General features: G+C 70.1%; 54 protein-coding genes, 1 tRNA gene and 1 other RNA gene (2 of these 56 running past the window's edge). 33 read left to right on the top strand and 23 right to left on the bottom strand.

Annotation, left to right across the window (positions count from 1 at the left end):
- On the bottom strand, positions 1–512 hold the 5' portion of the coding sequence (gene cofD, locus AB0M08_RS26755) for a 2-phospho-L-lactate transferase (protein WP_364498583.1). 439 nt of this gene lie to the left of the window's left edge; only the first 512 of its 951 coding nucleotides appear in the window; its start codon is at positions 510–512; its stop codon lies beyond the left edge, outside the window.
- Between the two features lie 94 nt (positions 513–606).
- Between cofD and AB0M08_RS26750 the strand changes: the two genes are divergently transcribed.
- The 3 genes from AB0M08_RS26750 (at position 607) to AB0M08_RS26740 (ending at position 4,688) form a co-directional block, all read left to right on the top strand.
- Entirely contained in the window at positions 607–1,497 is an 891-nt protein-coding gene (locus tag AB0M08_RS26750) for a hypothetical protein (RefSeq protein ID WP_364498580.1), read from the top strand.
- A 129-nt stretch (positions 1,498–1,626) separates the two neighbouring features.
- Entirely contained in the window at positions 1,627–4,128 is a 2,502-nt protein-coding gene (locus tag AB0M08_RS26745; RefSeq protein ID WP_364498578.1) for a bifunctional FO biosynthesis protein CofGH, read from the top strand.
- A 302-nt stretch (positions 4,129–4,430) separates the two neighbouring features.
- The gene (locus AB0M08_RS26740) at positions 4,431–4,688 is read left to right on the top strand and encodes a WhiB family transcriptional regulator (protein WP_015619224.1); all 258 of its coding nucleotides are present in this window, start codon (positions 4,431–4,433) and stop codon (positions 4,686–4,688) included.
- 18 nt (positions 4,689–4,706) lie between these two features.
- Here the strand turns inward: AB0M08_RS26740 and AB0M08_RS26735 are convergent, their stop codons facing one another.
- The gene (locus tag AB0M08_RS26735; protein ID WP_183223054.1) at positions 4,707–5,072 is read right to left on the bottom strand and encodes a metallopeptidase family protein; all 366 of its coding nucleotides are present in this window, start codon (positions 5,070–5,072) and stop codon (positions 4,707–4,709) included.
- Between the two features lie 298 nt (positions 5,073–5,370).
- Between AB0M08_RS26735 and AB0M08_RS26730 the strand changes: the two genes are divergently transcribed.
- Entirely contained in the window at positions 5,371–5,736 is a 366-nt protein-coding gene (locus tag AB0M08_RS26730) for a DUF3499 domain-containing protein (RefSeq protein WP_364498575.1), read from the top strand.
- A gap of 3 nt (positions 5,737–5,739) precedes the next feature.
- On the opposite strand, the gene AB0M08_RS26725 is transcribed toward AB0M08_RS26730, so the two are convergent.
- Positions 5,740–6,627 (bottom strand): polysaccharide deacetylase family protein, encoded by an 888-nt coding sequence (locus tag AB0M08_RS26725; protein ID WP_364498572.1) that lies wholly within the window; start codon positions 6,625–6,627, stop codon positions 5,740–5,742.
- Between the two features lie 230 nt (positions 6,628–6,857).
- Here AB0M08_RS26725 and AB0M08_RS26720 point away from each other — a divergent pair, with 230 nt between their 5' ends.
- A complete protein-coding gene (locus AB0M08_RS26720; protein ID WP_364498569.1) occupies positions 6,858–7,478 on the top strand; it encodes a GNAT family protein in 621 nt (206 codons plus the stop codon).
- Between the two features lie 569 nt (positions 7,479–8,047).
- Here AB0M08_RS26720 and AB0M08_RS26715 read toward each other — a convergent pair.
- From AB0M08_RS26715 to AB0M08_RS26705, 3 genes are all read right to left on the bottom strand, one after another.
- Positions 8,048–8,431: a DUF779 domain-containing protein gene (locus AB0M08_RS26715; RefSeq protein ID WP_364498566.1), complete on the bottom strand. Its 384-nt coding sequence runs from the start codon at positions 8,429–8,431 to the stop codon at positions 8,048–8,050.
- Between the two features lie 64 nt (positions 8,432–8,495).
- On the bottom strand, positions 8,496–10,019 hold the full coding sequence (locus tag AB0M08_RS26710; protein ID WP_364498563.1) for an aldehyde dehydrogenase family protein: 1,524 nt from the start codon (positions 10,017–10,019) through the stop codon (positions 8,496–8,498).
- Positions 10,020–10,054: 35 nt separating this feature from the next.
- Entirely contained in the window at positions 10,055–11,323 is a 1,269-nt protein-coding gene (locus AB0M08_RS26705; RefSeq protein ID WP_364498560.1) for a GAF domain-containing protein, read from the bottom strand.
- A 68-nt stretch (positions 11,324–11,391) separates the two neighbouring features.
- Between AB0M08_RS26705 and nfi the strand changes: the two genes are divergently transcribed.
- The 13 genes from nfi to raiA all read left to right on the top strand — a co-directional run bounded on the left by nfi (position 11,392) and on the right by raiA (position 24,988).
- Complete coding sequence (gene nfi / locus AB0M08_RS26700; protein ID WP_364498558.1) at positions 11,392–12,045, top strand: deoxyribonuclease V; 654 nt, start codon at positions 11,392–11,394, stop codon at positions 12,043–12,045.
- A 102-nt stretch (positions 12,046–12,147) separates the two neighbouring features.
- Positions 12,148–13,527 (top strand): phosphomannomutase/phosphoglucomutase, encoded by a 1,380-nt coding sequence (locus AB0M08_RS26695; RefSeq protein WP_364498555.1) that lies wholly within the window; start codon positions 12,148–12,150, stop codon positions 13,525–13,527.
- Between the two features lie 44 nt (positions 13,528–13,571).
- Positions 13,572–13,766, top strand: coding sequence for a Trm112 family protein (locus tag AB0M08_RS26690; RefSeq protein WP_364498553.1), 195 nt, complete (start codon positions 13,572–13,574; stop codon positions 13,764–13,766).
- Positions 13,766–14,989, top strand: a complete 1,224-nt coding sequence (locus AB0M08_RS26685) for an SIS domain-containing protein (protein ID WP_364498551.1) — start codon at positions 13,766–13,768, stop codon at positions 14,987–14,989. The genes AB0M08_RS26690 and AB0M08_RS26685 overlap by 1 nt, the downstream gene beginning before the upstream one ends.
- The gene (locus tag AB0M08_RS26680; RefSeq protein WP_364498548.1) at positions 14,986–15,948 is read left to right on the top strand and encodes a cation diffusion facilitator family transporter; all 963 of its coding nucleotides are present in this window, start codon (positions 14,986–14,988) and stop codon (positions 15,946–15,948) included. The genes AB0M08_RS26685 and AB0M08_RS26680 overlap by 4 nt, the downstream gene beginning before the upstream one ends.
- 26 nt (positions 15,949–15,974) lie before the next feature.
- The gene (manA, locus tag AB0M08_RS26675) at positions 15,975–17,153 is read left to right on the top strand and encodes a mannose-6-phosphate isomerase, class I (RefSeq protein ID WP_364498611.1); all 1,179 of its coding nucleotides are present in this window, start codon (positions 15,975–15,977) and stop codon (positions 17,151–17,153) included.
- A 781-nt stretch (positions 17,154–17,934) separates the two neighbouring features.
- Positions 17,935–18,786 (top strand): helix-turn-helix transcriptional regulator, encoded by an 852-nt coding sequence (locus tag AB0M08_RS26670; protein WP_364498545.1) that lies wholly within the window; start codon positions 17,935–17,937, stop codon positions 18,784–18,786.
- A gap of 50 nt (positions 18,787–18,836) precedes the next feature.
- Entirely contained in the window at positions 18,837–19,040 is a 204-nt protein-coding gene (locus AB0M08_RS26665; RefSeq protein WP_364498543.1) for a DUF397 domain-containing protein, read from the top strand.
- 158 nt (positions 19,041–19,198) lie between these two features.
- Complete coding sequence (gene mtrA, locus AB0M08_RS26660) at positions 19,199–19,888, top strand: MtrAB system response regulator MtrA (RefSeq protein WP_364498540.1); 690 nt, start codon at positions 19,199–19,201, stop codon at positions 19,886–19,888.
- Positions 19,889–19,917: 29 nt separating this feature from the next.
- A complete protein-coding gene (gene mtrB / locus AB0M08_RS26655) occupies positions 19,918–21,564 on the top strand; it encodes an MtrAB system histidine kinase MtrB (RefSeq protein ID WP_364498537.1) in 1,647 nt (548 codons plus the stop codon).
- The gene (locus tag AB0M08_RS26650) at positions 21,564–23,402 is read left to right on the top strand and encodes an LpqB family beta-propeller domain-containing protein (RefSeq protein ID WP_364498534.1); all 1,839 of its coding nucleotides are present in this window, start codon (positions 21,564–21,566) and stop codon (positions 23,400–23,402) included. Before mtrB ends, AB0M08_RS26650 begins: the two co-directional genes overlap by 1 nt.
- 4 nt (positions 23,403–23,406) lie before the next feature.
- The gene (locus AB0M08_RS26645) at positions 23,407–24,117 is read left to right on the top strand and encodes a phosphoribosyltransferase family protein (RefSeq protein ID WP_364498531.1); all 711 of its coding nucleotides are present in this window, start codon (positions 23,407–23,409) and stop codon (positions 24,115–24,117) included.
- Between the two features lie 256 nt (positions 24,118–24,373).
- On the top strand, positions 24,374–24,988 hold the full coding sequence (gene raiA, locus AB0M08_RS26640) for a ribosome-associated translation inhibitor RaiA (protein ID WP_364498528.1): 615 nt from the start codon (positions 24,374–24,376) through the stop codon (positions 24,986–24,988).
- On the opposite strand, the gene AB0M08_RS26635 is transcribed toward raiA, so the two are convergent.
- Positions 24,985–26,052 (bottom strand): GNAT family N-acetyltransferase, encoded by a 1,068-nt coding sequence (locus AB0M08_RS26635; RefSeq protein ID WP_364498525.1) that lies wholly within the window; start codon positions 26,050–26,052, stop codon positions 24,985–24,987. The two genes, raiA and AB0M08_RS26635, sit on opposite strands and share 4 nt — an antisense overlap.
- Positions 26,053–26,237: 185 nt before the next feature.
- Here AB0M08_RS26635 and secA point away from each other — a divergent pair, with 185 nt between their 5' ends.
- Positions 26,238–29,144 carry a preprotein translocase subunit SecA gene (gene secA, locus AB0M08_RS26630; RefSeq protein WP_364498521.1) on the top strand — a complete coding sequence of 969 codons (2,907 nt, stop codon included), beginning with the start codon at positions 26,238–26,240 and terminating at the stop codon, positions 29,142–29,144.
- Positions 29,145–29,651: 507 nt separating this feature from the next.
- On the opposite strand, the gene AB0M08_RS26625 is transcribed toward secA, so the two are convergent.
- Complete coding sequence (locus AB0M08_RS26625; RefSeq protein WP_364498518.1) at positions 29,652–30,590, bottom strand: Rv3235 family protein; 939 nt, start codon at positions 30,588–30,590, stop codon at positions 29,652–29,654.
- 123 nt (positions 30,591–30,713) lie between these two features.
- Entirely contained in the window at positions 30,714–30,941 is a 228-nt protein-coding gene (locus AB0M08_RS26620) for a helix-turn-helix domain-containing protein (protein WP_364498515.1), read from the bottom strand.
- Between the two features lie 149 nt (positions 30,942–31,090).
- On the opposite strand from AB0M08_RS26620, the gene AB0M08_RS26615 reads away from it, so the two are divergent.
- The gene (locus tag AB0M08_RS26615) at positions 31,091–31,621 is read left to right on the top strand and encodes a hypothetical protein (protein WP_364498512.1); all 531 of its coding nucleotides are present in this window, start codon (positions 31,091–31,093) and stop codon (positions 31,619–31,621) included.
- Between the two features lie 7 nt (positions 31,622–31,628).
- On the opposite strand, the gene AB0M08_RS26610 is transcribed toward AB0M08_RS26615, so the two are convergent.
- Entirely contained in the window at positions 31,629–32,867 is a 1,239-nt protein-coding gene (locus AB0M08_RS26610; protein WP_364498509.1) for a hypothetical protein, read from the bottom strand.
- Between the two features lie 322 nt (positions 32,868–33,189).
- Here AB0M08_RS26610 and AB0M08_RS26605 point away from each other — a divergent pair, with 322 nt between their 5' ends.
- The 8 genes from AB0M08_RS26605 (at position 33,190) to ssrA (ending at position 39,759) form a co-directional block, all read left to right on the top strand.
- A complete protein-coding gene (locus AB0M08_RS26605; RefSeq protein ID WP_364498506.1) occupies positions 33,190–33,705 on the top strand; it encodes a PadR family transcriptional regulator in 516 nt (171 codons plus the stop codon).
- 66 nt (positions 33,706–33,771) lie between these two features.
- On the top strand, positions 33,772–34,884 hold the full coding sequence (gene prfB / locus AB0M08_RS26600; protein WP_364498504.1) for a peptide chain release factor 2: 1,113 nt from the start codon (positions 33,772–33,774) through the stop codon (positions 34,882–34,884).
- A 140-nt stretch (positions 34,885–35,024) separates the two neighbouring features.
- Positions 35,025–35,705 carry a cell division ATP-binding protein FtsE gene (gene ftsE, locus AB0M08_RS26595; RefSeq protein ID WP_364498501.1) on the top strand — a complete coding sequence of 227 codons (681 nt, stop codon included), beginning with the start codon at positions 35,025–35,027 and terminating at the stop codon, positions 35,703–35,705.
- Positions 35,706–35,771: 66 nt separating this feature from the next.
- The gene (gene ftsX / locus AB0M08_RS26590; RefSeq protein WP_364498499.1) at positions 35,772–36,647 is read left to right on the top strand and encodes a permease-like cell division protein FtsX; all 876 of its coding nucleotides are present in this window, start codon (positions 35,772–35,774) and stop codon (positions 36,645–36,647) included.
- A 152-nt stretch (positions 36,648–36,799) separates the two neighbouring features.
- On the top strand, positions 36,800–38,035 hold the full coding sequence (locus tag AB0M08_RS26585; protein ID WP_364498496.1) for a M23 family metallopeptidase: 1,236 nt from the start codon (positions 36,800–36,802) through the stop codon (positions 38,033–38,035).
- A gap of 55 nt (positions 38,036–38,090) precedes the next feature.
- A complete protein-coding gene (gene smpB, locus AB0M08_RS26580; RefSeq protein WP_364498493.1) occupies positions 38,091–38,567 on the top strand; it encodes an SsrA-binding protein SmpB in 477 nt (158 codons plus the stop codon).
- Positions 38,568–38,638: 71 nt separating this feature from the next.
- Positions 38,639–39,355 (top strand): cellulose binding domain-containing protein, encoded by a 717-nt coding sequence (locus tag AB0M08_RS26575; protein WP_364498490.1) that lies wholly within the window; start codon positions 38,639–38,641, stop codon positions 39,353–39,355.
- A 26-nt stretch (positions 39,356–39,381) separates the two neighbouring features.
- Positions 39,382–39,759: a transfer-messenger RNA gene (gene ssrA / locus AB0M08_RS26570) on the top strand.
- 204 nt (positions 39,760–39,963) lie between these two features.
- Here the strand turns inward: ssrA and AB0M08_RS26565 are convergent.
- The 3 genes from AB0M08_RS26565 to AB0M08_RS26555 all read right to left on the bottom strand — a co-directional run bounded on the left by AB0M08_RS26565 (position 39,964) and on the right by AB0M08_RS26555 (position 42,335).
- Positions 39,964–40,641 carry a lytic transglycosylase domain-containing protein gene (locus AB0M08_RS26565; RefSeq protein WP_364498488.1) on the bottom strand — a complete coding sequence of 226 codons (678 nt, stop codon included), beginning with the start codon at positions 40,639–40,641 and terminating at the stop codon, positions 39,964–39,966.
- A 279-nt stretch (positions 40,642–40,920) separates the two neighbouring features.
- The gene (locus AB0M08_RS26560) at positions 40,921–41,448 is read right to left on the bottom strand and encodes a flavin reductase family protein (protein WP_364498485.1); all 528 of its coding nucleotides are present in this window, start codon (positions 41,446–41,448) and stop codon (positions 40,921–40,923) included.
- 80 nt (positions 41,449–41,528) lie between these two features.
- Positions 41,529–42,335: an S-methyl-5'-thioadenosine phosphorylase gene (locus AB0M08_RS26555; protein WP_364498483.1), complete on the bottom strand. Its 807-nt coding sequence runs from the start codon at positions 42,333–42,335 to the stop codon at positions 41,529–41,531.
- Between the two features lie 115 nt (positions 42,336–42,450).
- Between AB0M08_RS26555 and AB0M08_RS26550 the strand changes: the two genes are divergently transcribed.
- The 3 genes from AB0M08_RS26550 (at position 42,451) to AB0M08_RS26540 (ending at position 44,468) form a co-directional block, all read left to right on the top strand.
- Positions 42,451–43,008 (top strand): YqgE/AlgH family protein, encoded by a 558-nt coding sequence (locus tag AB0M08_RS26550; protein WP_364498480.1) that lies wholly within the window; start codon positions 42,451–42,453, stop codon positions 43,006–43,008.
- Positions 43,009–43,085: 77 nt separating this feature from the next.
- Positions 43,086–43,158 (top strand) — tRNA-Ala (locus AB0M08_RS26545).
- An 857-nt stretch (positions 43,159–44,015) separates the two neighbouring features.
- Positions 44,016–44,468: a hypothetical protein gene (locus AB0M08_RS26540; RefSeq protein WP_364498478.1), complete on the top strand. Its 453-nt coding sequence runs from the start codon at positions 44,016–44,018 to the stop codon at positions 44,466–44,468.
- A gap of 127 nt (positions 44,469–44,595) precedes the next feature.
- Here the strand turns inward: AB0M08_RS26540 and AB0M08_RS26535 are convergent, their stop codons facing one another.
- On the bottom strand, positions 44,596–45,930 hold the full coding sequence (locus AB0M08_RS26535) for a hypothetical protein (protein ID WP_364498475.1): 1,335 nt from the start codon (positions 45,928–45,930) through the stop codon (positions 44,596–44,598).
- Between the two features lie 223 nt (positions 45,931–46,153).
- Between AB0M08_RS26535 and AB0M08_RS26530 the strand changes: the two genes are divergently transcribed.
- Positions 46,154–48,019 carry a hypothetical protein gene (locus tag AB0M08_RS26530; RefSeq protein ID WP_364498472.1) on the top strand — a complete coding sequence of 622 codons (1,866 nt, stop codon included), beginning with the start codon at positions 46,154–46,156 and terminating at the stop codon, positions 48,017–48,019.
- A gap of 45 nt (positions 48,020–48,064) precedes the next feature.
- Here the strand turns inward: AB0M08_RS26530 and AB0M08_RS26525 are convergent, their stop codons facing one another.
- Positions 48,065–48,454, bottom strand: coding sequence for a response regulator (locus AB0M08_RS26525; RefSeq protein WP_364498469.1), 390 nt, complete (start codon positions 48,452–48,454; stop codon positions 48,065–48,067).
- A gap of 162 nt (positions 48,455–48,616) precedes the next feature.
- On the opposite strand from AB0M08_RS26525, the gene AB0M08_RS26520 reads away from it, so the two are divergent.
- A complete protein-coding gene (locus tag AB0M08_RS26520) occupies positions 48,617–49,462 on the top strand; it encodes an LLM class flavin-dependent oxidoreductase (protein ID WP_364498467.1) in 846 nt (281 codons plus the stop codon).
- Here the strand turns inward: AB0M08_RS26520 and pilO are convergent, their stop codons facing one another.
- From pilO to AB0M08_RS26480, 8 genes are all read right to left on the bottom strand, one after another.
- Positions 49,463–50,035: a type 4a pilus biogenesis protein PilO gene (gene pilO, locus AB0M08_RS26515; protein WP_364498464.1), complete on the bottom strand. Its 573-nt coding sequence runs from the start codon at positions 50,033–50,035 to the stop codon at positions 49,463–49,465.
- On the bottom strand, positions 50,035–50,721 hold the full coding sequence (locus AB0M08_RS26510) for a PilN domain-containing protein (protein WP_364498461.1): 687 nt from the start codon (positions 50,719–50,721) through the stop codon (positions 50,035–50,037). The genes pilO and AB0M08_RS26510 overlap by 1 nt, the downstream gene beginning before the upstream one ends.
- Positions 50,718–51,743 (bottom strand): type IV pilus assembly protein PilM, encoded by a 1,026-nt coding sequence (gene pilM / locus AB0M08_RS26505; RefSeq protein ID WP_364498458.1) that lies wholly within the window; start codon positions 51,741–51,743, stop codon positions 50,718–50,720. Before pilM ends, AB0M08_RS26510 begins: the two co-directional genes overlap by 4 nt.
- 28 nt (positions 51,744–51,771) lie before the next feature.
- Complete coding sequence (locus AB0M08_RS26500) at positions 51,772–52,536, bottom strand: prepilin peptidase (protein WP_364498455.1); 765 nt, start codon at positions 52,534–52,536, stop codon at positions 51,772–51,774.
- A 56-nt stretch (positions 52,537–52,592) separates the two neighbouring features.
- A complete protein-coding gene (locus tag AB0M08_RS26495) occupies positions 52,593–53,078 on the bottom strand; it encodes a prepilin-type N-terminal cleavage/methylation domain-containing protein (RefSeq protein ID WP_364498453.1) in 486 nt (161 codons plus the stop codon).
- A 91-nt stretch (positions 53,079–53,169) separates the two neighbouring features.
- Positions 53,170–54,405, bottom strand: a complete 1,236-nt coding sequence (locus AB0M08_RS26490) for a type II secretion system F family protein (RefSeq protein ID WP_364498452.1) — start codon at positions 54,403–54,405, stop codon at positions 53,170–53,172.
- Between the two features lie 6 nt (positions 54,406–54,411).
- Positions 54,412–55,533 (bottom strand): type IV pilus twitching motility protein PilT, encoded by a 1,122-nt coding sequence (locus AB0M08_RS26485; protein WP_364498450.1) that lies wholly within the window; start codon positions 55,531–55,533, stop codon positions 54,412–54,414.
- A gap of 39 nt (positions 55,534–55,572) precedes the next feature.
- Positions 55,573–56,969 carry the 3' portion of an ATPase, T2SS/T4P/T4SS family gene (locus AB0M08_RS26480; RefSeq protein WP_364498448.1) on the bottom strand. Its footprint extends 271 nt past the window's final position, so 1,397 of the gene's 1,668 nt are visible here — the last part of the coding sequence; its start codon lies off the right edge, out of view; its stop codon occupies positions 55,573–55,575.

The raw sequence follows: 56,969 nt of genomic DNA, 5'->3' as shown, positions 1-56,969 counted from the left end.
CGGTGAGTCGGCACGTTCCCGCGGTAGCGCACCCACCACTCCTGGAAGTGAATCGCCTTCCGTTCGCCCTCGACGTCGCAGACCACGTGGGTCTCCAGCCGGTCGTCGGTGGCCGGGATCATGGTGATGCCGGGCTGCCAGCGCTCGCAGAGGGCGGCGGTCACCGCGGAGAGCGGGTAACCGGCGTTCAGCATGGTGGTGCGTACCAGATGGGTGGCGGTGTCCTTGTCGCCGAGGCCGAACCAGGAGGGCTCGACGGCGTATTTCGCCAGCTCCTCCTTGACCACCCAGGTCTCGCCGACCCGGCCCCAGCCGCGCTCCGGGTCCGCCGCCCCGCCCAGCGTGTACATCACGCTGTCCAGGTCGGGACAGATCTGGAGGCCGTGCATCCGTACGTCGTCCCCGACGTTGACCACGGCGGTGACGTCGGCCCCGATGGCCCTGGCGTGTTCCCGGACACCGACGAGGAACCGGGCGCCGCCGATACCCCCGGTGAGTACCACGATCCGCATCGCCCCATCCTCGCGCACCTGCGCCGCCGGGCCGGGTGGTGGGTCTCGGTTTACTCTGGGCGGGCTCTGTCGTCGTACGTCCGGGAGTTCAACCGTGACCAGTCCACCGCAGCCCACACCGGCTGAGGGCAAGCCGATCGGCCAGTACCTGGCGCCGCTGCGCGATCTCGCCGTGTACGTCCTGGCCGGCGCTCCGGCGGTGTTCCTCTTCGTCTCGATCGTCGACCTGTTCGGGGAGGGCTTCGCCGACCGCACCCGGTACAGCTTCGGCGGGTTCGTGAACCTGGAGAACATCGCCTTCCCGTTCGCCGCCGTGCTGCTGGCGCACCTGCTGCGGCCGGCGCACCCCAAGGCCCGGCTGATCACGCTGGTCGCGCTGGTCGAGTACGGGGTGATGGCGTTCTTCGGCGTCGTCTTCGGCGTGCTCTTCGGGGTCAGCAACATGGCCTCGATCGACGCGGCGGCGGCGTTCACCGCGCTGCTCGCCCGGGCGGCCTGGCTCGGGGTGTTCGGGGTCGCGGCGTACGCGCTGACCCAGATCTGGCGGGGCCTCTACTTCGTCCCGAAGCCGAAGCCGCAGCCCGGGATGTACGGCCAGCAGCCGTACGGCGCACCGTACGGCGCACCGTACGGCCAGCCGCAGTACGGGCCGCCCGGCACCTACGGGCAGCCGCAGCCGCAGCCCGGCGTGTACGGCCAGCCGCCGTTCACCCCGCCCCCGCCGCAGCCCGGTGTCTACGGCCAGCCGCAGCCGCCCGCTCAGCCCGCATGGAACCAGGCGCCGGTCGCGGCGCCGCCGTTCACCCCGCCATCCCCGGCCGCACCGGTCACCCCGGTCGCGCCCGCGTCGGCCCCGCCCGCCCCGCCCGCGGAGGCCACCCAGGTGGTGCCGGAGCGGGCCGCCCCGTCGGCGGACTCCACCACGGTGCTGCCGGACGACCGTCCCGGTTTCGGCCCGGCCGAGCAGGATCCGCCCCGTCAGTAGCGTGGCGTACCGGCCCGGCCCCCTCTGGGCGCCGGGCCGGACTCGTCACTCGCTGACCGTGTTTCATCACACTCGGCCCGTCTGGGCAGCGTAGCGGCGGGCGAAACGATTCGGGCATAGGCTCGTCGCGTGGTAGAGGCCAACCGGGAAACTGCACCGACCGAGGCGAGCATCCGCCGCGCACTGCGCCGCGCCGCCGACGGCAAAGCGATCGACGCCGACGAGGCCACCGCGCTCCTCGCGGCCACCGGCGAGAAGTTCGACGAGCTCCTGACCATCGCCGCCGGAGTGCGGGACGCGGGCCTGCGCGAGGCCGGGCGCCCGGGCGTGGTCACGTACTCCCGCAAGGTCTTCATCCCTCTGACCCGGCTCTGTCAGGACCGGTGTCACTACTGCACGTTCGCCACCGTGCCGCACCGGCTCCCGGCCGCCTTCCTGGAGCGCGACGAGGTGCTGGAGATCGCCCGGCAGGGCGCCGCGCAGGGCTGCAAGGAGGCCCTCTTCACGCTCGGCGACCGCCCCGAGGAGCGCTGGCCGGCCGCCCGGCAGTGGCTGGACGAGCGCGGCTACGACTCCACCCTCGACTACGTGCGCTCCTGCGCGATCGCCGTGCTGGAGGAGACCGGCCTGCTGCCGCACCTGAACCCCGGCGTGATGAGCTGGGCCGAGCTGCAGCGGCTCAAACCGGTGGCGCCGAGCATGGGCATGATGCTGGAGACCACCGCGACCCGGCTCTGGTCCGAGCCGGGCGGCCCGCACTACGGCTCGCCGGACAAGGAGCCCGCGGTCCGCCTCCGGGTGCTGGACGACGCCGGGCGGGTGGGTGTCCCGTTCACCACCGGCATCCTGATCGGCATCGGCGAGACGGTGCCCGAGCGGGTCGAGTCGCTCTTCGCGATCCGCCGCGCCGCCCGGGAGTACGGCCACATCCAGGAGGTCATCATCCAGAACTTCCGCGCCAAGCCGGACACGGCGATGCGCGGGATGCCCGACGCCGAGCTGCGCGAGCTGGCCGCGACGGTGGCGGTGGGCCGGATCATCATGGGCCCGCGGGCCCGGATCCAGGCGCCGCCGAACCTGATCGACGACGAGTTCGGGCTGCTGCTGCGGGCCGGGATCGACGACTGGGGCGGCGTCTCCCCGGTGACGCCGGACCACGTGAACCCGGAGCGCCCGTGGCCGCAGATCGATGCGCTGGCCGAGAAGTCGGCGGAGTCGGGCTTCATCCTGAAGGAGCGCCTCACGATCTATCCCGAGTTCGTCCGCCGGGGAGGTGAGGGCTGGCTCGACCCCCGGGTGACGGCGCATGTCACCGCGCTGTCCGGGCCGGATGGGCTGGCCCTCGACGTGCCGATCAAGGGACTGCCCTGGCAGGAGCCCGAGGAGGCGTACGGAAGCGGTCGTACCGATCTCTTCAAGAGCATCGACAGCGACGGGCGCACCGCCGACCGCCGGTCCGACTTCGACTACGTCTACGGCGACTGGGACGAGGTGGCCGCGCACGTCAAGGAGGCGCCCCGGAACATGCCGGCCGACGTGGTGGCCGCGCTCAAGCTCGCCGAGTCCGACCCGGGCGCCCTCCTGCTGGAGAAGCACGAGGACGCGGCGATGGCGCTGTTCAACGCGGACGGTGCGGCGCTGGACGAACTGGCCCGGATCGCCGACGGCTTCCGCCGGCAGGTCAACGGCGACGACATCACGTACATCGTGAACCGGAACATCAACTTCACCAACGTCTGCTACGTCGGGTGCCGGTTCTGTGCGTTCGCCCAGCGGGAGAAGGACGCGGACGCGTACCGCCTCTCCGTGGAGCAGGTCGCGGACCGGGCCGAGGAGGCCTGGCGGGACGGTGCCTCCGAGGTATGCATGCAGGGCGGCATCGACCCCAAGATGCCCGTCACGGCCTACGCCGACCTGGTCCGCGCGGTGAAGCGGCGGGTGCCGGGGATGCACGTGCACGCGTTCTCGCCGATGGAGATCGTCACCGCCTCGGCGAAGGCGGGCGTCCCGATCAGGGAGTGGCTCACCGAACTACGGGAGGCCGGCCTCGGCACCATCCCGGGCACCGCGGCCGAGATCCTCGACGACGACGTGCGCTGGGTGCTGACCAAGGGCAAGCTCCCCGCCTCCGCGTGGAAGGAGGTGGTCACCACCGCGCACCAGGTCGGCATCCGCTCCAGTTCCACCATGATGTACGGACACGTCGACCACCCCCGCCAGTGGCTCGGCCACTTCCGGGTGCTCGCCGGCATCCAGGACGTCACGGGCGGATTCACCGAGTTCGTGGCGCTGCCCTTCATCCACACCAACGCCCCGATCTATCTGGCGGGTATCGCCCGGCCCGGCCCGACCTGGCGGGAGAACCGGGTGGTGCACGCGATGGCCCGGATCCTGCTGCACGGCAGGATCGACAACATCCAGTGCTCCTGGGTGAAGCTGGGCGACGAGGGCACCCGGGTGATGCTCAATGGCGGGTGCAACGACCTGGGTGGAACGTTGATGGAGGAGACGATCTCCAGAATGGCCGGTTCCGAGCACGGGAGCGCTCGTACGGTCTCCGAACTGAAGGAGCTCGCGGCCGCCGCCGGCCGCCCCGCCGTTGAACGGACCACTGTCTACGGCCGTCGTTAGGGGCACCCCGCTCGCGCCTTGGTCACAAAACGGGTTAAATTGGACGTGGGGCCCCGCCTTCGCGTTACCTCTCGGTGGCTACGGGAGATAGAGCGGGAACGGGCCCCCGACGCGCCCGAACGCTTCGGGGGAACGGGCCTATTTATCAGGTTCGGCTTGACGACGCACGTCTTACACGCGTGTAATTTTGGTGGGGTTGTGGGGACGATGTGGATTTTTCGCATCCAACCCACAGAAACACGCCGCGTGCGTGGGGGGTCAGCGCTGGCATCGCTGTCGGCGCAGAGTTTGGAGGCACGCCGATGGAAGCGCAGGTTGAAGGGGTCGACCTGCTCGGGGACGCGCCCGAGTGGCAGGAGCGGGCGCTGTGTTCGCAGACCGATCCGGAAGCATTCTTCCCGGAGAAGGGCGGCTCGACGCGTGAGGCCAAGCGCATCTGCGGCCGCTGTGACGTCAAAGCGGAGTGTTTGGAGTACGCACTCGGCCACGACGAACGGTTCGGGATCTGGGGTGGACTGTCCGAACGTGAACGTCGCAAGCTGAAGCGCCGGGTGGCCTGACCGGTCGGGTGACGGCCGTCAGGCCAGCTCGTCGGGATCCACCCCGAGCAGGTTGGCCACCTGCTCGATGATCACATCGTGGACGAGGTCGGCGAGGTCCTCCCGATCCATCGCCCGGAATTCCAGCGGGCGGCGGTACAGGACGATCCGTGGTGGCAGCTCGTGCCGCCCCGGGCGGCCGGGCAGCAGCCTGGCCAGGGGCACCTCGCCGTCCTCGAGCACGTCCGAGTCGTAGACGTTCAGCTCCGGCGGCACGTCCTCGACCGCGAACTCGACGCCGGCCAGCTCCTTGGCATAGCGGCGTTCGAGGCTCTCGACCGTGTCCAGCACCAGGTCGTCGAAGATCTCCGCCTTGGTGCGGGCCAGCGGCACAGTGGCGGGCACCAGGCGGCCACGCAGGCCGCGTCCGTGCCGGTCGCGCCGGGCCGGATGACCCGGGCCGGTGGTACGCGCCGCCTTCGGGTCGGTACGGCGGCGTTCGGGGCTGGTGGTCACACGGTGAGCGTATCCCCACCCGGGCGACATACGTGGTCAGGCCGTTCCTCGGCGTGTGTCCGAGCAGTTAATTCGTCCCAACGGGGCGGCGTGTCGGCGGACCATGGCCGAATCGTGATGCATCACCGGTCGGCGTGTCGCGGGGTATCACTCGTCTTATCGCCCGCCGGGACGATAACGTGCCGCCGTGAGGTCACCACGGCGCTGCTCCCGGAACGGCTGTCCCCGACAGGCGGTCGCCACCCTGACCTACGTCTACAGCGATTCGACGGCGGTCGTAGGCCCCCTCGCCGCGTTCGCCGAACCCCACACGTACGACCTCTGCGAGCCGCACGCCCGCAGCCTCACCGCCCCCCGAGGCTGGGAGCTCGTCCGGCACGACGGCGACTTCGCGCCGCCACCCCCCACCACCGACGATCTGGTCGCGCTCGCCGAGGCGGTCCGCGAGGCCGCGCGCCCGGCACCGCCCCCGCGCCCCGACGAGCACGACCACACGCCCGGCCATCAGACCGGGCGCCGTGGCCACCTCCGGGTGATCCCGCCCTCGCACTGATTTTTAAATCGGCAGCGCGATCAGCTTGTACTTCTTCTTCAGCCAGGGGATCAGAGTCCGGTACGCCTTGATGGTGTCCGGCTGCGCGTAGTCGTGCGAGAGCACGATCGACCCCTGATGGGTGTACTTCTGCACCGCCTTGATCACCTTCTGCTGGTGCTTGGCGTGCGTCTCGCCCTTGGGGTGATCCCAGTCGCGCGGGTCGACCTTCCAGTACAGCGAGCTCATCCCGAGATCGGCGGCGACCTGCACCACCTTGGCGTTGAACTTGCCGCCCGGGGCCCGGAAGTAGGCGATCGTGGCGTTCGGCGCGGCCTTGAGGATGGCCGCGTTGGTCTTCTCCATGTCGGCCTTGATCTGCGCCTTCGACTTCTTGCCCAGCTTGAGGTCGTGGTTCCAGGTGTGGTTGCAGACCGTGTGACCGGCGTCCACGATGTCGCGGACCAGGTTCGGGAACTTCTTCGCGTTCGAGCCGACCAGGCAGAACGTGGCCTTGACGTGCTGCTCGTCCAGCAGGTCCAGCAGCGCCGGCGTGGTCGCCGGGTCCGGGCCGTCGTCGAAGGTGAGCGCCACCGCCTGGCTGCCGGTGGTCATCAGGCTGCCGGCCGGGCCGGCCGCGCGGCCCTTGCCCTTCGTGACCGTGGTGCTCTCGGCCCGCTTGTCGGTGGTGTACGGCTTGGCGCTCGTCTGCGCCGTGCCCGGCTTCGTCGTGCTCGGTTTCGCGGTGGAGGGCGCGCTGGCGGACGGGTTTGCCGGTGCCGCGGTGACGGTGGGCGTGGGGGCCGCGGCCTGTGGGCCGACCGTCTGAGCCGCGGCCGCCTGGCCGAGGAGACCCGCCATGATCAGCGAGAAGCTGATCATGAAGGCGCGCCGGGTTCGGGACAGCCGCATCGATTTACCTCCCCAGATCATCGGCGACTGACGAGGATGCCCCGGGATCCGGCTGACCGCCAAGTCCCGAAAGCATCTTTCGCACTAATTTGGGAACTCACTTATGTTTCGCCGCTGTATCATCCCCTACCCTGTCCACCTCACTTGCACGCCCGTAAATGAACGGCATTGATGGCAATTGCCGGAAATGTCGCCCCAACTGGGTGTCTGTTATCACCCACACTGTTCCTATGGACATCGATCTCCGCCCCCTCCGCGAGGGGGATCTCGACATGATGCGCCGCTTCACGACCGAGCCGGGTCTCATCGGCCTCGACTGGCGAGGATTCCGCGACGCCGGCGCCGTGGCCCGCCGTTTCGCCGAGGACGGCTACCTCTCCCCGTCCCGAAGCAGCCTGATCGTGTCGGCGGATGCCCACACGGCCGGAGTCGTCGACTTCCGCGAGGCGCACCTCTCGGCGACCCCGTCCATGGAGATCGGGATCGTGCTGCTGCCGGAGTTCCGCGGCCGCGGCATCGGGTGGCGGGCGCAGGTCATGCTCTGCGACTACCTCTTCACGCACTACCCGATCCACCGGATCCAGGCCGGTACCCACGACGAGAACCTGGCCGAGCAGAACGCGCTCCGCAAGGCCGGCTTCACCCGGGAGGGCGTGATCCGCGCGGCCGAGTTCCGCGACGGCGCCTACCACGACGGCGTGCTCTACTCCCGCCTGCGCACCGACCCCACCCCGCCGGGGCTCGCGCCCCCGACGGAGACGCCGGGGCTCGCGCCCCCGACGGAGACGCCGGGGCTCGCGCCCCTGCCGGAGGCGCAGGGGCTCGCGAGTCCTCCGGAGAGCCGGCGGTAGCGCGGCTCGCGGTTCAGTGATCGTGCCGCCCCTGATCCGGGTTGATCGTGTGCACGCCCCGCCCCGCCTGCGCCGTCTGCGTGCACGCCCCGCCCCGCCCGGGCTACGTGCCGCCCCGTCCGGGCCGCGCGTCGCCCCGCCCGGGCCACGCGTCGCCCGCGGATCGCCGGATCCGCCTGCCGGGGTTCGTTCGTGGACCGGCCGGGCGGTACCCCGCGGGCGGTGAGCCGGCGGCCCAGGGCGCCCCGGCCGATCGGCTGGCGATCCGGGGTGCCTCGGGCCCGTCGGCTGGCGATCCGGGGTGCCTCAGTCCGGTCGGCTGGCGATCCGGGGTGTCTCAGGCGCCCGAGAGACCCCTGACCACCAGCCATGCCGGGAAAGCTGGCACTCACTGCCTCGCTCCGCTTGAGACACCCCTCAGCGCCAGCCGGAACCGCGAGCCGTGCACGAAGCGCGCCCGAGACCCCGCGTGTCGTGGTCGCGGGGGCTCGGGCGCGGGTCTACCGGCCGGGCTGGTCGTCAGGCCGGCCGGGTGGGTCGTCAGTGCGAGTGGGCCGTCGGGTGGGTCGTCAGGCCGGGCGGGTGGCGAGCTCGGTGAGCTCCTGCTCGGTGAGCAGGCGGGAGCGGATCAGGAAGCGGACGCCCTCCGGAGCCTCCAGCGAGAAGCCGGAGCCGCGCCCCGGGACCACGTCGACCGTGAGGTGGGTGTGCTTCCAGAGTGCGAACTGCGCCGCCGACATCCAGAACGTGATCGGCTCCGGCACCCCCTCGATCGCCAGAGACTCCAGCAGTACGTCGGAGCGGCCGGTGCGGAACTCGCCCTCCAGGTAGCACATCGGCGCGCTGCCGTCGCAGCAGCCGCCGGACTGGTGGAACATCAACGGGCCGTGCTCCGCCCGCAGCCGCCGCATCAGATCGGCGGCCGCGGGCGTGACATCCACGCGGTTAGCCATGGCCGACCGCACCGCGGCGGAGCGAGGGCCGGGAGGGCATGGCGACGATGGGCTCAGCCATGGCCTAGAAGAAGCCCATGGCCTTGGGCGAGTAGCTGACCAGCAGGTTCTTGGTCTGCTGGTAGTGGTCGAGCATCATCCGGTGGTTCTCCCGCCCGATGCCGGACTGCTTGTACCCGCCGAACGCGGCGTGCGCGGGGTACAGGTGGTAGCAGTTCGTCCAGACCCGGCCGGCCTTGATCGCGCGCCCGGCCCGGTAGGCGCGGTTGCCGTCCCGCGTCCAGACACCGGCGCCGAGGCCGTACAGCGTGTCGTTGGCGATCTTGATGGCGTCGTCGAAGTCGGCGAAGGGCGCCACCGAGACGACCGGGCCGAAGATCTCCTCCTGGAAGATCCGCATGCTGTTGCGGCCCTCGAAGATCGTCGGCTGGACGTAGTACCCGCCGGCCAGGTCGCCGCCGAGCTCGGCCTTGGCGCCGCCGGCCAGCACCCGGGCGCCCTCCTGACGGCCGGTGTCCAGGTACGACAGGATCTTCTCCAGCTGGTCGTTGGAGGCCTGCGCGCCCACCTGGGTGTCGGTGTCCAGCGGGTTGCCCTGCTTGAGGTTCTCCACCCGCTTCACGCCCGCGGCCAGGAAGTCGCTGTAGTGGCCCTGCTGGATCAGCGAGCGCGACGGGCACGTGCAGACCTCGCCCTGGTTGAGGGCGAACATCGCGAAGCCCTCGAGGGCCTTGTCGAAGAAGTCGTCGTCGGCGCTGCTCACGTCGTCGAAGAAGATGTTCGGGCTCTTGCCGCCCAGCTCCAGGGTGACCGGGATCAGGTTCTCCGAGGCGTACTGCATGATCAGGCGGCCGGTGGTGGTCTCGCCGGTGAACGCGACCTTGGCGACCCGGTTCGAACTCGCCAGGGGCTTGCCGGCCTCCACGCCGAAGCCGTTGACGATGTTCACCACGCCGGCCGGGATCAGGTCGCCGATCAGCGAGAAGAGGTAGTGGATCGAGGCCGGGGTCTGCTCGGCCGGCTTGATCACTACGGCGTTGCCGGCGGCCAGCGCGGGGGCCAGTTTCCAGACCGCCATCAGGATCGGGAAGTTCCACGGGATGATCTGGGCGACCACGCCGAGCGGCTCGTGGAAGTGGTACGCCACGGTGTCCTCGTCGAGCTCGCTGGCGCTGCCCTCCTGCGCCCGGATCGCGCCGGCGAAGTAGCGGAAGTGGTCGATCGCGAGCGGGATGTCGGCGGCCAGCGTCTCCCGGACCGGCTTGCCGTTCTCCCAGGCCTCGGCGACGGCCAGCTTCTCCAGGTTCTGCTCCATCCGGTCGGCGATCCGGTTGAGGATGTTCGCGCGCTCGGTGGGCGAGGTCCGTCCCCAGGCGTCCGCCGCGCCGTGCGCAGCGTCGAGGGCCTTCTCCACGTCCTCCTCGGTGCCCCGGGCGACCTCGCAGAAGACCCGTCCGGTCACCGGGGTGGGGTTCTCGAAGTAGCGGCCGCGGGCGGGCGGGACGTACTCACCGCCGATGTAGTGGTCGTACCGGGACTGGTAGCTGACGATGGCGCCCTCGGAACCTGGCGGCGTGTATACGGTCACGGTCTCGCCTCCTCGTTGATGAGGCGAGACCCTAGTTACGGCAACGTTGCACGGACGTTGCACGCGTATTCGCGGGCGAGCTCGGCGACCCGGCGCCCGGCGACCGGATCGGCCGGGGTGAGCCTCGAGTACGCCTCCCAGAGGTCGAGGTCGTCGGCGCCCCACGGGCTGCTCAGCCAGGACTGCAGCAGCCGCCGGTCGCCGGTGGTCAGGATCGCGGCGCGCAGCCGGTCGTCGAGCAGCCGCCGCAGCCGGACGATGCCGGGCGCGTCCGAGGTGGGCAGCAGCGGCCCGCAGTAGGCGGCGACCGCCTCCGCGACCCGTCCGGCGTCCAGCAGGCGGCCGACCGCGGTGAGGTCGACGTCCAGTTCGGTGCGGAGCCGGTAGGGGCGCGAGTCGAGCAGCTCGGGGCCGAGGATCCGGCGCAGGCGGGAGAGCTCGGCGCGCACCGTCACCGGGCTGACGTCGTCGCCGTAGAGGTCGAAGCCGAGCTGATCGCCGGTCCGCCCCTCGGGGTGCACGGTCAGCAGCACCAGCAGCTCGGAGTGCCGCCGTCCGAGCCGGATCCGGGTGCCGTTCGCCGCGAGCAGGGCCTCGTCCCGGCCGAGTGCGGCGACCGCCGGCTTGCCGCGCCGCGGTTCCAGGTCCTTCAGGTACGCCTCCGCGGCCAGCGCGGTGGCGCGTACCAGGGCCAGGCTGTGCGGGTTTGCGAGGTGGTCCCCTCCGGTCACGTCGATCGCGCCGAGCAGCCGCCCGGTCCCGGGGTCGTGGATCGGCGCCGCGGTGCAGGTCCACCGCTGCACCGGGCGGCTGAAGTGCTCGGTCGCGAAGATCTGCAGCGCGTGGTCGACGGCGAGCGCGGTGCCGGGCGCGTTGGTGCCGGCGTGCGCCTCGTCCCAGCGCGCGCCCGGGACGAAGTTCATCGAGGCGGCCCCGAGCAGGGTGGCGGCGTGCCCCTCGACCCAGAGCAGCCGGCCGTGCTCGTCGCAGACCGCGAGGATGTGGTCGCCGTCGTCGGCCAGCCCGCCGAGCAGGTCCCGGAAGAGCGGCATCACCCGGGCCAGCGGATGGGCCTGCCGGTACGCCTCCAGCTCGTCGTCGCGCAGGTCGATCGGTGCGGTGCTGTCCGCGCCGATCCACGCCGCCGACCGGGCCCAGGACTCGGCGACCACCGGGCGCATCTGGTCCGGCGGACGGTTCCCGGCCGGACTCTGCCCGCTCAGGAACAGCTCGTGGGCGTGCCCGACCAGGCGGATCCGCTCGGCCGGGTCGGCACCCGGGGTCAGGGCTAGCCACGGATTCACCGGCGCCACCTCCAGCCACCATCGTGACGCCGGTCACGCCCTTAGACAACAGTATCTAGGCTGCGGCGGTGGAGAGCCGGCCGCGTACCGAAGAAGAAGCACTCGCCGTGCAGGAGATCCTGCGCTCCCGGGTGGTCTCCGCCCCCGGACCGGCGAGTCCGTCCCTGATCGCGGGCCTGGACGTGGCCTACGACGACGCGGCCGACCGGCTGGCCGCGGCGGTCGTGGTGCTGAACGCCGCCGACCTCTCGGTACGCGACACCGCCGTGGTCCGCGGCCGCCCGGCCTTCCCCTACGTGCCCGGCCTCTTCGCCTTCCGCGAGGTGCCGGCGCTGATGGAGGCGCTGGAGAGGCTGAGCGTCCGTCCCGAGGTGCTGGTCTGCGACGGGCACGGGCTTGCCCACCCGCGCCGGTTCGGGCTCGCCGCGCACCTGGGCGTGCTGACCGATCTGCCGTCGTTCGGGGTGGGCAAGACGAGGCTCGTCGGGTCACACGATCCGGTGGGAACGCGGCGTGGTGACCGGGCCGCGCTGATCGACGGGGGCGAGACGGTCGGCGCGGTGCTGCGGACCCGGGACGCCGTGAAACCGGTCTTCGTCTCGGCCGGGCACCGGATCGATCTCGAAACGGCCTGCTCACTGACGCTCGCACTGACGCCGCGGTACCGGCTGCCGGAGACCACCCGTGCAGCTGACCGGGCCTGTCGCGATGGTCTGACGTAACGCCCCGGTCGTGCGGTTAAAACCATTCGGCCCCTGGTGCTCCGATACTCTCGGCCCGGACAGGCGTTTCGGAAATCCGGCGTTTCGGCTGAGGAGATAGTGGTGCTTGATCTGTCGCAGATCATCAAGGCGTACGACGTCCGGGGGATCGTCCCGGATCAGTTCAGCGAGCCGGTCGCCCGGGCGCTGGGTACGGCGTTCGTCGAGATGCTCCGCGAGTCCGGTGACGAGCCGGACCAGATCGTGGTCGCCCACGACATGCGCGAGTCCGGGCCGGGTCTCGCCGCCGCCTTCGCCCGCGGCGTGAACGCGGCCGGCGCCGGAGTGATCAACATCGGACTCGCCTCGACCGACGGCCTCTACTACGCCTCCGGCATCCTCAACCTGCCCGGCGCCATGTTCACCGCCAGCCACAACCCGGCGCGGTACAACGGGATCAAGCTGTGCCGGGCCGGCGCCCGTCCGGTCGGCCAGGACAGCGGCCTGGTGATCGTCCGGGAGCGGGCCCAGCAGCTGCTCGCCGACCTGAACGCCGAGGCCGAGGGCCCGGTCCGGGTGGAGAACCGGGATCTGCTCAAGGACTACGCGGCCCACCTGCGCTCGCTGGTCGAGCTCTCCGGTATCCGCCCGCTCAAGGTCATCGTGGACGCGGGCAACGGCATGGGCGGATACACCGTCCCGGCGGTGCTCGGTGACCAGGTGCTGCCGGCGCTGCCGCTCACCATCGTGCCGCTCTACTTCGAGCTGGACGGCTCGTTCCCGAACCACGAGGCCAACCCGCTGGACCCGGCGAACCTGGTCGACCTGCAGAGGGCGGTCCGGGAGCGGGGCGCGGACATCGGCCTGGCCTTCGACGGGGACGCGGACCGCTGCTTCGTGGTGGACGAGAAGGGCGACCCGGTCTCGCCGTCCGCGATCACCGCGCTGGTCGCCGTCCGCGAGCTGGCCAAGTTCCCGGGCAGCACGGTCATCCACAACCTGATCACCTCGGCCGCGGTGCCCGAGATCATCACCGAGAACGGCGGCAAGCCGGTGCGCAGCCGGGTCGGCCACTCGTTCATCAAGGCGGAGATGGCGCAGACCAACGCGGTCTTCGGCGGCGAGCACTCGGCGCACTACTACTTCCGGGACTTCTGGTTCGCCGACACCGGCATGCTCGCCGCGATGCACGTGCTCGCCGCGCTCGGCGGCCAGGACCAGCCGCTCTCCGAGTTCGCCGCCGAGTACGAGCGGTACGCCGCCTCCGGTGAGATCAACTCCACGGTGGCCGACGCCACTGCGAAGATCGACGAGGTGCGGGCCGCGTTCCCGGACGCCTCGGTGGACGGCCTCGACGGCCTGACCTTCCAGGTCGGCGGGGGTGCCTGGTTCAACCTGCGCGCCTCCAACACCGAGCCGCTGCTGCGCCTGAACGTCGAGGCGCCGGACGCCGACCGGATGGCGTCGCTGCGTGACGAGGTGCTGGCGATCGTTCGCCGCTAGGATCGCCTCGTTCAGAGGTTTCCGCGTCGATGAGGAGTAGATCGGTGGCGCTTGATCCGCAGTTGCTGGAGATTCTGGCCTGCCCGGACACACATCACGCACCGCTCGATCACGATGCCGGAGCACAGACGCTGACCTGCACCGAGTGTGGCCGGGTCTTCGAGATCCGGGACGACATCCCGATCCTCCTCCTCGACGAGGCGGCGCTGCCGGCCACCGGCCCGGGGGAGGGGAACTGATGGTCAACCCATTGGAGGGCGCCTCCGGCGTCAACGGGCACCGGATCGCCGACGAGTCGCTGCTCAACGACGAGAAGTCGATGCTCGGCAACGACCCGGGCGGCATGCTCCGGGCCACCGCCTCGGCCGGCGCCCAGGTCCGGGAGTCCGCGGCCCTGGCGGCCGAGGTCGACCTGAGCATGCTCGCCGACGAGGGCCGCCCCCGCGCGGTCGTCGTCGCCGGCATCGGCACCGCCGGCCTCACCGGCAGCATCCTGTCCACCGTCGCCGGCCCGCGGTGTCCGGTTCCGATCATCGGCCACCGCAGCGCCGGCATCCCCGGATGGGTCGGTGCGGCGGACGTGGTGATCGCGGTCTCCGCCTCCGGCCGCAGCCCCGAGGCGCTCGCCGCGGCCGAGGCCGCCGGACGCCGGGGTGCCCGGCTGGTCGCGATCGGCAACCCGGACTCCGAGTTGGAGGCGATGGCCGAGCGGTTCCGGGCCCCGTTCATCGGGGTGCCGCGCCGGGCTCCGGCCCGTGCCACGCTCTGGGGCCTCGCCGTCCCGGTGCTGCTGGCCGGACGGGGGCTGGGACTGGTCAAGGTCACCGAGGCGGACATCGCCGAGACCGCGATCCGGCTGGACGCCGACGCCGAGCGCTGCCGTCCCGGTGCCGACTCGTTCGTCAACCCGGCCAAGGCGCTCGCCCTCGGCCTGGCCGGCTCGGTCCCGATCGTCTGGGGCTCCTCGCCGCTGGCCACCGTCGCCGCCCGCCGCTTCGCCGACACCCTGGCCGCGAACGCGCGGTACCCGGTGATGGCCGGCGCGCTCGGCGAGGCCGGCCGCGGCCGGGTGGGCCTGCTGGACGGCGTCTTCGGCGGGCTCGCCGAGGGCTCCCGGGACATCTTCGCCGACCCGGAGGACGAGGACGAGACGGTCACCCGGCTCCGGCTGGTGGTGCTCCGCGACGGCGGCCTCAACCCGGAGGACGACGCCGACGAGCCGGTCGCCGTCGAGGAGCGCCGGGCGGACGCCATCCAGACACTCGCCGATCGGCGTGGCGTACGCTGCGACGTGCTGACCGCCGAAGGCGGTTCGACGCTGGAGCGGCTCGCGTCGCTGGTCGCCGTGCCCGACTTCGCGTCGTTGTACCTGGCCCTGGCCCATGGCCTGGACCCCATGGCGGTCCCGGCCATCAGCGAGATGAAGGAGCTGTCCAACCCGATGGCAGAGGGACTGCAGTGAGCGCCGAGGGCGGCACCAAGGCGATCGTGGCGGCGCTCAGCGCCAACCTGGGTATCGCCGCGACCAAGTTCGTGGCCTGGGCACTCACCGGCTCTTCGTCGATGCTCGCCGAGGCGATCCACTCGGTCGCCGACTCCGGCAACCAGCTTCTGCTGCTCGTCGGCGGCAAGCAGTCGCAGAAGAAGGCGACCACCGAACATCCCTTCGGGTACGGGCGGGAGCGCTACATCTACGCGTTCATCGTCTCGATCGTGCTCTTCAGCGTCGGCGGCCTGTTCGCGCTCTACGAGGGCTGGCACAAGATCCAGGACCCGCACCCGATCGAGAACAACGCCTGGGTCCCGGTCGCCGTCCTGGTGGTGGCGATCGCGCTGGAGTCGTACTCGTTCTACACCGCGATCAAGGAGTCCAACCACACCCGGGGCAAGACCTCCTGGGTGGACTTCGTGCGCCGGGCCAAGGCGCCGGAGCTGCCGGTGGTGCTGCTGGAGGACGCCGGTGCGCTGGTCGGCCTGGTGCTCGCGCTCTTCGGCGTGGGCCTGACCCTGCTCACCGGGGACGGCGTCTGGGACGGCATCGGCACCGGGGCGATCGGTGTCCTGCTGGTGGCGATCGCGGCGATCCTCGCGGTGGAGACCAAGAGCCTGCTGATCGGCGAGGGCGCCAACCCGGAGGCGCTCGATCGGATCGAGAAGGCGGTGCTGGCCGGCGAGGGCATCGAGCGGATCATCCACATGAAGACGCTGCACCTCGGCCCCGACGAGCTGCTCGTCGCCGTGAAGATCGCGGTGCCCAGGACGGAGACCGCCGAAGAGGTGGCCCGGCACATCGACGAGACCGAGGTACGGATCCGCGAGGCGGTCCCGATCGCCCGGGTGATCTACATCGAACCGGACATCTACCGCAAGCGTGAGGCCGCGGAGCAGGCGGTCTCCTCCGCGCCGCCCGTCACCGCCTGACAGCTGCTAATTTGCCGGGTATGACCGTGTACCCGCTTACCGGAATCATCCGGCCGTACGCCTGGGGATCCCGGACCGCGATCGCCGAGCTGCAGGGCCGTCCCACCCCCACCGAGGGGCCCGAGGCGGAGCTGTGGCTCGGCGCGCATCCGGGGGACCCGTCCACCGTTCCGGGCCCCGACGGGCCGGTCACCCTCACCGCGCTGATCGACGGCGACCCGGCCGGACAGCTCGGCGAGCACGTCGCCGACTGCTTCGGATCCCGCCTGCCGTACCTGATGAAGGTGCTGGCCGCGGGTGCCCCGCTCTCCCTCCAGGCCCATCCCGATCTGAAGTACGCCACCGAGGCGTACGCCCGGCAGCAGGCCGACCCGTCACTGCCGAAGAACTACACGGATGCCAACCACAAGCCCGAGATGCTGGTGGCGCTGACGCCGTTCGACGCGCTCTGCGGCTTCCGCCCGGCCGAGGTGTCCGCGCTGGTCCTCGCCGAGCTCAACCTGCCGCAGCTGGCCCCGGTGACGGACGCGCTGCACACCGGTGACCTCGCCGGGGCGGTCCGGTTGCTGCTCTCCTGGCCGGCCGCCGAACGCGGTGCGCTGATCGACGCGGTGGTCGCGTCGGCCTCGGCGCACACCGCGAGCCATCCGCACGCGGAGTCGTTCCGGCTCGCCGTGAACCTGGCCGGGCACTACCCGGGCGATCCGGGGGTGCTGGTGGCGCTCCTGCTCAACCTGGTGCACCTGCGCCCGGGCGAGGCGATCTGGATGCCGGCCGGGAACCTGCACGCGTACCTGAACGGCCTCGGCGTCGAGCTGATGGCGGCGAGCGACAACGTGCTGCGCGGCGGCCTCACCCCGAAGCGGGTGGACGTGGACGAGCTGCTCCGGGTGCTCCGTTTCGAGGTACTGGCAGACCCGCTGCTGCATCCGGCGGAGATCGGGCCCGGGGTGGTCTCCTGGCGGGTTCCGGTACGCGATTTCGAGCTCTACCGGGTCGACCTGACCGAGGGGCGCCCGCCGGTCCGGCTGCCGGGTACGGGCCCGCGGATCATCCTGGGGGTCTCCGGTGACGTGCACGTCGGCGAGGACCACGGCATCCCGGTCACGCTGACGCCGGGCACCGCGGCCTACGCCCCGACGAACGCCGGCCCGGTCACCGCCGCCGGACTCGGCTCGGTCTTCATCGCCGCCGTCCCCTCCTGACCCCTCCACCGCGGCCGCCTCACACCCTTGCGGCGTCCGCCCCTGTGACGGCGTGTGGAGTCCGGGCGCTCTCCGCGCGGTGGTTTCACACGCTGGGCCGGGGTTCGGGTGGTGTGGGGAGTCCGGGGGCTTTCCGGACGGTTGCTGCGCGTGCTGCTGATGGTGAGAACGCGGGCGGGTGGGATTTGTGAGGTGTCTGGCTCTGTCGGGTTGCTGACGGAGGGGGAGGGGCGCCCGGGGCGGTCGGTGATCGACTGGCGGGTGGGGAGCGTCGATCGGTCATACGGTGTTCACCGTGGTCATCGGCGGGTCGACCTGCCCGCCGAGCGTCCGAAATTTCTGGAAATACCTTGACATGTCATGTGCGGAGTGTGAATCTATAAGCACGCAGCGTCATTGGTGATCGGGGGGTCCCACGGACGCGCGCGGTACCAAACCGGGGGGATGAACGGGGCGGCGGGTTTCGGCCTGTCGCCCCGTTCGCTATCCCCGTCCGAGATGACCCCTCGACACCTGGTCGCGTGCCGATCTCCCTGGTCAAGTGCCCGGTCCTGGCTGGTTCTCCGGGGTGCCTCAAGGGTCTTGAGGTACCCCGGAGAACCAGCCGAAAGCGGGGGCGCGGCAATCGGGGTGAGTGGGCATGGGCGGTCGCGCTGCGGACGGAACGGAACGGGGAAATGATCTTCGGGGCGGGGTGACGCGTACGAGAAAAAGGTTTTGATTTCAAGAATGAGGCTTTGCAACTTGCAACGGGCCATCGATGCGCCGATATGGTGGCTCCGTGGCCAGGCCGACATCGACAGCGCGCCGGGAGCTCGGCGGTGAACTGCGCCGACTCCGCGCTGAACGCCGGGCGGTGGACGTGGCGACCGCGCTCGGGTGGTCCGAGTCCAAGCTGAGCCGGATCGAGACCGCGCACACCGGAATCAGCGAGGCCGACCTCGATCGGCTGCTGACGCTCTACGGCCTCCGTGTCGAGGACCGGGGACGCCTTCGTGACCTGGCCAAACGCGGCCGGGCCCGAGCCTGGTGGGCGCCGTATCGCTCGTCCGTTCCGGATCAGTACGAGGAGTATCTGATCCTGGAGGCCGAGGCGGTCCGGATCGCCGAGTGGGAGGCCCAGGTGATGCCGGGCCTGCTGCAGACCGACGAGTATGCCCGGGCGGTGATCGAGACCGGCGCCGACATCGAGGACAGCGAGGTCATCCAGCGCCGCCTCGACCTGCGGATGAACCGGCGCGTCTTCTTCGAGAAGGATCCGCCGCCCGCGCTGCAGATCGTCCTGGACGAGAGCGTGCTGCGCCGGGAGGTGGGCGGTCGCGGGGTGCTGGTCCGCCAGCTCGGCCGGCTGCTGCAGGAGATCGGCGAGCGGGCCGAGGTGGAGGTGCAGATCCTGCCGTTCCGGGCGGGCGCGCACGCCGGCCTGACCGAGTCGTTCCTGGTGCTCGAGTTCGCGGAGAGTACCCGTAACCCGGTCGTGCACAGCGAGGGGCTGACCGGCGGTCTCTTCCGGGTGAAGCCCGAGGAGATAGACATCTATCAGGACGCCTTTGACGACCTGCGAGAACGCGCTTTGTCGCGAGAAGCGAGCCGAACGGTCATCGCTGAGACGAGGGACCGGCTGGCTCGTTGATCTCCCGGGGTGCGGTCCAATGGAGAGGCAATTCTCGGGAAGGAGAAACAATGCAGGACGCCACGCTTACTTGGCGTAAGAGCAGCCGTAGTGGCGCTGCTGGGCATTGCGTCGAGGTCGCCAATGCTCCGGCCGCCGTGATGGTTCGCGACTCCAAGGACGTCGCGGGTCCGGTGCTCAGCTTCGGCACGAAGGACTGGACCGGCTTCATCGCCGGGGTCCGAGCAGGAGAGTTCGACCGGCCCGGCTTCTGACGCCGAACGTCGAGCGCCGCGGGTGGTCCCGGAATCGGGGCCGCCCGCATTCATTTTGATTCCATACGGTGAGAAACCGCTCTCTGTGCGTATGCTCCTCGACAAGATCGGCCCCCAGGTAGCGCGGGGACGGGGAGGACAGTGCAATATTGGACCGCATGAGAGCCCGGGTACTGGTCGTCGACGACGATCCCGCGTTGGCCGAGATGCTCGGCATCGTCCTGCGCAGTGAGGGATTCCTCCCCTCGTTCGTGGCGGACGGGGAACGCGCGCTCGCCGCCTTCCGGGAGAGCCGCCCGGACATCGTCCTGCTGGACCTGATGCTGCCCGGGATGAGCGGCATCGATGTGGCGCGGGCCATCCGCGCCGAGTCCGGTATCCCGATCGTCATGCTGACCGCCAAGAGCGACACCGTGGACGTGGTGCTCGGCCTGGAGTCCGGCGCGGACGACTACGTGGTCAAGCCGTTCAAGCCCAAGGAGCTGGTCGCCCGGATGCGGGCCCGGCTGCGCCGGGGCGAGGACGCGGCGCCGGAGATGCTCACCATCGGCCCGCCGGGGAACCAGATCACCATCGACGTCCCGGCGCACACCGTGTCGCGGGACAACGAGGAGGTGAAGCTGACCCCGCTGGAGTTCGACCTGCTGGTCGCGCTCGCCCGCAAGCCGCGCCAGGTCTTCACCCGCGAGGTGCTGCTGGAGCAGGTCTGGGGCTACCGGCACGCCGCGGACACCCGCCTGGTCAACGTGCACGTCCAGCGGCTGCGCGCGAAGATCGAGCCGGATCCCGAGCGGCCGGAGATCATCCTCACGGTCCGCGGTGTCGGCTACAAGGCGGGCACCGGCTGATCCGGGGCAGCGGCTAACCTTGCCGCGTAATGCGTGCACCCTCCTGGCTTCCGATGTCCGTACGCCGTCCCCTCCGGGTGGTCCGGCGATACTGGCGCGTCCTCGTCCGCAGGCTGGAGGCGTACACGTCGCCGGTCCGCCGGTACTGGCGGCGCTCCCTGCAGCTCCGCGTGGTCTCGCTGACCCTGATCGCGTCCAGCCTCCTGGTCGGCACGTTCGGCTGGTTCATCGCCGACCAGAGCGCCAAGATCCTGCTGAACCGCGCCCAGGACGAGGTCGCCTCGTCCCTGCAGCGCAAGGTGAAGTACGCGAACAGCCAGCTCACCGTGCACCCGCAGGCCCGTGACCCGGAGCTGCCGTCCACGATCAACGAGACCGTCAACGAGCTCTACGACGGCGATCAGGCCGGGGACAGCGGCACCGTGGTCTCGATCCGGGCGGAGAACTACCCCGGCATCGAGGCGCGGACGCTCCCGCAGGTGGACACCGATGGGCTGATCACCGCCTCGATGATCCGGATGGTCGCCGACAAGGGTCAGGTCGCCTGGCAGATCCGGACCGCCGAGATCAGCGGTCAGCCGACGAAGTACCTCGTCTACGGCTCGCCGGTGCCGACCAAGTTCGGGCACGTCGAGCTCTACTACATGGTCCCGCTGACCACCGAGGACCGGGCCGCCAACCAGATACGCACCACGGTGCTCGCCACCGGGATCGCCCTGGTGATCCTGCTCGGCGTGGTGGCCGGCCTGGTGACCCGCCTGGTGGTGACCCCGGTCCGGGTGGCCGCGCGGACCGCCCAGCGGCTCTCCGCCGGCCTGCTCGACCAGCGGATGAAGGTGGACGGCGAGGACGACCTGGCGCTGCTCGCCGCGGCGTTCAACCAGATGGCGGCGAACCTGCAGCGGCAGATCGTCCGGCTGGAGGAGATGTCCCGGCTGCAGCGGCGATTCACCTCGGACGTGTCGCACGAGCTGCGGACGCCGCTGACCACGGTCCGGATGGCGGCCGACCTGATCTTCTCGGAGCGCGAGGACTTCGACCCGGCGGTGGCGCGCAGCGCCGAGCTGCTCCAGGCCGAGCTGGACCGCTTCGAGGGGCTGCTCACCGACCTGCTGGAGATCAGCCGGTTCGACGCCGGGTTCGCCGCGCTGGACTCCGAGCACACCGACCTGGTCCCGATCGTGGAGCGGGTCACCGCCCGGCTCGCCGGGCTGGCCGAGCGGGCCGGCGTGGAGTTGCAGCTGCGCCTGCCGGACACCCCGGTGATCGCCGAGGTCGACCCGCGCCGGGTCGAGCGGGTGCTGCGCAACCTGGTCGGCAACGCGGTCGAGCACGGCGAGGCCAAGCCGGTGCAGATCACCATGGCGACCGACGACGCGGCGGTGGCGATCACCGTGCGGGACCACGGCATCGGGCTCAAGACGGGTGAGGAGCGGCTGGTGTTCAACCGGTTCTGGCGGGCCGACCCGTCGCGGGCGCGGCAGACCGGCGGCACCGGCCTGGGCCTGTCGATCAGCGTCGAGGACGCCCGGCTGCACGGCGGCTGGCTGGAGGCGTGGGGCGCGCCCGGCGAGGGCGCCCAGTTCCGCCTCACCCTGCCGGTCCGCGCCGGTGACCGGCTGGTCGCCGCCCCGCTGCCGCTGATCCCCCGGGACCGCGCCGCGGAGGTGGGCTGATGAACCGCAGGCGGGTACTCGCCGCCGCGGGGGCCGCCGGGCTCGCGCTGCTCGGCGGCTGCGGCATACCGGACGACACCGGGGTGACCTCGGTCGGCGCCGGCCCGTCCACCGGGATCTCGGTCGGCGACGACAGCACCGGGGCGCGGGTGACCCGGGAGGCGGCCACCACCGACAAGACCCAGTTCATCGAGAACTACCTGAAGGCCGCGGCCGGTGACCTGGACTCGGCGCTGGACCGGGTGAAGGGGTTCATGTCACCCGAGGCGGCCCGGACCTTCAAGCCCGGCGTCACCAGCATCCGGGTGATCCGCCTGGTCGAGGACCCGCTGGTCAACCCGGGCAAGGACGAGGTGCGCCTGACCTACGAGGAGGTCGGCACGCTCAACCGGTTCGGCCTGCTCGACCCGTCCAGCGACCCGCGCCGGGCCGTCTACACCCTCAAGATCGGCTCGGTCGCGGGGGAGTCCGGCTTCTTCGTCACCGAGGCGCCGTCCGCCCTGCTGCTCAGCGACGCCGGTCTGGAACAGTTCTACGACGAGCGGACCATCTACTTCTGGAACAACCAGCACACCGCCCTGGTGCCGGACAACCGCTACATGCCGGTCAGCGTACCCCTCGAACAGCAGCCCACCATGATCCTGAACTGGCTGGTCAACGGCCCGGCCTCATGGCTGGAGGGCGTGGTCGAGGATCTGCCGGCCGGCACCGCCCCGGTCGGCAAGGCGCCGATCAGCGACGACCGCCTGCAGGTACGCCTCAACGACAAGGCCCTGCCCTCGGACGACACCGCCGCCGCGCTGGACCGGCTCCGGCGTCAGCTGCAGTGGTCGCTGCGGTCGCTGCTGCCCACCCGGCTCGAGCTGACCATCGGGCACGAGGACCCGGTCGAGTACACCAACGGCAGCGACTTCCTGAGCAGCAATCCCGCCAGCCGCCTGGCCGAGGAGCCGGAGCGGTTCGTGGTCTACGCCGGGAAGATCCGCCGGCTCTCCGAGTCGCTCAAGGCGGTCGAGTCGGTCCCGGTGCTGGAGGCGGACGACAACAAGGAGGTGCGGTCCGCGGCGATCGCCACCTCGGCCACCCACGCCTTCGCCGCCGTGGTGGCCAAGAGCGGCAAGAACGAGGTGCTCCGGACCACGGCCGGCCCGATCGGCGAGCAGTCCCCGGCGCAGAGCGTCACCGGGCTGCCGCAGTCCGCCCTCGGCCACCCGACCTGGGCGGTCACCGAGGACAACAGCGCGGACGGCGCGGTCGGCCTGGTCACCGGCAACGGGAAGCTCTACTCCTTCCCGGCCGGCGGCGGCCGCGCGCAGCAGGTCATCTGGCCCTCGCAGAGCAGCGCGATCACCGCGATCACGGTGGCGCCGGACGGCAACCGGGTGGCCGTGGTCGCGGCCGGCAAGCTCTACCGCGGGGTGCTCAACAGCAGCGGCGACGGCTTCGTGCTCGCCAACAGCCAGCAGATCCGGCCGCCCGGGCTGACCACGGTCACCGCGGTCGACTTCAGCAACGAGGGCTGGGTCTCGGTCGCCGGGGTGCGCTCGGACGGCCGGGTGGCGATCATCGACGTGTCGATCGACGGGGCGCTCTCCTTCGAGCGGCTGGCCGACCTCGGTGACAAGCGGGTGACCTACCTGACGACGTACCCGGCGAACCCGCTGACGGCGAACGCGATCACCGGTCGGGCGTACTCGGGGTGGGTGTCGTACTCGTCGGACGGCAAGGCCTGGGACGCGCTCTCCAAGGCCCAGCAGATCAACGCGGGAGACGTGGCCGGGGGAGCGGGCAACCAGCCGGCCGGCACGGTGCCGACCGAGCCGCTGTTCCTGGACTGACGGCATGCTCGCCGAGCTCGCGGACCTGGTGCTCCCCGGCGCCTGTGCGGGCTGCGGCACCGAGCGGGTCCGGCTGACCTACGGCACCTGCGCGGTCTGTGTGGCGGAGCTGGAGTCGTTACGGGCGTTCTGGACGGCTCCGACCCCGCCGCCCCCGGGTTTTCCGCGCTGCGCGGCTGTCGGACCGTACGGCGGGGCTCTGCGGGGCGCGCTGCTGTCGTACAAGGAGCGGGGCCGGCACCGGCTCGCCCGCCCGCTCGGCACCCTGCTGGCCGGCGCGGTCGCCACCGTGGCGCCCCGGGACCGGCCGGTGCTGCTGATCCCGGTGCCGTCCACCGCCGTGGCCCGCCGGGAGCGGTACGGCGACCACATGGCCCGGCTCGCCGCCCACGCCGTACGCCGTCTCCGCGCCGCCGGCTGGACCGCGAGCGTCGGGCAACCGCTGCGGGCGCTCCCGAGGCCCGACTCCACGACGCTGGACGCCGCCGGGCGGGCCGCGGCGGCTGTCAATTCACTGCGAATAGCCGGGGGACGAATCGGCGTTCTGCGGCGCGCGGCCCGGATGCGAGGCACGCTGGTGATAGCGGACGACATCGTCACCACCGGGGCCACGCTGGCCGCGGTGTGCCGTCGTCTAGAGGAGGCGGACATGCAGGTCACGGGCGCCGCAGTACTGGCAGCGACACGTCTGCGCGGAAACTCTCCCGGGATTTAGCTCGCACTCCGCCACGCCCCGCCGATAGAGGCGAACGTCAGTAATCGCTTATCCCCAACGAGGGATGACTGGCCGGGATCGGCAGGTTAGCGTCTAGGTGACGAGGGTAGGGTCATCCACTTACCCGCCACCGGGAGCGGACCGGTTCCGCCGCACCGGAAAGGAGTCGTCTCACCCACGTAAAGCCGCGGTGCGCGAGGCGTACGCGGCGTCCTCTTCAAGCAAGACCCACGAACAACGTTGGGGGAGGTCACGAGTGGACATTGTCGTCAAGGGCCGCAACGTAGAGGTTCCCAACCACTATCGAGAGCATGTCGCGGACAAGCTGAGCAAGGTCGAGCGTTACGACCAGAAACTGATCAGGGTCGACGTGGAGTTGTTCCACGAGCGCAATCCGCGACAGTCCGACACGTGCCAACGAGTCGAGATCACCGTCATGAGCAAGGGCCCGGTGGTCCGCGCCGAGGCACAGGCACAGGATTTCTACGCAGCTCTGGACTGCGCCATCAACAAACTGGACGCCCGGTTGCGCCGTTCCGCCGACCGGCGCCGGGTCCATCGCGGACGGCACGCACCGGTCTCGGTCGCGGCCGCCACCGCCAACCTCCCCACCGACCTCACCCGAGGTGGCGTCGCCACTCTGGTCGCCGAGCCGGACGTCGAGCACGACGACCACGAGCCCGACCAGCCCTGGCGCATCGTGCGCGAGAAGGAGCACTCCGGGGAGCCGATGACGGTCGAGGACGCGCTCTTCCAGATGGAGCTCGTGGGCCACGACTTCTATCTCTTCCACGACAAGGACAGCGGCCGGCCGAGCGTCGTGTACCGCCGCCGTGGATACGACTACGGCATCCTGAGCCTGGGCATCTAGCCTGTCGCGTCGTCGGAGACCTGCTGGAGCAGGTCTTCGGCGAGCAGGACGAACTGGACGTCGTCGACACGGGTGCCGGCCGGGCCGGGCAGTCGCGAGCGCATCACACCCTCGCGGTGGAAGCCGGCTTTCTCCAGCACCCGTTGCGACCCGAGGTTCTCCCGGACCGTCCCGGCGATCAGCCGGGCGATACCGGTCTCGGCGAACGCCCAGAGCGCGACCAGCTGCGCCGCCCGGGTGACCAGGCCGCGGCCCCGGAACGCGGGCAGCATGCTGTAGCCGATCATCGCCTGCCCCAGCATCGGCTCGATGTAGTAGAACGCGATCTCGCCGGCCCGCTGCCCGGTCGCGGCGTCGAGGATCACCAGTTCGGCACGGCTGCCGCCGATCCAGTGCGCGTCGGCCCGCTCGCAGCGGCGCCGCATCTCCTCCGCGGTGGGCGGCTCGGGCGGCACCCGGGAGGCGACCACCTCGGGCAGCAGGTGCAGGCCGTGGTAGAAGTCCAGGTCGTCGAGGACGAGCGGCCGCAGCGTCACCACGCCGTCGGTCAGCTCGCCGCCGGGCAGGTCGGGGATCAGCCGTTCGCCCGGTTCGCCCGAATCGCCGGCCAGCCGTGCGTAGACCAGCACGTCGTCCCGTCCGCCGGAGGCGTTCGGCAGGCCGCCGCGCCGTTCACCCTCTCGCGTGTATCCGGCCGCGAGCGCGACCCGCTGGGCGATCGGGTTCTCCCAGTGGATCAGCAGCTCCAGCCGTTGCAGGCCGGTGCCGAACGCCTGCTCGCTGAAGGCGCGCAGGGCCGCGGTCGCGATGCCCCGGCTGCGTGCCCAGGGGCCGACCCAGAGGCTCACCGTCGCCTGACTGCGCGCGGCGTCGACGTGGTCCAGACCGATTCCGCCCATCAGCTCATCGCTGGTTCCGCTGCTTATGGCGTACGCCGTACCGCGTGCCGTGGACGGCGAAAAAGGCAGGAAACGCCGTGTCTGCGCATCCGCGACGCCCTCGGCGAGCGCCTTCTCGTCCTCCGGCCGATAGTCGCGCAGTCGTACCCCGTGGTCCTGATTCACCCGGACATCCTCTCCTCGAACACTCCCGGCGGCCAAACCGGTTTCCGGCGGCGCAAGACTGCGCTGTCAGCGAACTTAGTAACCCGTTTTGTCTTTTTTGCGAGATTCACGGGAGGCTCGGGTCACAGCATGCCGGAGAAGGTGCCTACGATGGTTCGGCAGACTGTCTAGGGGAGCGCTGACCCGTGTCGATATTGGAAAAGATCCTCCGTGCCGGCGAAGGCCGCATGGTGCGCCGGCTCAAGGCGATCGCGGACGCGGTCAACTCGATCGAGGAAGAGTACGTCGACCTGACCGACGACGAGTTGCGTGAGTGCACCGAGTCGTTCAAGGAGCGGTACCAGGACGGCGAGTCCCTCGACTCCCTGCTGCCAGAGGCGTTCGCGGTGGCCCGGGAGGGCGCCAAGCGGGTTCTCGGCCAGCGTGCCTACGACGTCCAGCTGATGGGTGGCGCCGCACTGCACTTCGGCAACATCCCGGAGATGAAGACCGGTGAGGGCAAGACCCTGACCGGCGTGTTCCCGGCCTACCTCAACGCGTTGAGCGGCAAGGGCGTGCACATCATCACGGTGAACGACTACCTCGCCCAGCGCGACGCCGAGTGGGTCGGCCGGGTGCACGGCTTCCTCGGCCTGACCGTCGGCGTGATCCTGCCGAACCGGCCGGCGGCCGAGCACCGCGCGGCGTACCAGTGCGACATCACGTACGGGACGAACAACGAGTTCGGCTTCGACTACCTGCGTGACAACATGGCCTGGTCGAAGGAGGAGCTGGTCCAGCGCGGCCACAACTTCGCGATCGTCGACGAGGTGGACTCCATCCTCATCGACGAGGCGCGCACCCCGCTGATCATCTCCGGTCCCGCCGAGCACTCCGCCCGGTGGTACGGCGAGTTCGCCTCGATCGTCGGCCGCCTGCAGAAGGGCAAGGACGGCGAGGGCGACTACGAGGTCGACGAGGCGAAGCGCACCATCGCGATCACCGAGCGGGGCGTCGCCAAGGTCGAGGACCGGATCGGCATCGACAACCTGTACGAATCGGTCAACACCCCCCTGGTCGGCTACCTGAACAACGCGATCAAGGCCAAGGAGCTCTACAAGCGGGACAAGGACTACATCGTCTCCCCGGAGAACGAGGTCCTGATCGTCGACGAGTTCACCGGCCGCATCCTGCACGGCCGCCGCTACAACGAGGGCATGCACCAGGCCATCGAGGCGAAGGAGGGGGTGGAGGTCAAGCAGGAGAACCAGACCCTGGCGACCGTCACCCTGCAGAACTACTTCCGGCTGTACGACAAGCTCGGCGGCATGACCGGTACCGCACAGACCGAGGCCGGCGAGTTCAACAGCGTCTACAAGGTCGGCGTCGTGAGCATCCCGACGCACCGCCCGATGGTCCGGGTCGACCACCCCGACGTCATCTACAAGACCGAGAAGGCCAAGTTCAACGCGGTCATCGAGGACATCGCCGAGCGGCACGCCACCGGTCAGCCGGTCCTCGTCGGCACCGTCTCGGTGGAGAACTCGGAGATCCTCTCCCAGTTGCTGCGCCGCCGCGGCATCCCGCACAGCGTGCTGAACGCGAAGTTCCACGCGCAGGAGGCCACGATCATCGCGCAGGCCGGCCGGAAGGGCGGCGTCACGGTGGCCACCAACATGGCCGGCCGTGGCACCGACATCCTGCTCGGCGGCAACGCGGAGTTCCTCGCCGCCCAGGAGCTGGCCCAGCGCGGCCTCGACCCGGTGGAGAGCCCGGAGGACTACGCGAAGGCCCTCGAGGAGGTCCTCCCGCAGGTCAAGGAGGCCTGCGAGGTGGAGCAGGCCGAGGTGCAGGCGGCCGGCGGCCTCTACGTGCTGGGCACCGAGCGGCACGACTCCCGCCGCATCGACAACCAGCTGCGCGGTCGTTCCGGCCGGCAGGGCGACCCGGGCGAGTCCCGGTTCTACCTGTCCCTCCAGGACGACCTGATGAAGCGGTTCCGGGCCGGCGCCGTCGAGGCCGTCATGGAGCGTTTCAACATCCCCGAGGACGTGCCGATCGAGTCCAAGATGGTGACCCGGCAGATCCGCAGCGCGCAGACCCAGATCGAGGCGCAGAACGCCGAGATCCGGAAGAACGTGCTGAAGTACGACGAGGTCATGAACAAGCAGCGCCAGGTCATCTACGCCGAGCGCAAGCGCGTGCTCGACGGCGAGGACATGCACGACCAGATCATCCACATGATCGACGACACGGTCGCCGACTACGTGACCGCGGCCACCTCCGAGGGCTACGCGGACGACTGGGACCTGGAGCAGCTCTGGGTCAACCTGCGGCGCATCTTCCCGATCAGCCTGACCATCGAGGACGTGATCGAGGAGTCCGGCGGCGAGAGGAACGCGATCGACCAGGAGTTCCTGGTCGAGCAGCTCAAGCAGGACGCCCAGCGGGCGTACGCGTCCCGCGAGGAGGAGCTCGGCGCCGAGGCGGTCCGCGAACTGGAGCGCCAGGTGCTGCTCGCGGTGATCGACCGCAAGTGGCGCGAGCACCTCTACGAGATGGACTACCTCCAGGAGGGCATCAGCCTGCGGGCGTACGCCCAGCGCGACCCGGTGGTGGAGTACCAGCGCGAGGGCTTCGACATGTTCAACCAGATGATGGAGGGCATCAAGGAGGAGGCGGCCGGTTTCGTCTTCAACCTGGAGGTCCAGGTCGAGGAGGCCCCCACCGTCACGGTCGACCCGTCGCAGGCCTTCGAGCTCCCCAAGGTCGGCGAGGACGACGGCGAGCCCGAGCCCCCGCACGAGCACGTCGAGGTCCGCGCCAAGGGTCTGGGTGGTCCCGGCCGCCCGCAGAACCTGCAGTACACCGCGCCCACCATCGACGGCGAGGCCACGGCCGGTACCCCGCAGGTCCAGCGCCGGCAGGAGCCCGAGGTCCCGCCCGCGTTCAGCCAGAAGGCGTCCCCGGTCCCGGCCAGCCCGGCCCACACCACGGCCGGCCGCCACGCCGCCCGCGAGACGTCCGACTCCAACGGCCCGTCCCGCAACGCCCCGTGCTATTGCGGCTCCGGCAAGAAGTACAAGCGCTGCCACGGCGCCCCCGGCGCCTGACGAGCCACCCGACTCTCCGAACCCGACTCACCGAGCCTGGTTCGGGGAGCCTGGTTCGGCGAGCCTGACCCAGCGAACCTGGCTGGGTGGTCCTGGCTGGGTGGTCCTGGCTGAGTGAACCTGGCTGGGTGGTCCTGGCTGGGTGGTCCTGGCTGGGCGAACCTGATCCAGCGAACGCAGAACGGCCCGCGATGTCGGCATCTCAGCCGATCTCGCGGGCCGTTCCGTTTCCCCGGCGCGGGCCGCTCTCGGTCCGGTCCGCGCCTTCTCCGGGGCCTCCCCTCCGGCCCCTGGCTCTCTGGCTTCCGTGTCCCGGTCCCTGGCTCTCTGGCTTCCGTGTCCCGGCCCTCGGCGCTCCGGCTTCCGCGTCCCGGCCTCTTTTTTGGTCCCTGTGCCCCGGAACGCCCGCCGCCTGTGTCGCTCACCGGGCGCCCCGGGGGTCTCACCGTCGTGGGGTCTGCGTGGTTCCTGGATCAGCTGCGGACGGATGCGCCGGTGGGGCCGCTCCTAGATCAGCCGGAGGACGGTGACGCACCAGGTCTGGTCGTGGAGTTCCAGCCGTAGCGCCATGGCCCACGTCCGCTCCCCGGTGACCAGGGCGACCGCCGCTTCGAGTGCTCCGGGCCGCGGTTCGCAGAGCTGGAGCTTCAGCACCGCGACCGGTGCCGGTCGCCGGGTGGCGTTCCGCCGGGCACCGGACCGGTGCGCCGTCCGGAGTTCAGCCACCCGTTGCGCCCCGGCCACCCCCTGCGCGACCACATCGCCGGCGATCCGCGGTAACGCCAGAGCCCGCAGATGAGCCGGTGGCCGATACCCGTTGAGCACCTCCACGCAGATGTGGATGAATCGCCGGAGCGCGAGCTTCGCATCCCCGGAAGCCCCCACGACGATCGGCGGCCCCGTAGACCGGCACGCTGGCCCGCTGGCGACGGCGACAGGAGCGGAGGTCGTGGCCCTCGGAGTCGGCACGGTCTGAGCAGGCGGCTCGGTCTGAGCGGGCGGCTGGGTTTGAGCGGGCGGCTGGGTTTGAGCAGGCGGCTCGGTCTGGGTGGGCGGCTCGGTCTGGGTGGGCGGTGTGGCCGGTGGATGCGAGCGGTCGGGCGGGGCGATCAGTTCGGGTGGGCCGGCGGTGGGCGGGCGGATGTGCTCGGCAGGGGTGATGGCGGGCGCGGACGTCGGTGGGTGGACGGGGAGCGGGTCGCTGGGGGCGCTGGGTGGGTGGGCGAGGTCGGGTGGGGAGAAGGCCGGGGGCGGGCCTTGGCGCTGGGCGGGGTGCGGGTGGGGCCGGCGGTGTGGCGTCGTGGGCCAGGACAGGGCCAGCTGGGGAGCGGACTCCCACGCGGGGCGTTCCAGCTCGTCGTCGAACGGGGGTTCCGATCGGGGGACCGGGCGCAGGTGGACCGCGGGCCGGGAGCCGGCGTGGGCCGTCTCGGGCGTCGAGCGCATCTCGCACCGCCAATCCTTACGTTTGCCTCCGTTTGCCTTCGATAGCCTCATCGTCCTCCACTGCCACGGCCCCGGCAACGGCCCTCCACCGATCCGGGAAGAGGCCCAAAAAGGGCTCGCCGGTCATTCCGGTTCGCGGTCGGTGAGCGGGTTGTCCTGGACCCAGGCGGCGGTCTCGGCGTACTTCTGCTGGATGTATTCCTCCAGCTTGGCGCGCTCGACGCGCCACTGACCACGGCCGCCGATCTTGATGGCCGGGAGCTCGCCGCTGCGGACCATGTGGTAGACCTGAGAGTCGGAGACGTTGAGCTCGGTCGCCACGTCCGACAGCAGCAGGAACCTGCCTTCCACACCGGCCTCCACCCTCGTCGACTGCGTCAGCCTGAGTTTGCCATCGTTTGACCCGGAAGGCGTGCTGGACACGGGGCGGTCGTCCACGATCCGGAGACGCCTGGTGGAATGGGCCTTCCCCGGGCCGTGGTGGCGGTGTACTGACCGGGATGGCGAAGCTGGAGGAGAACGTGCCGATCACCGAGCTGGTCCGGGTCTATGTGCCGGCCACCGTGCCGATGCTCGCGGCCCTGCAGGCCGCGGGGCAGCTCGGCGACGGGCCGACGGTCGCCCACGCGGTCACGCCCGCGCTGCGCGAGTGGTATGCGGAGGGCGACGAGGAGGAGCTGGAGTACGTTGCCTTCACCCGTGCCGCCCAGGCCGCCCTGCAACTGCTGCGACACGACACCGCGGCGCCCCGTCGCCGGGTGGTGATCTCGGCCGACGTGCCGGCCGCGAGCCTGATCCGAGAGGACGTGGAGCTGGGCTCCAGCACCGTCAAGGTGCCCCAGGCGGTGCTGCTCAAGGAGATCGCCAGCATCCACGTGGACGGCACCGAGGCGATGGAGTCCGTCGAGGCCGCCGCCGGCGTGGTCGAGGAGGCGCTGGCCGGTGACCCGGACGCCCAGTTCACCGTCGACGGCGCCGAGGATCACGAGCTGGAGTGGTACGCGGTCTCCGAACTCGACGAACTGATCTGATTCGGACTCAGGCCCGCTTGCCTGCGGGGGTGGGCTCGACACCCGAGGTTTCCGAAGTGTCCGACGAATCCGAAATGTCGGCAGGAGCGGAGGCGGAGGTGTCCGCGGAGGCGTCGGCCTCGGCGGAGGCGTCTGCGGCGGAGACCGGGGAGGAAGGCGCGGCGAGAGGACCGGACGAGGCGGAGCCGGCGACAGCGTCCGGCGAGGTGCCGTCCGCCGGCGAGTCGTCGTCCGCCGGCGCAGCGCTGGATTCCGGCGCAGCGCCGGATTCCGATGCGGTGCTGGATTCCGGCGCGGTGCTGGACGCCGTCGTGGCGTCCTCGGCGAGGCCGTCCTCGTCCTCGTCGTCGGGGGAGGAGAGCGTCCGTCCGACCGCGATGATCGTCGTGATCGCGCCCACGAAGAGCACGATCATCGCGTTGTTGAGCCGCGACGTGCTCAGCGTCTGCTGGACCGACTGCTCCAGCTCGCTGACCTTGCCGGCCAGTTCCAGGATCTGCGACCCGGCCGTACGGGTCAGCACCTCGCCGATCATCACGAGCAGGCCGGGGCCCGCGCCCGCGAGTGCGTACATCGGCCAGCGCAGGTCGGCGCCGTCCGTGTTGCGGAAGCGCGCCCGCCGGACGATCGCGTACGCGAGCAACCCGGCCGCCAGGCCGCTGAGCGCCGCCTGGCTGTAGCTGAACCACTGGGCCGCGTTGACCGACGACTCGGTGTCCCCGGCGCCGAACGCGGTGAGGATCGGCGACTGGAACAGGTTGAGGACGAAGCCGATCAGGAAGACCGCGAGCGCCGCCGCCCCGGTCGCCGCGACGACCTGGGGGATCCGGAAGCCGGCCACCGCGCCGCCGATGGTGGCCGCCGCCGCGACGGTGCCGCCGAGGACCGCGTAGATCGTGCCGGACGTGTTGATCGTGACCATCGGGATCGCGCTGACCAGGCCGGTGAGCAGCCCGGCGCCGGTGGCCACGGCGAACCGGACGGTCGGGCCGAGCGCCCGGAGGCGGCCGATCAGGGTGAGCGCCAGCAGGGCCACCGCGGCGCCCGCCACCAGGTCCGCCGTGACCGCGCCGGGCAGGGCGTACGCCGTGGAGGTGACCTCCATCTCGGCGTCCGCGCGGCCGGTGATGGTGGCCCGTGCCGACCAGAGCATCGCGGCTGTCCAGGCCAGAGCGGCCGCCGCCAGCAGGATCACGGTGAGCGGGGTGGCCTCGTTGCGTTCCGGCGCGCCCTGGGGGTCGGTCATGGGGCCAGGGTAATGGGCGAACCTGCGGCACCCCGACCGGCCGTCCTCGGTGCCATCCTTAGATGGACTGAGACGGTTGGGGCTTTATGTCGGAATATGCACGGCGGTAAGTCCGCTTATGCCAGGTTCCTGCCTCGCCCTGCCTGTCTGACCGAATAGGTGTTCCATTTTACCTGTTCAACACGCGGTCGGCGGGCAAAACGCCGAGTTAGCACCCTCGTCGTCGGACTGTCTGTGCGGGACAGTCGTTTGTGGAGGCGCAAACTGGACGGATCGTGCGAAATCCTAGACGGCGGAGCGACAAAGTGGCAGCGTAGAAGGCATGCCCGACTTCCAAATCAATCCCACGGCTGCCGCCTTGCTCGGCCTGCTTCACGAGGGGCCGATGACCGGCGGACAGCTCATGGCGGCTGCCGAACGCCGCCTCGGGCCCTACTGGTCGATGACGCGGAGCCAGGTTTACCGCGAATTGCCCGTACTGGCCGAAATGGGGTATGTACGCCTCGGCAAGCCGGGTCCACGATCCAGTCAGCCCTATGCCATCACCGCCGCGGGCAAGCGCGCCTTCAGCCGGTGGCTCGCCGAGAACCCGGGCCGGGATGCCCTGCGCAACCCGATAGCTCTCCGGGTCGCTTTCGGTCAACAACACAGCGGCGATCAGCTGCAGACTCTCTATACCACCGCCAACCAGTACCACGCGGAAGCTCTCGCCATGGCGAAGGAGCAGGCCAAGGAGGCCAAGAAGAACGGGGATCCGTACGGCGCCGCGGCGCTCGAGTTCGCCGTCGCCTATCACAAGGCGGCGCTGACGTGGCTGAAGGCCGTGCCCGGGGAATGACGACGAGGGGATGACATCCGACCTGCCCGGCCAGCATTCTGGCCGGGCGGCGTAGTCTTGAGTGTCGTGACCGCTGCCGACTTCCCCGAGCAACTCAAAGCGCTCGACGCCACCCTCCGCAACATCGAGAACGTCCTGGACGTCGACAAGCTGCGCCGCGACAAGGCTGACCTCGAGGAGCAGGCCTCCGCCCCGGATCTCTGGGACGACCAGGCGCGTGCGCAGGAGGTCAACAGCCGCCTGTCGTACGTGGCGGGTGAGATCTCCAAGCTGGAGCGCCTGCGGTCCCGTCTCGACGACGCCGAGGTGTTGCTGGAGCTCGCCGAGGCGGAGGGGGACGACGGCTCGGTCGCCGAGGTCGGCGACGAGCTCGCCACCCTGACCAAGGCGATCGAGGAGATGGAGGTCCGCACCCTTCTCTCCGGTGAGTACGACGCCCGCGAGGCGCTGGTCGCGATCCGGGCCGGCGCCGGTGGCGTGGACGCCGCGGACTTCGCCGAGATGCTGATGCGGATGTACCTGCGCTGGGCGGAGCGGCACGGTTACCCGACCGAGGTCTACGACACCTCCTATGCCGAGGAGGCCGGGCTCAAGTCCGCCACCTTCACGGTCAAGGTCCCTTATGCGTACGGCACGCTCAGCGTGGAGTCGGGCACCCACCGCCTGGTGCGGATCAGCCCGTTCGACAACCAGGGCCGCCGGCAGACCAGCTTCGCCGGTGTCGAGGTGATGCCGGTCGTGGAGCAGACCGACCACATCGAGATCCCGGAGAACGAGCTCAAGGTCGACGTCTACCGCTCGTCCGGCCCGGGTGGGCAGAGCGTCAACACGACCGACTCGGCGGTGCGGCTGACGCACATTCCGACCGGCATCGTCGTCACGTGTCAGAACGAGAAGTCCCAGCTGCAGAACAAGGCGTCCGCTATGCGTGTTCTCCAGGCCCGCCTGTTGGAGCGTATCCGCCAGGAGGAGCAGGCCAAGATGGCCGGTCTGAAGCAGGACACCACCGGTTCGTGGGGCGACCAGATGCGTTCGTACGTCCTGCACCCGTACCAAATGGTGAAGGATCTGCGCACCGAGTACGAGACGGGTAACCCGACGTCGGTCTTCGACGGCGAGGTGGACGACTTCATCGAGGCCGGCATCCGGTGGCGGAAGCAGAATCAGATCGTGGCCTGACGTTGATCGGCACGCTGTGTGACCCTGCCTGAACGCTCGGTCAGGCAGGGCCGGGGTGGTTGGGCCGTTGCCGCTGGTGGTGAAGATTCCCGACCCCGCTGGGGTTGGCGAATTCGTTACACCGCGTAGACTCCCATCCCGTGATTCAGCTCGAGAACGTGACGAAGACGTATCCGAAGGCGTCTCGGCCGTCGTTGGACAATGTCAGCGTCGGGATCGAGAAGGGTGAGTTCGTCTTCTTCATCGGCCCCTCCGGTTCCGGCAAGTCGACGATCATCAAGCTGCTCCTCCACGAGGTCGCACCGACCCGTGGCAAGGTGGTGGTGAACGCCAAGGACGTGACCTCTCTCCGGTCGTGGAAGATCCCGCAGTTCCGGCGCTCGATCGGCTGCGTCTTCCAGGACTTCCGCCTGCTGCCCAACCGCACCGCGTACGAGAACGTCGCGTTCGCCCTCGAGGTGATCGGCAAGACCAAGGCGGTCGCCCGGCGCGTCGTTCCCGAGGTTCTCGAGCTGGTCGGCCTCGGCGGTAAGGAGCACCGGTACCCCCACGAGCTCTCGGGTGGTGAGCAGCAGCGTGTCGCGGTGGCCCGTGCCTTCGTGAACCGGCCGCTGATCCTGCTGGCCGACGAGCCGACCGGTAACCTCGACCCGGACACCTCGATCGAGATCATGCGGCTGCTGGACCGGATCAACCGGACCGGCACCACCGTCGTCATGGTCACGCACGACTCCAACATCGTTAACCAGATGCGGCGCCGGGTCATCGAGATCGAGAGCGGACGGATCGTCCGTGACCAGGCCCGCGGTGTCTACGGCTGAGACCGGCTCCGCCCACATGTCGAACGCTGAAACAGCACCACGCGGAGTCCCGGAAGGATCCCCCCGATGCGCGTGAAGTACGTCCTCAACGAGGTCCTGGTGGGCCTGTGGCGAAACGTCACGATGACGGTCGCCATGATCATCACCATGTCGGTCTCGTTGACCATGCTGGGCGCCAGCGTGCTGATGTACATGCAGGTCGACCGTATGAAGACCTTCTACTACGGCGAGATCGAGGTTTCGATCTTCCTGAACGACGACGTCACCGACGCGCAGCGGGCTGCGGTCGAGCAGGCGATCGACGGTAGTGATCTGGTCAAGTCGAAGACCTACGAGAGCAAGGAAGACGCCTTCGAGCGCTTCAAGGTTCTCTGGCAGGACTCGCCCGACTTCATCAACTCGATCAGCGCGGACAGCCTGCCCGAGTCGTACCGGGTGAAGTTGAAGGACCCGGAGAAGTACGCCCAGTTCGCCGACGGGGTGCAGGGCCTGGAGGGCGTACGCCAGATCATCGATCAACGTACGCTGCTCGAGAAGGTCTTCAAGATCTTCAACTCGATCCAGGTGATGTCGCTCGTCGTGGCGGCGGTGATGGCCTTCGCCGCGTTGCTGCTGGTCGGTAACACCATCCAGGTCGCCGCGTACAGCAAGCGGCGAGAAGTCGCGGTCATGAAGCTGGTCGGTGCGTCCAACTGGTTCATCCAGGCGCCGTTCGTGCTGGAAGCGGTGGTCGCCGGTGTGGTCGGCTCACTCCTCGGCTTCATCGCGCTCTTCATCGGCAAGGTCGTCCTGCTGGACAACAAGCTGCAGGCCCTGACCACGATCCTGACGCCCATCCCGAACGGCAACGTGTGGCTGATGCTGCCGCTGCTCGCCGGCGTCGGTTCCCTGGTCAGTGCCGTGACGGCCTGGGTGACCCTGCGCTTCTACCTCAAGGTCTAGCGCTTTACCGCAAGGTCTGACGCCCACACAAGACCTTTCCTCCGAAGGCCGTGACCCGTCCGGGGTCACGGCCTTCGGGCGGTTTACGGCAATCCAGGCGATTAGTCGGAGTACGGTGACTCCTCGTGGTGTTTCACCGACATAGCGCTCTGTTGACCGCATTGCTCTGCGCGCTCGGCGTCGCCGGCCCGGTGCTGGTGGTGCCGGTGATGCCCGCCGTGCCGGCCGCGGCCGACCGCGGGGATGACGCGGCCCGGGCGAACCGGGCCGTCCGCCGTGCCGAGGCTTTGCTGGAGAGCGCCGGCGCCGGTGCCCGGGCCGCCGCCCAGCGACTCGAGATCGCCACGGCCGCGCTGCCGGTCGCGCAGCGCCGGGTGGCCACCACCCGGGGCGTGGTCATCGCCACCCGGGTGCAGGCGAACACCGCCGCCCAGCGGGCGGAGCAGTCGCGGCAGGCGTACGCGTCGGTCGCCGTGGATTACGAGGCCGCCGCGAAGCGGGTCGCCGGGGCACGCGACCGGGTCGACGAGATCGCCGCCGCCAGCTACATGGGCAGTTCCTTCTCCCGGCTGAACGTGCTGGTCTCGGCGACCGGGCCGGCCGACCTCCTGGACCGGATGCAGCTCGTCGACGAGGCGGTCCGCCGGGAGAACACCGACATCCGTACGCTGATCGCCGCCCGCCGGGACGCCCGGATCGCCCAGGACCGGGCCGGCGCCGCGAAGCGTGCCGCGGAGGCCGCCGCGGCCGACGCCGCCGCCCGGTTGCGCGAGGCGCAGGCCGCCCAGAACTCCGCGGTACGCGCCAGCCGGGACGTCTACCGGCTGGTCCTGGCCCGGCAGGCCGCCCTCAGTGCCGCGCGGGCCCAGCGCGCCACCGTGCTGGCCCAGTACCAGGCCGCCGTGGTCGCGGAACGGCGGATCCGGGCCAGCATGCGCGGCTGGGAGACCCGCTCCGGGTACACCGGCCGGTACGCGGGCGGACTGCTCACCATGCCCGTACACGGCTGGAAGAGCAGCAACTTCGGCAACCGGTACGACCCGTACTACGGCGTCTGGCAGCTGCACGCGGGCACCGACTTCGCGGCCGGGTCCGGCACCCCGATCCGGGCCGCCGCGCAGGGCCGGGTGATCCAGGCCGGCTGGGCGGGCGGGTACGGCAACTACACCTGCATCAACCACGGACAGCTGATGGGCACCAGCTTCTCGACCTGCTACGGTCACCAGTCGCGGATCTATGTTCACGTCGGTGAGTATGTTCACCGGGGCGAGGTCATCGGTCGGGTCGGCAGTACGGGCGCGTCGACCGGCGCGCACCTGCACTTCGAGACGCGTTTCGCCGGTACGCCGCGAAATCCGCTGAACTATCTGCCGCACTGTCTTTGTTAGTATTTGCCGCCGGTCGAGCGTCAGCCCGCCGGTCGAGCGTCAGGGGGTCTGCGGTATGCCACGCGAACAGGGGCGCAAGCTCGTCGCCTCCAACCGCAAGGCTCGCCACGACTACGCCATCCTCGACACGTACGAGGCCGGCATGGTGCTCACCGGGACCGAGGTCAAGTCGCTGCGGGCCGGCCGCGCGTCGCTGGTCGACGCGTTCGGCCACGCGAACGGCGGGGAGATCTTCCTGCACGGCATGCACATCCCGGAGTACACGCAGGGCACGTGGACCAACCATGAGCCGCGCCGGGTGCGCAAACTGCTGCTGCACCGCGAAGAGATCCACAAAATGATGGGCAAGCTGCGCGACGACGGCGTCACCCTGGTTCCGCTCTCGGTCTATTTCGAGAACGGGTACGCCAAGGTCGAGATCGGCGTCGCCAAAGGTAAGAAGGCGTACGACAAGCGCCAGGACATGGCCGAACGGGACGCGAAGCGCGAGATCAACCGCGCCGTGGGCCGTCGTGCCAAAGGCATGGGCTGACGGGGTAACCTGCCCCGCTGCTTCTGATCAACCGCTCCGCTGCCCGACTCTTGCACGAGGGAGACCGGCCGTTGTCCAAGCACGTCCCGGACCGCCAGTACATCATCGCCCGGGGCATCCTGGGCGGCGCGGCGGCCATCCTGGTAGCCCTGGTCGCGTGGGTCGCGATCCAGGCAGGCGGTCCCGCCGAGGCCGGTGAGGGGCCCACGCTGATCGAGCCCTCGGCGGACCTGCAGGCGCAGGAGGCCACCGCGGTGCCGTTGTTCTCCGCGGTGCCCAGCGCGTCGCCCTCGCCGTCGGCCTCCGCCTCGGCGACGGCGACGGCGACGGCAACCGTGGCCACCACCACCGCGCCGGCCTCGAAGACGGCTACCGCGTCGCCCACCCCGAAGAAGACCTCCTCCTCGCCCGTACCGGAGAAGACGAGCAAGAAGCCCACCAAGCCGGCGGCGTCACCGACCACCCAGGCCCCCGCCGACCTGTCGGTCTCCTACTCGAACAGCGCCTCCTGGCGCGACGGCTTCATCGCCTCGCTGGGAGTGACCAACAACGGCAGTGAGGCGCACGACTTCACGATCACCCTGACCTATCCGTCGGGCTCGGGCATCAGCCTGCGCGGGTCGTGGAACGCGTCGGTGAGCGCGAGCGGCAACACGGTGACACTGCACGGAAACTCGCTGGCGGCGGGCCGTAGCGTCACCGTAGGATTCCAGTCCGGCAAGAGCACGAACAACGAGGTCAAGCCCACCGGCTGTACGGTTGGTGGCGGTACCTGCCGGGTGCGATAAGATTGCCGGGCTGTACCACATGTCCAGGGGGTGACTGGTTTCGACTTTGTTTGTGGAGACAGGTGAAGCGAGCCGAGGAAGCCGACGTCGTCTCGAGAATCGGTCGTCGGAAACTTATAAGCGCCAAGGATAACTCCCGCGCTGACTTCGCTCTTGCCGCCTGAGGTAAGTAGCAAGTCTGTCGACCTGGGGTCGCCTTCGACCCAGTCTGTCGGCATCAGCTAGAAGGCTGGCCAATCGTTCCCGGTCACGGGGGGCGTGCGGCGAGATTAATTGTGGCTGGGCCCGTCATCCGATCTCGCTCACGTGATTCGGAGGGCCGAGTAGAGGCATAGTGAGCTGCGCTCGGAGAAGCCCTGACAAAGCGACGAAGGACCCGGGTTCGATTCCCGGCACCTCCACCAGTTGGGGGTTACCCGAACCCGCGAGAGCGGGAGAGGGTTCACCCGAAACGGCGGCACCGATGGTGCCGCCGTTTTCGTTTCTCGCCTCGGCCATCGGCGACAGGATGGGGCTGGCGGTGTCGTTCCCGCTGTAGGGGGCACCCGCGGCGCTGCCGCGCCGTCTGCTCCGAAGTGGTCGCGTTCCTGAAGAAAAGGTTGATGCGGTCAGTAGGAGCCGACGGACTCGGAGTGGGACCAGGCCTTGCACGGGGTGTCGTAGCGGTCCTTGATGTAGCCCAGGCCCCACTTGATCTGGGTGGCCGGGCTGGTCTTCCAGTCGGCGCCGGCCGAGGACATCTTGCTGCCGGGGAGGGCCTGGGGGATGCCGTACGCGCCGGAGCTGCGGTTCGTCGCCCGGTAGTTCCAGCCGGACTCCTTGTTGAAGAGGCTGTTCAGGCAGGGGAACTCGGAGAGGGCGAAACCCGCGTCGAGGAGGAGGGCGCAGCCGATCTGGCGGCTGCCGGAGTACTCGTTGCAGGAGGACGGGATGGGGCCGGCGTAGGCGACCGGGCCGGCCGCCGCGGCCTGGGCGGCCTTCTTCTTCGCGGTGACGGCGGCGTTCAGGTCCTTCGCGGTGGCGTTCGCGGCCTTCGCGGCGGTGGCGGCCTTGCCGGCGGCGTTGAGCTCGGCCTGGGCGCGGGAGGCGCGGGCGGCGGCGTGCGCGTTCTGGCGGTCCTTCAGCAGGGTGATCTCGGCGGCGTCGGCCTCGACGACGCTCGCGGACGCCTCGTGCTGCAGGCGGGTGTCGCGGTGCTGGCCCAGGTAGACGCCGCCGGCCAGGCCGGTGGCGAGCAGGGCGACGGACGCGGTGCGCACGCCGAACTTGCTCCAGAACCGAATCACCGGGCCAACCCCCTCGTATCGCCACGACGGCACCGCCGCGGACGGGAGTCCGGGACGGCCGGGCGCCGGGGACGGGCCGATCCACGGGCCGGAGGAAGGGTAACCGGGACGCGCGGAAAGGGCGAGACATCGGCGGCGCTCGAAAGGGGAGACGGTTCCGGATGACGCGAATGTTCACCGGCGCCACCGCGATGTCGCGTTGATCACACGACGCCGGGCGTCGCGCGTGCGGGGAAGGTGATCACGCGGCGCTGGGCGTCGCGCGTGCGGAGAAGGTGATCACGCGGCGCCGGGCTCCGGACGTACCGGAGAAGGGGTTTGGTGAAAAGGGAGGAAACGGCGGTTGTGGTGAATCAGGTGGCCCGAGGCGGACCCGAGGTGGACGCCGAGCACGGCGCCGACGATCACGGTGGCGTCGCCGACCGGCAGGCGGTGCATCGCGGAGCAGCGCAGGGAGGCCAGGGCGGCGGGCAGGAAGGGCTCGCCGGTCGGCAGGGTGCCCCAGCCCTGCTCGGGGGTGAAACGTGGGCCGCTGGAGTGGGCGAAATCGCGGGCCAGATCGGCGTCGTCCGGGCCGAGCAGGTTGACGACGAAGGTGGGCGCGTCCAGGACCGCGCGCGCCGACGCCGTGCTGAGCAGCGAGAACGAGAGTGCCGGGGGTGCCACCGAGACCGAGGCGACGCTGGAGGCGGTGAGCCCGGCCGGGCCCGCGGGACCATTCGCGGAGATCACCGCGACGCCGGTGGGGTAGCGGCGGAACGCGGCCTTGAGCTGATCGCCGAGGTCGGTGTCGATGTCGCTGATCACGGGCCGTCCTCGCTGCTCGGGGGTACGAGAAGGACGCTAAGACCTCAAGTGGGGTTGAGGTCAACGGAGCGTGACGCGTCTTACGGGAGCTCGATCGGCAGCTTGATCCCCGCCAGGGTGTCCCTGCAGGGGCAGGTGCGCTCGGTGGGGAGCCTGGTGACCGCGTCGAGCAGGACGTCGCGGAGGCGCTCGGTGTTCTCGGCGAAGACCTGGAAGACCTCCTCCATGGTCACGCCGTGGTCGCCCTCGACCCCGGCGTCCAGGTCGGTGACCAGCGCGATCGCGGTGTAGCAGACCGCCAGCTCCCGGGCGAGCACGGCCTCCGGGTGACCGGTCATGTTCACGATCGTGCCGCCGATCGAGGAGAACCAGCGGGACTCGGCGCGGCTCGAGAAGCGCGGGCCCTCGACGACCACCATGGTGCCGCCGTCGACCGCGTTCACCCGGGCGGCGGATTCCAGGACCGCGGCGCGACCGGAGGGGCAGTACGGATCCGCGAACGAGACGTGCACGGCGCCCTCGTCGTAGAAGGTCTGCACCCGCCCGCTGGTCCGATCGATCAGCTGGTCCGGGACGACGAAGGTGCCCGGTCCGAGCTCCGGGCGCAGGCCGCCGACCGCGCACGGTGCGACGATCTGGCGTACGCCGAGGGAGCGCAGCGCCCAGATGTTGGCCCGGTACGGGATCTTGTGCGGCGGAAACCGGTGGTCCCGGCCGTGCCGGGGCAGGAAGGCCACCCGGCGCCCGGCCACGGTAGCGATGGTGATCTTGTCGGAGGGTGCACCGTACGGGGTGGTGACCTCGTGCTCGGTGGCGCCGTCGAGAAGCGCGTACAGCCCCGATCCGCCGATGACGCCGATCTCCGCTGCCGTGGGTGGAGGGTTCATGAACAGACCTTATCCGTGGCCGGAAACGCAAGCTAATGTGCTGACATGGCGTTCACGTCGAACGGGCGGCAGGCATCCCGTGTTCGGTGAGGGGCAGCGGATCGGAGGCCGGTCGATGGAGTCCATGACCGGTCAGCTTCTCGTTGCCACGCCCACCCTCAAAGACCCTAATTTCGATCGTACGGTCGTCCTGCTGGTCGCCCATGAGCCCGGCGGTGCCCTCGGCGTCGTCCTCAATCGGGCGACCGAGGTCCCGGTCGCCGAGGTCCTCGGGAACTGGGGCGAGCTGGCCGGCGACCCGGCGGTGCTCTTCGAGGGCGGCCCGGTGCAGCCCGAGTCGGCCATCTGCCTGGCGCGTACCCGACCCGAGGTGAAGAAGCGGGTGACCGGTTTTCATCCGGTCTCCGGCGCGCTCGGCACCCTCGACCTCTCCGCCGACCCGGACCGGATGCGGGAGAACGTCGCGGGCATCCGTGTCTTCGCGGGGTACTCGGGCTGGTCCGCGGGCCAGCTGGAGGAGGAGATCGCCTCGGGCTCGTGGTTCGTCTTCGACGCGCTCCCGGGCGACCCGTTCGTGGAACGCCCGGACGACCTGTGGGCGATGGTGCTGCGGCGCCAGGGCGACATCCTGGCCGCGGTCGCCCACTTCCCCCCGGACGTCTCGCTGAACTGAGGGGGTGCTTCGAGGGGACGCTTCGGGGTGTGTAGTATTTCCAGCGTGCCCGGGGGAGACGCCGGGGACAACGGCAAGGGGCTGTGGCGCAGCTGGTAGCGCACCACACTGGCAGTGTGGGGGTCAGGGGTTCGAGTCCCCTCAGCTCCACCCTTGAGAAACGCCCGGACTTCGGTCCGGGCGTTCTGCGTTCATGCCAGATCCGTGCCAGATCGCTGCTCGGGTGTGCTTCCGAGCCTCGATGATCAACGAGTCCAGAGCTGCCGTGATCGTTTGGTCTCGGTCTCGGCTCGCGTGCTGGTGGGCCATGGCGGCCCGGGTGCTGGAATGGCCGGTGCGGGCCATGGGTTCGTGATCTTCGATCGGCAAGCGGGGGCAGCGCAGGCGGTCAGAGTTCACGATCATGGCTGGCCGGGGCGGCGAGAGTCCCCGATCGTTGATCGAGTCGATCTGGCACCCCTATGGCGGCTGCGCGAGTGCACGATCGCGAATCGTGAACACCTGCCGCCCCTTCTCGCGGTTGATTGCGTGCGCCCAGCGCCCCTCCCGCGCCGTTCGTGTGCGCGTGAGGGGCGCTTCCGTGCCGTTTGTGTGCGCGTGAAGGCCGCTTCCGTGCCGTTCGTGCGCGTGAGGCCGCTTCCGCGCCGTTCGTGTGCGCGTGGCGTCCCGGGTTCGCTGCGGCACTGAATTCCCATGCGGTTGTCCATCGCGGGAGCGTGGGATTGTCGGCAGGCGGCGCGACCGAACCCCCTGCATCGGCCGGGCGCCGCGGTGCTGCGAGGTCGTCGTCGAGTATGGATCGAGAGGGATTTCCGCACGTCGACGGGGGTTCTGGGGAGAAATAGAGTCATTTATCCAGAATTCTCTGACTAAAACGCTGAAAGGGGATTGGCCGTTCGGTCGTCGATCTTGTGGGCGATTGATGGCGTTTTGGTGGCATATGTGGGGTCTTGTTGTGTTTCTCTGAATGGGCGGCGAGGCGATCGCCGATGAGGAGAAGGAGAGGCATGGACAGGGCGATGCGACTGGTGACGGTGGCCGGGATGGGCCTGCTCGCCGGGATGGCGGTCGGGAGCGGACCGGCGCTGGCGGCCGACTCGCAGGGCGGTGTGGCGGCCAAGTCGCCGAGGCCGAAGGCGGTGCAGGGGCACCCGCGGGACGACGGGCGGATCGCGGGGTACTTCCGGTCTCCGCGGGACTGTGAGAAGAGCGGGCACCGCGGTCAGTCGGCGCACGACTGGGACTGGTACGACTGCGATTTCGTGCGCCATGGCTCCCGGCACGGCTTCTGGGCGCTGGAGGTGCACCGCGACCGCCGTGGGCCGTGGGGTCCGGGGCCGGGTCACGGGCCCGGACCGTTCGGTCACGGTCCGGGCCCGGATCACGGCCACGGCCCTGGTCCCGGCCACGGCCCGGATCACGGTCCCGGCCGCGGACCGCACTACGGCCCGCGCCGCTGAAAAGAGCGGCGTTGAGGGAGCGGCGTTGAGGGAGCGGCGCTGAAGGAAGCGGCGCTGAAGGAAGCGGCGCTGAAGGAAGCGGCGCTGAAGGAAGCGGCGCTGAAGGAAGCGCGGTAGGACGAAGTGGTCAGCGAGGGGCGATCCGGGTCTGGGGACCGGGGTCGCCCTCGTCCTTTCTGCGGCGGGTGCGGCGGCGGGCGATCAGCAGGAGGGGGAGGATCGCGCCGGCGAGGACGGCGGTGGCGGCGAGGGTGGCGGCGACGAGGGCGGGGGGTGGGGAACCGTGGCTCTCGGGCGTGGTGGCGGCGACCGGAGCGGCCGTGACCGTCGCCGGGGTGGAGGAGTCCGACGGGCGTGGCGCGGTGGGCCGGGGTGCCGCAGGGGGTGTGGACGGTGACGCCGAGGTGGGTGCGGGGAGTGGCGGGGACGGCGAGGGGGCCGCGTCGAAGGAGATCGAGACGGTGGCCTGGCTGTGGGCGTACGAGAGGACGCGGATGTTGATCTTTGAAGAGGTGTCGGAGAGCGTGGTGACGGCGTCGGAGTCGGGTGGGGCGTCGTTATCGGACTCGGCGTCGGTCGGGGTGAGGTCGATCAGGGCTGCCTTGTTGTAGGACGTGCCGGGGACCCGGTAGGCGTGCACGCCCTCGACGCGTGGGTCCAGGGTGCCGGTGTGGTGGCGGTACTCCAGGACTAATCGGTCATCGCCCATCGGGATCACCAGGGCGCGAGGGCCCCTGTCGCCGTCGGCGTGCAGGGGGCGGAGCCGGTACGTCGCCGAGGTGCGGACCGTGGTGACCTGGCGGGTGGGCAGCCAGCCGGTGTGGATCATCTCGGGGGCGCTGAGGCCCTGCGCGGCGCCGCCACCGCCCATCGGCGTCTTGTGGCTCGTGCCGTCCTCGGTGCAATCGTGCAGGTCGCCGTCGGTGCAGCGGAGTCGCATCTGGTGGGTGAGGCCGACGTTGTGGCCGAACTCGTGGATCACGCCGCCCACCGAGATGCCGTCGGTCAGCCAGGTGTACGGGCCGGGCAGTGAGCCGAGACCCGCCCACGTGCACCGTGCCCGATCGTTGTTGAAGATCATCGAGAGGGCGTCGTACCCCTGGTCGCGAGTCAATCCCCGCTCGCTCAGCGCCGCCTGGGCCGTAGCGGTCATCGCCGAGGTGTCGCAGGCCGCCGCGATCGGCATCTCGACCGGGCCGATCACCTTCTCGTCCACGGCCGGCACCACGTGGTAGGTCCCGCCGGACATCCGCTCGTAGTAGGCGGCCAGTGATCCGTTCATGCCGAAGTAGTCCTCGGCCGCCCGTTCGCGGGTGGCCTCCGCATCCTTCAGCGGACTGTCGGTGAAGTTCAGCATCACCACCGCGACGCGTCGCCGCACCGTCGCCGCCTGCGCCGGCGCGGGCATGCCGGCGACGAGGGCCGCGACCGCGCCGATGGTCAAGGCGGTGCGAGATCTCACGGTGAGTGACTTCTTTCGCGTACGGGCGGTGCCCGGCGATTGAAGCTCGCGAACGCTTCGTCCGTCTTGTCATTTAATGATCATTTAAGTGATTTCCCAGGCTCCGCCGCGGCGGCGACCGGCGTTCCGATGATCGGAATCCACTTACGACTCTGAATATTCGCCAGGTTGAGTTGGCGGGTCGCCGGGTGCCGTGCCCGGCCCGTCTCGGAGGAAGAACCGGGTGAAAACAGGCCTCATCGGGGGATCCGTACTGGCGCTGGTCGCCAGCACGGTGGCCGTCATCGGGGGAGGGGCCCCGGCCGCCGCCACCGTCTCCTACGAATCACCGCCGTCCGTGCAGATCGGCTGGACCGACGCGGCCGCGCCGGATCAGGCCCACGACGCGTCCGGATCGGCGAACCTGCCGATCGGGACCTGGACCGACGACGCCGGCGTCACCCACACCACCAGGGTGTACGCGACCTACGACCTGTCCGCCTTCGCCGGCCGTGAGGTCTACGGCGGCACGCTCCGCGTTCAGGAGAAGGGCGTCGGCGACTGCGCCGATCAGGCCACCGAGTTGTGGCGGACCACGGCCGTCGACGCGACGCCGACCTGGGCGGACGCGCCCGCCGAGACCGGGCTGCTCGGCTCGGCCGACACCGGCGCCACCTGTCCGGCGGCCTACACCTACGACGTGAGCGACGCCCTGGCCGACGCGACCGCGGACGGCGAGCAGTCGATCACCTTCGAGATCCGGGTCCGGGTCGACGTGGAGGCCGACCCGGGATACTTCCGGAGCGTCTACTGGTTCGACGGCCTCACGTTCTCCATGGAGTACGACACGGCACCCGCGGTCGATGACGAGGTGCTGGTCAACGGCGGGTTCGCGTGTGCTCAGCAGGCGCCGTACCCGACGATCTGGTCGACCCTGCTCCAGGCGCGCGTCCTCGACGCCGACGGGGACCGGCTCTCCACCGACTATGCGGTGTGGCCGATCGGTGATCCGGAGGCGCGGACGACGTACACCGCGACGAACACCGCCTCCGGCCGGATCGGGGCGGTCACCGTGCCGGGCACCGATCTGGTCAGCGGCGGCACCTACGCCTGGCAGGCCCGGGCGAACGACGGCACCGAGAACTCGGCGTGGTCGCCGGTGTGTCACTTCACCTGGGACGACGCCGAACCGTCGGCTCCCACGGTGACCTCGCTGACCTATCCCACGTCCGCCGACGTCACCGCCCCGGTGGGCGAACTCGCCGGCTTCACGCTCTCCGGTGAGGGAGATCCGGACGTGGCCGGTTTCGCGTACTCCTGGACCGGTACCGGCGGTAGCGCCTGTGCCTACTCGGGTGAGTACGGGCAGCTGGTCTGCCCGGATCCGTTCGGTTACGCCGGCCGGGTACGGGCGGACGTGCCGGGCGGGACCGCGACGGTCCGGCTGACCCCGGAGGGCTCCCGGTTCTACGTCCGGTCGGTGGACGCGGCCGGGAACGTGTCGGCCGAGGTGACCACCGTCATCGTCGTGCCGGACTCGGACCCCACCATCACGGTGACCAACGGGGATCCGCGATGGAACGAGCCGATCGAGGTGCGGCTCGCCCCGGCGGCCGGGGTGACCGGGGTGACCGAGTACGAGGTGAAGGCCGACGACGGCGGCACCGAGACGATCCCGGCCGAGGCGGACGGTACGGCGGCCTACCGCTGGACCACGACGAGCACGACCTGGACTCACCTGCGGGTGCGCAGCCACAGCGCGAGCGGCTTCGTCTCCACCGAGGCGAGCTACGACCACTACCTGGACATCGCCACCGGGCCGGGCGTGACGTCGGACGTCTACCTGCCGCAGGAGCAGGGGTCGTTCGGCGGGGCCGGGGTGCCGGGGACCTTCACCTTCACCCCGCCCCTCGGGTGGACCGAGGTCGACTCGTACGAGTACTCGTTCGACATCATCGACACCCCGGTCTCGGTGCCGGCCGGGGCGGACGGGACGGCCACCATCACCTGGACGCCGGATCACGCCGGCTACTACGGGGTGGACGTGTACGCGACGCGGGCGGACGGCGGCGTGGAGCACACGTACTACGAGTTCTCCGTGGCGGAGTAGGCCCCGGCCGGCTCCCGGGCGTGGCGGCGCCCGGGAGCCGGGGGCTCAGAAGTCCCCGAGGTGGCGGCGGCTGATCAGGGTCTGCAGTTCGGCGACGAGGGCGCGCGGGGAGAGAGGCTTGGAGAGGTAGCCGTCGGCGCCGGCGACCAGGCCCGCGTCGACGTCGTAGGCGTGGCTGTTGCCGGAGACCATCAGGATGGCCATGTCGCGGATGGTGGGGTTGCGGCGGGCGAGCTGGCAGAGCTCCATGCCGTTCATCGCGGGCATCCGGACGTCGGTGATCATGCCGACCGGTTGGGCGACGGTGAGGATGCGGGCCGCGGTGTTGCCGTCCTTGGCGCCGACGGCACGGTAACCGGCCGCCTCCAGGGTGAGCGACAGCATGTCGCGGACATCGCTGTCGTCGTCGGCGATCAGGATCAGGTTCTGGTTCATCGTCGGGGCCCTCCTCCTCCGGGTGACCACGTGTTTCCGGGGTCGACCGCACGATCGGCGATGCGGCCGGGCGGCCCAGGCATTCCGGGTTGCCGTTCGGTTGCCGTCTGCCGTCCGCAGAACGGCTCGACGCCGGGGCCGCCCGGCCGGAAGCATCGGGCCATGACCGTCTTCTCGCTCGCCGCCCAGCCCGACGACGCCGCCGACTGGGCCGGCCTGGCCCGCCGGGTCGAGGCCGCCGGGTTCGACACGCTCTACGTGCCCGACCATCCGGGAACCTGCGCGTCGCCGTTCGTGGCGCTCGCCGCGGCCGCCGCCGTCACCTCGACGCTGCGGCTGGGGTCGTACGTGGTGAACGCCGGGGTGCGGGAGCCGATCCACATCGCCTCGGACGTCGCCACGCTGGACGTGGTCTCCGGCGGGCGCGCGGTGCTCGGGATCGGCGCCGGGCACACCCCGGCCGAGTGGGCGGCGGTCGGGCGGGTCCGGCCGGACGTCCGCGGGCGGGTGGACCACTTCATCGCGGTGACCGAGGCGACCGTGCGGATGCTCGGCGGGGAGGGGTTGACGAAGCCCCGGCCGGTCCAGGAGCGGGTGCCGCTGCTCTTCGGCGGCGGCAACACCCGGCTGCTGCGGTGGGCGGCGAAGAACGCGGACATGATCGGGCTGACCGGCCTGGGGCGCACCCTGGAGGACGGGCACGGGCACACCGCCCGATGGCGGGTCGCCGAGGTGGACGCCCAGGTCGAGCTGAGCGGCGGCGTCCCGCTGGAGGCGCTGGTCCAGCGCTTCGAGATCACCGAGGACGCGGGGGCCAGCTATGCGGCGTGGGCGGACGAGATCGACGGGGCGGGCGTGGACGACCTGGTGCTGTGCCCGTACGCCATAGCCGGAACGGAGAGTGAGGTCCGCGCCAAGCTGGCCGACCTGGAGAGCCGGTGGGGTGTCTCGCGGTTCACGGTCCGCCGCACGGCCCTGGACGCGGTGGCCCGCCTTCTCCAGGGGTGATCACTGCGTGGTGACCGTGGTGGTGCTGCTCTTGGTGATGAAGACGACCAGGGTCAGGGCCAACTCGGCGCCGGCCGTCGTGTCGGTGCTCAGCACCGCGGTCTGGATCAGCACCGCCCGCGGCTGACTGTTCTGCAGCTGCTTGACGAAGGTGCTGAGCTTGTCCACGTCGCCGGTCGCGTTGAGGGTGATCGGCAGCTCCTGGGCGGTGCTCAGGGTCTCCGAGTCGGTCGGCGTCGACGCGCTGTAGATCTTGACGTCGATGTCCAGCTTGGTGCCCATGCTCTGCAGCTGGCTCAGGAACGACGGGATGTCGTTGGTGCTCGGCAGGGCCTCCTGGTACGTCTCCAGCTGTGCCTGGTACGTCGTGAGGTTCTCGTTGTCCTTCTTCAGCTCGGCGAGCGTGCTGCGGAGGGTCGCCAGCTGGGTGGTGGCGTCCTCGGCCTGGGTCTGCCAGTCGTCGCGGTCCGCCCGGGCGCTGCTGATCGGCAGGAACCAGGCGGTCACCACGATCACCGCGATCAGGGCGAGGCCGCCGATGAGCCAGATCCGGTCGATGCGGCGGGTGCTCATCACTTGCCTCCGGACTTGCAGGTGGTGCCGTTGTAGCGGCCGCAGAGCGCCTTGTCGGTGATGCTGGCGGTCAGCGAGAAGGTGACGCCGTCCTCGTCCTCCTGCTGCGTCACGTTGGTGACGAACGGGTCGGCGACGTACGTCAGCGAGGCGAGCTTGTTGACGTAGTCGGCGACCGATTTCTTGTCCGGCGCGGAGCCGGTGATGGTGAGCGAGCCGACCTGGTCCGAGCTGGTGGCGGTGCTGGTCGCGTCGAGCAGGCCGCCGCTGATCTGCTCCACGGTGACCTCGGCGGCGGTGCCGGTGTCCCGGATCAGGTCGAGCAGGTTCTGCCAGGAGAGGTCGTCCGCGGTCAGCGTCTTGAGCTGCTGGGCGTACACCTTGTTCTTGTTCTTGGTGCTGTTCAGCTCCTGGTACGTGTTCCGCTGGTTGTTGACCGCCGCGACCTGCTTGGCGATCTGGTTGAACTCCTCCTCGGCGTCGCTCGCCTGGACGCTGACGTGCCAGTACCAGAAGCCGTTGAGCAGGAGCACCACGAAGACCGCGAGCAGCACGAAGGTACGGGTGAGCCGGGCGCGCCGGCTGTCGATGATCTCCTGCGGGAGCAGGTTGGCGCGGATGGTGAGGACCCGGGACGCCTGCTGCGGGGAGGCCGACGGGTCCAGGGGCATCAGGGCGGTCGTCATCGGAGGGCTCCCAGGGTCAGACCGATCGAGACCGCCGCCGAGGGTACGAAACTGTCGAAGCCCCGTTCCCGGGCCTTGCGGGTCTCCCGGAGGCGGGCCGCGCTGTCCGCGTACATCACCGTGATGCCGAGTTGCTCCTGCAGGTGCTGGGCGAGACCGGGCATCAGCGCGCCGCCGCCGCACAGGGAGAGCCGGGTGACCTGCTTCTGCCGCTCGCCGGAGGCCAGGTAGGTGAAGGAGCTGCGCAGCTCGCTGGCGAGCGGGCGGACCGCGTCGGCGAGGGCGGCCACGCTGTCCGGGCTGCCGTCGCCGTGCAGGCCGTACCGGCACTTGAGCTCCTCGGCCTCGGGGACCTGGATGCCGAGCCGGGTGGCGATGCTCTCGGTGACCTCCAGGCCGCCACGGGGGAGGGTGCGCACGAAGAGCGGCTCCCCGTCCGCGTGCACCACCACGCTGGTGATGTCCGCGCCGATGTCGACGATCGCCTCCACCTGGGCGTCCAGCCGGGAGGCGGCCCGCAGCAGGGCGAAGGAGGCGATGTCGACGCCGGTCACGTGCAGGCCGGCCTTCTCCACGGCCTGGACCATGGCGACCACCGCGTCCTTGGGCATGGCGATCAGCAGCCCGCGGACGGTCGGGTTCTCGCCGGGCTGCTCAAGGGGGTAGAAGTCGAGCAGGGAGCGCTCGACCGCGAGCGGGAGCGCGTCCTTGACCTGGAAGGGCAGCGCCTGGCGCATCTGCCCGGCGGGCAGGTTGGCGATCGACATCTCGCGGACCACCAGCTGCGGGTTGGTGACGCCGAGACTGACCCGTTTGGTGCCGAACCGGCTGGCCGCCCAGAGCTGCTTGAGGGTGTGCGTCACGGTGACCGGGTCCTGCACCACGCCGCCGTGCACGGTGCCCGGTGCCAGCGGTATCTGACCGAAGTTGCTCAGCACGTACTCGTCCTTGTTCCGCCGGACCTCCACGGCCCGGATCGACGACGAGCCGATGTCCAGCCCGATCGGTGTTGCGCCGGCCATCGGCTCCCCTCCCTGGCGAAGACTGCGGTCAGATCGAGATGAGGTGTGCGTACCAGGTGCTGATCGGCGCCGCCGCGAAGATCGCGAGGAAGGCGCCGGCGAGCATGTACGGCCCGAACGGGATCCGGCTCTTGCGGGTCGCCAGCCGGGTGGCGAGCAGGACCATGCCGGCCACACCGCCCAGCAGGAAGCCGGCGAACGCGCCGACGGCCACCGCGCTCCAGCCCAGCCAGCCGAGGTAGAAGCCGAGCAGCGGGGCGAGCTTGATGTCGCCGCCGCCCATCTGGAAGAAGCCGAGGATCCGGTAGAGGACCCAGAGCAGGACGGCGGCGATCAGGCCGCGGACCGGGGCCGCCGGGTCGCCGTCGACCAGGGCCACCGGGACGAGCAGGGCGAGGGCGACGGCGTACGAGGGGAGGACGATCCGGTCGGGGAGGCGCATGACGTCCAGGTCGATCAGCGCCAGGGCGATCGCGACGGCGGCGAGATAGAGGTAGCCGGGCAGCTCCCAGGACCAGCCGAAACGGGCGGCCACCGCGACGAAGAGGGCGGCGGTGCCGGCCTCGACCAGCGGGTACCGAAGGCTGATCCGGACACCGCAATCGGTGCACCGGCCGCGCAGCAGCAGCCAGCCGAGGACCGGGACGTTGTGCCTCCGGCGTACGGCGTGACCGCAGGCCGGGCAGTGCGACCCCGGGTGGACCACGGACTCGCCGCGCGGCACCCGGTGGATCACCACGTTCAGGAACGAGCCCACCGCGAGCCCGAAGACGGCCACGATGACGAGCAGCATGGTCCTGGTCCTCTCAGGCTCGCGGTGGGATCACCCGGATCGGCGCCGGTGGTGGATCAGCAGGCGGAGATGGTCAGCGTGGCGGTCGAGGCCTTCACCGAGCCGCCGACGGCGCTGTCGTAGATGTACCACTTGCCGCTGCCGCCGGTGTTGTTCGCGCAGATCTTGTACGTGCCGGCGGTGCTGTTGTACACGTAGCCGAGCTGGCTCTTGTCGGACAGCGTGATGGTGCCGGCGCTGCCGCTGATCGCGGTCAGGGTGAGCGAGGTCGCGCCCGCCGCGGCCGAGGTGGTGGCCGGGTACGTGTTGCCGTTGCTGGTGTAGAACTGCTCGACCGCGCTGATGGCGCCGCGGACGTCGGACTGTGCCGACTTGTCGGCCGCACCCTGGCGGTAGTTCAGGTAGACCGGCACGGCGATCGCGACCAGGACGCCGATGATGACCACGACGACCAGGAGCTCGATGAGCGTGAAGCCCTCGTCGCCCCTCTTCTCGTCGAGTTCTGCCTTCTTCGCGTTCAGCCGGCCGATGATGTCCTGCATTCGGGGTGCCTCCAGGTGGGCGGGTGGAGTGGGGCGGTGGGGCTGGGCAGAAGCGCCCGGGATGGTGCGGCCGACCGCGTCGGGGAGCGGGTCAGCTTGTCTGAATGTTCTGGTAGATGGTGAACATCGGCAGGTAGAGACAGACCACCATGCCGCCGACCACGCCGCCCATCACGAGCACCATGATCGGTTCGATCGACGCGGTCAGGGACTCCGCGGCCTCGTCGACCTCTCTGTCATAGAAGTCGGCAACCTTGTCCAGCATCTGACTGATCTGACCGCTTTCTTCCCCGACTTCGATCATCTGAGTGACCATCTCCGGGAAGATCGAATGGTTGCGCAGTGCGGTGGACATCGGCTGGCCGTCCCGCACGGTGGCCTGCACGTCCTTCATGGCGACATTGATGACCTCGTTGCCGGTGGTCTCGCCGACGACGGTGAGTGCCTGCATCACCGGCACACCGACGTTGAGCAGCAGGCCCAGGTTGCGGGAGAAGCGGGCCATCGCGAGTTTGCGGAAGAGGGTCCCGAAGACCGGCATCCGCAGCTTCACCCGGTCGACCCGGAGCCGGAAGTCCGCGCTGGACCGCAGCTGGCGTTTGTACACGATCGTCGTGGTGAGGCCGATGCCGATGATCAGCGGACCGGCCCAGCCCATGTTGTGGCTCGCGGTGACCAGTGCCTGGGTGATCGCCGGAAGCTCGCCACCGAGACTCTTGAACATCGACTCGAAGATCGGGACGATCCAGATCAGGACGCCCGCGATCATCAGGAAGGTGAAGCCGAGCACGATCGCCGGGTAGGTCATCGCGCTCTTGATCTTGCCGCGGAGCGCGCTGTCCTTCTCCAGGCTCTGCGCGATCTGCTCCAGCGCCTGGTCGATCATGCCGCCCGCCTCGCCGGCCCGGACCATGGCGATCATCAGGCGCGGGAAGATCCGGTCGTGCTTCGCCATCGAGGCGGAGAGCCCGGCGCCCGCCGAGACGTCGGTCCGGACCTCGCCGATCGCCTTCTTCAGCGCCGGTGCCGAGCTCTGCTCCTCCAGGATCGCGAGCGAGCGCAGCAGCGACATGCCGGACGAGGTCATCGTGGCGAACTGCCGGGAGAAGATCGCGAGGTCCTTGAGCTTGACCCGGTTGTTCAGGCCGGGGATCCTGACCTCGCGCTGCAGGCCGTGGCCCGCCTCGGTGAGGCCGAGCGGAACCTCGCCGCGCTGCCGCAGCATGTGGGTGGCGGCCGCCTCGTTCGGGGCCTCGATCGTCCCCTTGGACTTCTTCCCGGCGGAGTCCAGCGCGGTGTAGGCGAACGTCTTGGTGGCGGTGGACATGGCGGATCACACCCGTCCCACGAGGCGCTTGAGCTCCTCGGGTGAGTGTGCGATCTCCAGTGCGGTCGACATGCTGATCTCACCCTCGCGGATCTTCTCGGCCAGGTGCTGATCGAAGGCGAGCATGCCCTCGTTGCTGCCGGCCTGCATGAACGACGGGATCTGGTGCGACTTGCCCTCGCGGATCAGGCTCCGGATGGCGGGTGTCGCGGTGAGGATCTCGCAGATCACCGTCCGGCCCTTGCCGTCCGCCTTCGGGGCCAGCGCCTGGGTGATCACGCCCTGGAGGCTGGCCGCCAGCTGCGCGCGGATCTGCAGCTGCTGGTGCGGCGGGAAGATGTCGATGACCCGGTCGATGGTCTGCGTGGCGCTCTGCGTGTGCAGGGTCGCCAGCACCAGGTGGCCCGTCTCGGCCGCGGTCAGCGCGGTCGCCGTGGTGGTCAGGTCGCGGAGCTCGCCGACCAGGATGATGTCCGGGTCCTGCCGCAGCGCGTGTTTCAGCGCGCTGGCGAAGGTCTCGGTGTCCGACCCGACCTCGCGCTGGTTCACGATGCTGCGCTTGTGCGGGTGGAGGAACTCGATCGGGTCCTCGATGGTGACGATGTGGTCGGCCCGGCTGCGGTTGGCCAGGTCCAGGATCGAGGCGAGCGTGGTGGTCTTGCCGGAGCCGGTCGGGCCGGTCACCAGCACCAGGCCGCGGGGCAGGTGGGCGAAGCGGGCCACCGACTCGGGCATGCCCAGCTCGTCCAGTGGCTTGATCTTGTGCGGGATGGCCCGGAAGACCGCGCCGCAGGAGGTGCGCTGCACGTAAAGGTTGCCGCGGAACCGGGAGACGCCGACGATGCTGTGCGCGAAGTCCATCTCCTGCTCGCGCTTGAACGTCGCCCACTGGTCCGCCGTGACGGCGGCGCGGGCCAGCAGCTCGGTGTCGGCGGCGTTCAGCCTGCCGTACCCGGGCACCGGCGTCAGCGACCCGTCGACCCGCATCATCGGCGGCGACCCGACCGTGAGGTGCAGGTCCGAGCCCCGGGACTGGACCAGCGTGGTCAGCAACTGGTCGAGCACGGCGAGGTCGTCGGGGTTCGCGGCCATCGCCGGTTGTCGCACCCCGTGCTCGATCGTGTCCACATCTTCTGAATCGGCAAGGTGCAGACAGGGTTTAGTTCGTCACACCGCGACCCGGGAGACCTCGCGGATCGAGGTCAGCCCGCCGGAGGCCTTCGCCAGGCCGTCGGCGCGGAGGTCGTACATGCCCTGGGCGAGCGCCACCTCGCGGATCTCGCCGGCCGACGACCGGCGGATGGTCAACGCCTCGATCTCCGGGCTGATCGGCATCACCTCGTGGATCGCGATCCGGCCCTTGTACCCGGTGTTCGCGCAGTTCCGGCAGCCCATCGGCCGGTAGAGCACCTGCGGGTACGCCAGGTCCTGCAACGGCCAGCGCGCCCCGGTCACCTCCGCCTCGTTCGGGGTGTACGCCTCCTTGCACCAGTCGCAGAGCCGTCGCGCCAGCCGCTGGGCGAGCACGCAGTCCAGCGAGGAGCCGACCAGGAACGGCTCGATCCCCATCTCGGTGAGGCGGGTGACCGCGCCCGGGGCGTCGTTGGTGTGCAGCGTGGAGAGCACCAGGTGACCGGTGAGCGAGGCCTCCACGGCGATCTGCGCGGTGGCGCCGTCCCGGATCTCACCGATCAGCACCACGTCCGGGTCGGAACGCAGGATGGCCGGGAGCACCGCGGCGAAGGTCAGGCCGGCCTTCACGTTCACCTGGACCTGGTTGACGCCGCGCAGACGGTACTCGACCGGGTCCTCGACGGTGATCACGTTGACCTCGGGCTTGCTGATCCGCCCGAGCGTGGAGTACAGCGTGGTCGACTTGCCGGAGCCGGTCGGGCCGGTGACCAGGACCATCCCGTGCGGCTTGCTGAACGACGCGGAGAACCGGTCCAGGTTGTGCTGGGTGAAGCCGAGCTTGCCGATGTCCAGGTCGATGCCGCCGGTGTCGAGCACCCGGAGCACGATCTTCTCGCCCCAGACCGTGGGCAGGGTGGCGGTGCGCAGGTCGACCGTGCGGTCCCGGATCAGCGCGGTGATCCGGCCGTTCTGCGGTACCCGCTTCTCGGTGATGTCGACCCCGGACATGATCTTGAGACGGGAGGTGAGCGCCGCCATCACGCCGCGTGGCACCACATCCAGCTCGTGCAGCACGCCGTCGATCCGGTACCGGACCCGCATGTCGTCCTCGGTGGGCTCGAGGTGCAGGTCGGAGGCGCGGTTCATGACGGCCTGCTCGATCAGGCTGTTCACGTACCGCACGATCGGGGCGTCGTCGGTGCTGGTCTGCTGGGTGGACATGCCACCCGACTCGTCCAGCCCGGCGGCGGCCAGGTCGCCGAGGTCGCTGTCCTCGCGCTGCAGCTTCTCGATGATCCGGCGGACCTCGCTGCGGGCCACCACCACCGGGCGGACCGTCATGCCGGTGGCCGCGCGGACGTCGTCCAGGGCGACCACGTCGGCCGGGTCGGTCACGCCGACCACCAGCTCGCTGTCGTTGATCGCCAGGC

This window comes from Actinoplanes sp. NPDC051851, from assembly GCF_040681165.1.
GTDB lineage: Bacteria > Actinomycetota > Actinomycetes > Mycobacteriales > Micromonosporaceae > Actinoplanes.
This window is presented reverse-complemented; position numbering and strand designations above follow the sequence as displayed.

Excerpts from the sequence above, each read along its gene's own strand:
- AB0M08_RS26520 (WP_364498467.1), top strand. The coding sequence starts at position 48,617 with ATGACCGTCTTCTCGCTCGCCGCCCAGCCCGACGACGCCGCCGACTGG.
- AB0M08_RS26610 (WP_364498509.1), bottom strand. The coding sequence starts at position 32,867 with ATGACCGACCCCCAGGGCGCGCCGGAACGCAACGAGGCCACCCCGCTC.
- AB0M08_RS26510 (WP_364498461.1), bottom strand. The coding sequence starts at position 50,721 with ATGACGACCGCCCTGATGCCCCTGGACCCGTCGGCCTCCCCGCAGCAG.
- pilO (WP_364498464.1), bottom strand. The coding sequence starts at position 50,035 with ATGAGCACCCGCCGCATCGACCGGATCTGGCTCATCGGCGGCCTCGCC.
- AB0M08_RS26615 (WP_364498512.1), top strand. The coding sequence starts at position 31,091 with ATGGCGAAGCTGGAGGAGAACGTGCCGATCACCGAGCTGGTCCGGGTC.
- AB0M08_RS26525 (WP_364498469.1), bottom strand. The coding sequence starts at position 48,454 with ATGAACCAGAACCTGATCCTGATCGCCGACGACGACAGCGATGTCCGC.
- pilM (WP_364498458.1), bottom strand. The coding sequence starts at position 51,743 with ATGGCCGGCGCAACACCGATCGGGCTGGACATCGGCTCGTCGTCGATC.
- AB0M08_RS26715 (WP_364498566.1), bottom strand. The coding sequence starts at position 8,431 with ATGGCTAACCGCGTGGATGTCACGCCCGCGGCCGCCGATCTGATGCGG.
- AB0M08_RS26555 (WP_364498483.1), bottom strand. The coding sequence starts at position 42,335 with ATGAACCCTCCACCCACGGCAGCGGAGATCGGCGTCATCGGCGGATCG.
- AB0M08_RS26665 (WP_364498543.1), top strand. The coding sequence starts at position 18,837 with ATGCAGGACGCCACGCTTACTTGGCGTAAGAGCAGCCGTAGTGGCGCT.
- AB0M08_RS26500 (WP_364498455.1), bottom strand. The coding sequence starts at position 52,536 with ATGCTGCTCGTCATCGTGGCCGTCTTCGGGCTCGCGGTGGGCTCGTTC.
- AB0M08_RS26605 (WP_364498506.1), top strand. The coding sequence starts at position 33,190 with ATGCCCGACTTCCAAATCAATCCCACGGCTGCCGCCTTGCTCGGCCTG.
- mtrB (WP_364498537.1), top strand. The coding sequence starts at position 19,918 with ATGCGTGCACCCTCCTGGCTTCCGATGTCCGTACGCCGTCCCCTCCGG.
- AB0M08_RS26495 (WP_364498453.1), bottom strand. The coding sequence starts at position 53,078 with ATGCAGGACATCATCGGCCGGCTGAACGCGAAGAAGGCAGAACTCGAC.
- mtrA (WP_364498540.1), top strand. The coding sequence starts at position 19,199 with ATGAGAGCCCGGGTACTGGTCGTCGACGACGATCCCGCGTTGGCCGAG.
- AB0M08_RS26550 (WP_364498480.1), top strand. The coding sequence starts at position 42,451 with ATGGAGTCCATGACCGGTCAGCTTCTCGTTGCCACGCCCACCCTCAAA.
- AB0M08_RS26625 (WP_364498518.1), bottom strand. The coding sequence starts at position 30,590 with ATGCGCTCGACGCCCGAGACGGCCCACGCCGGCTCCCGGCCCGCGGTC.
- AB0M08_RS26645 (WP_364498531.1), top strand. The coding sequence starts at position 23,407 with ATGCTCGCCGAGCTCGCGGACCTGGTGCTCCCCGGCGCCTGTGCGGGC.
- AB0M08_RS26650 (WP_364498534.1), top strand. The coding sequence starts at position 21,564 with ATGAACCGCAGGCGGGTACTCGCCGCCGCGGGGGCCGCCGGGCTCGCG.
- AB0M08_RS26740 (WP_015619224.1), top strand. The coding sequence starts at position 4,431 with ATGGAAGCGCAGGTTGAAGGGGTCGACCTGCTCGGGGACGCGCCCGAG.
- AB0M08_RS26720 (WP_364498569.1), top strand. The coding sequence starts at position 6,858 with ATGGACATCGATCTCCGCCCCCTCCGCGAGGGGGATCTCGACATGATG.
- AB0M08_RS26490 (WP_364498452.1), bottom strand. The coding sequence starts at position 54,405 with ATGTCCACCGCCACCAAGACGTTCGCCTACACCGCGCTGGACTCCGCC.
- AB0M08_RS26725 (WP_364498572.1), bottom strand. The coding sequence starts at position 6,627 with ATGCGGCTGTCCCGAACCCGGCGCGCCTTCATGATCAGCTTCTCGCTG.
- AB0M08_RS26540 (WP_364498478.1), top strand. The coding sequence starts at position 44,016 with ATGGACAGGGCGATGCGACTGGTGACGGTGGCCGGGATGGGCCTGCTC.
- AB0M08_RS26685 (WP_364498551.1), top strand. The coding sequence starts at position 13,766 with ATGGTCAACCCATTGGAGGGCGCCTCCGGCGTCAACGGGCACCGGATC.
- ftsX (WP_364498499.1), top strand. The coding sequence starts at position 35,772 with ATGCGCGTGAAGTACGTCCTCAACGAGGTCCTGGTGGGCCTGTGGCGA.
- smpB (WP_364498493.1), top strand. The coding sequence starts at position 38,091 with ATGCCACGCGAACAGGGGCGCAAGCTCGTCGCCTCCAACCGCAAGGCT.